The organism is Curtobacterium sp. NPDC086286 (assembly GCF_044746255.1).
Lineage (GTDB): Bacteria > Actinomycetota > Actinomycetes > Actinomycetales > Microbacteriaceae > Curtobacterium.
This window is the reverse complement of sequence record NZ_JBIVBW010000001.1, coordinates 90,233-147,785: the sequence shown is the minus strand read 5'-3', so window position 1 is coordinate 147,785 and position 57,553 is coordinate 90,233. Positions and strand designations below refer to the sequence as shown.

Below are 57,553 nucleotides of genomic sequence, written 5' to 3'. Positions count from 1 at the left end.
ACGTCCGCATCGGGCAGGCGCGCTCCGACGACGGCGACGCGGTGCACCGTTCCCTGCTGGCCGGACTCCTCAGCCAGATCGGTCTGCGCGACCGTGAGAAGCGCGACTACCTCGGCTCGCGGAACACCCGGTTCGTGGTGTTCCCCGGCAGCGTCCTCGCCAAGAAGCAACCGGACGCGGTGATGGCGGCCGAACTCGTCGAGACGAGTCGGCTCTTCGCCCGGACGGTCGGTCGGATCGACCCGGCGTGGGTCGAGCCGCTCGCCGGGGACCTCCTGAAGCGCACCTACGGCGAACCCCACTGGGAGAAGAAGCAGGGTGCGGCGGTCGCCTACGAACGGGTCACCCTGTTCGGCGTCCCGATCGTCCAGCGCCGCCGCGTGCAGTACAAGCGCGTCGACCCGGAGCACTCGCGTGAGCTCTTCATCCGGCACGCGCTCGTCGAGGGCGAGTGGGACGCGCAGCAGGCGTTCGACCGCGACAACCGCAGGCTGCGGCGCGAGCTCGAACAGCTCGAGGAGCGCACGCGTCGCCGCGACATCCTCTTCGACGACGAGCGGGTCTTCGAGTTCTACGACGCCCGCATCCCGGCCGACATCGCGACCACGCGCGACTTCGAGGGCTGGTGGCGGCAGACGAGGCGCGAGCAGCCGGACCTGCTCACGATGCGCCGGTCGGACCTGCTGGACGAAGACGCGGCCGAGGCCGCACAGGACCAGCAGGAGTACCCGACCCAGTGGCGGAGCGGCGACCAGCGCCTCGCGATCAAGTACCGGTTCGAACCCGGCGCGCAGGACGACGGCGTGAGCGTGCAGGTGCCGCTCGCGCTGCTCCCCCGCATGCGCGAAGAGGGCTTCGACTGGCAGGTCCGCGGCCTCCGCAAGGAGCTCGTCACGGCGCTCATCAAGTCCCTGCCGAAGCAGATCCGGAAGAACGTCGTCCCCGCTGCCGACTGGGCCGAGAAGATCGTCGCCGAGCTCCCCGACGACGCCCCGACCGAGCCGACCGAGTCGTTCCGCGCCACACTCGCCAAGGCGATCCAGCGCCTGACCTACGTGCCGGTGTCGGAGTCGGACTTCGACCTCTCGCGGGTACCGGCCCACCTCCTGCCCACGTGGGCGGTCGTCGACGAACGCGGCCGTCGGGTCGAGGCCGGCAAGGACCTCTCGGCCCTGCAGACGAAGCTCAAGGACCGGACGCAGCAGAGCGTCGCCTCGGCGACGACGCGCGCCGCAGGGCGTCCAGGAGGCGCGGCTCGCGTCGCGTCCGCCGCCTCCGGTGGTGCCGTGGAGCGGTCAGGGCTCACCGCCTGGCCGTCCGACGACCTGCCGCAGGTGCTCGACACGAAGCAGGCGGGTGGCGTGATCCGCGCCTACCCGTCCCTCGTGGAGGAGGGCGACGGCCCGAAGGCGACGGTCGGCGTCCAACTGCTCGCGACGCCGTCCGACCGGGCCGTGCGGATGCCCGCGGGTGTCCGGCGGCTGGTCATGCACGCGGTGCCCTCGCCGGTCTCGTACATCCAGTCCCACCTGACCGCGCAGGAGAAGCTCGTGCTCGCCGCCAGCCCGTACCCCTCCACCGCGGCGCTCTTCGACGACGTCCTCGCGGCGGTCGTGGACGCCGGGATCCGCCGGGCGCACCCCGACGGGCTGGTGTTCACGAAGACCGACTTCGAGTCCGTGCGCGACACCGTGTCCGGGACCGTCGTCGACACGATGTTCACCGCCGTGTCCGAGGTCGCCGCGGTCCTCGCCGCGCACCGGGCCGCGGAACGGTCGCTCAAGCAGGCGAACTCGATGTCGCTCCTGCCGGCGCTCACGGACATGCGGCAGCAGATGGAGCGGCTCGTCTTCCCGGGGTTCGTCTCGGTCGCCGGACTCGATCGTCTCCGGCGCATCCGGGTGTACCTGCAGGGTGTCGACGCACGCGTGCAGAAGCTCCTGCAGAACCCCGGCCGAGACGCCACGTGGATGCGCGAGGTCACCGTCGCGACCGACCGGTACGTCGACGCGGGCGGCACCTTCCCGCCGGCCGTCGGAGCCCACCCCGAACTCGTGCACGCCCGCTGGATGCTCGAGGAGTTCCGGCTCAGTCTGTTCGCGCAGGAGCTCGGCACCGCCGAGACGGTCTCGCTGCAGCGCATCACGAAGGCCCTGGCCGCCGCCCGCTGATCCCGCTAGCCTCGGGGCATGGTGGGGACGACGGCGGGGCCGGAACGGGTGCAGGCGCGGTACGGCAGGGCGATCGAGCGCAGGGACGGGCGGGACTTCCCGTACTACGACGGTGATCCGCTGCCGTTGTCGATCCTGCAGTGGGTGGCGGTGATCGCCGCGTGTGCCGTCGGGTTCCTCGTCCTGAGCTTCACCCCCGCGACGGACAACGTCCAGTCGCTGGTCCCCCGGTTCCTCTTCGCCGCGATCCCCCTCGCGGTGTTCATCGCCTTCACCCGGCGGCACTGGTCGCGGATCTTCCAGCGGACCACGGGGCGGGACGTCCTCACGATGGTGGGGTTCGCGGTGGCGAACCTCATCGTGACCTTCGCGGTGGGCATCGTCGTCAAGTACGTGTTCGGCGCGAACTCGAACGGTGCGACGGACGGCATCCACGGCGCGGCCGAGGTGACGAGCTTCTACGTCGGCACGGCGATCCAGCTGTTCGGCGAGGAGCTCTTCTCGATCCTGCCGTTCCTCGCCGTGCTGTCGTTCTGCGCGCGCGGCGGGATGTCACGGAAGGGCGCGATCCTCGTGGCGTGGCTCGTGACGGCGGTCTGGTTCGGCGCCGCGCACCTGCCCACGTACGGCTGGAACCCCGTCCAGGCGTTCCTCGTCATCGGTGTCGCACGGCTCGTCCTGACGCTGGCGTACATCCGCACGAAGAACATCGCCGTCAGCACCGGCGCGCACATCATCAACGACTGGGTCCTCTTCACCTTCGCGATCGTCACGGCGGGAGCACTCCTGTGATCGGCACACTCGACGTCATCGTCCTCGACTGCGCGGACCCTCGCGCGCTCGCCCGCTTCTACGCCGAACTGCTCGGCGGCGAGATCGTCGGCTTCGACGAGGAATGGGCCGAGGTGGCCCTGCCCTTCACGGACCACCGGCCGATCCTGGCCTTCCAGCAGGTGGCGGAGTACCGCGCCCCCGAGTGGCCCGGCCAGGACGTCCCGCAGCAGAGCCACCTCGACGTGAAGGTCGACGACCTGGACGCCGGCGAGACCGCGGTCCTGGCCATCGGGGCGACGGCGACGGGCTCGGGGACGGACACGTTCCGCGTGTACCTCGACCCGGCCGGGCACCCGTTCTGCCTCATCCGTCCGAACGACTGACGGCTCGTGACGGGCATCCGCGCGGTCCTGTTCGACCTGGACGGCGTCATCCGGCACTTCCACCCGGAACACGTCGCGGCCATCGAGCGCGCGCACGACCTGTCCGCGGGAACGATCGAGGCGGTGGCGTTCGCCGCACCCCTGATCGACGAGGTGACGACCGGCCGGATCACCCGGGCAGAGTGGGTCCGGGCCGTCGGCGAGCGCATCGGCGACCATGACGCCGCCGAGGCCTGGGGCCGACAGCCGTTCACCCCCGACGCCGACGTGCTGGCCCTCGCGGACGAGCTCCGCGCCGCCGGGTACACGACGGCGGTGCTCACGAACGGCACGGACGGCATCCCGGCCGAAGTGGCCTCGTTCGGCCTGCACGACCGGGTCGACGCCGTGTTCAGCTCGCACGAGATCGGGTTCGCGAAGCCCGACGTCCGGGCGTTCCGGCACGTGCTCGACGCGCTCGACCTCGACGGACCCGAGGTGTTCTTCACCGACGACTCGGAGCGGAAGCTGGCCGGGGCGGAGGAGCTCGGCATGCGGGTCCACCACTTCACCGGGGTCGACGGACTCCGTGCTGCCCTGCGCTCGAGCGGTATCGACCTCACCGACGCCGGTGGATCCACCTACCGGGCCCACATCGACCTGCTCGCGGATGCGGTCGACGGGTTCGAGGCGGTGCTCCGGTCGGGCGACCACCGCGCCGTGGTGCCGTCCTGCCCGGGGTGGACGCTGACGGACCTCGCTGGACACCTGACGGACGTCCACCGCTGGGCCCTCGGCCAGCTCACCGGAACCGAGCCGGACGACCCGGAGCCCGCCGACCTCGCCGACCGGTTCCGCGCCGGCGCGGACCGCCTCGTGGCCGCGCTCCGCGCGCGTCCCGCAGACGCGGCGTGCAGCGCGATCTACCCACCCGACACGGCCGGCACGTGGGTACGACGGCAGCTGCACGAGACGACGATCCACCTGTGGGACGCGCAGCAGGCGGTCGGGGGCAAGCCGCGCCTCCAGGCCGACACCGCGGCCGACGGCGTGCGCGAGGTGGTCGGCGACCTGTACCCGCGCCAGGTGCGCCTCGGCCGCGTCGACCCGTTGTCGGAGACCGTCGTGTTCCGGTTCCCGGACGCCGACGGCGAGGCGGAGCTCGTCGGGACGGCGGGTGCCGGACCGGCGGTCCGGGTGACGGGGCGGGCGGAGGACCTGCTGCTCGTCCTCTGGGGCCGACGCCCGCTCGACACGGTCGCCGTGACGATCGACGGGGACCGTTCGGCACTCGACCAGGCGCTCGCGACGAAGCTGGTCCCATGACCGAGCTCCGCCCCGTCGACCTCGACCGCTGGCCCCGACGCGAACACTTCGAGCACTACCGCGACCGGGTGCCCTGCACGTGGGAGATGACCGTCGAGCTCGACGTCACGGACTTCGCTGAGACCGTGCGCGCCACGGACCGCCGCACGTACGCGTCGCAGATCTGGGCGATCGCCTCGGTGGTGAACCGGCACGCCGAGTTCCGGATGCAGCTGCTCGACGACGGGTCGCCCGCCGTCTGGGACGTGGTGCACCCGATGTTCACCGTGTTCCACCCCGACACCGAGACGTTCTCGGTGCTGACCGTGCCGTACGACGACGATCCGGCGCGCTTCCACGAGGCCGCGGTCGCCACGATGGAGCGCTACCGGGACGACCACCGGATGTTCCCGCAGGAGGACCGCCCGCGGAACGTGTTCGACATCTCGACCCTGCCGGGGGCGTCCTTCACCGGGTTCGCCCTGCACGTGCGGGACGGCTGGGACCACCTGCTGCCGATCTTCACCATCGGCCGGTACCGGTTCGTCGAGGGGCGCACCCTGATGCCGCTCGCGCTCCAGGTGAACCACGCGGTCACGGACGGCTTCCACGGGTCCCGGTTCGTCGACGAGCTCCAGACGGTGCTCGCCGAGGCGGGGTGGCTCCGCCGCTGAACGCCCCTGGTGCCCGCCGCCGCGGTCAGGTCCGGAGTTCGGTCCGCCGCGGCTTCAACCGCTCGGGGGCGTCGGTCGCCGGCGTCCACTCGCAGGTGAACGTCCCGCGGTAGCCGAACAGGAACCCGAAGACGCGGTTGTGCACCTCGAGGTCGACGTGGAACGCCTGGTCGTCGTCCGACCACCACTCGTGCAGGGTCGCGCGACCGCTGAACAGCATCGGGAAGCGGAACGCGATCGGCCCCTCGTAGAACCGCTGCGCGTCCGAGGTCAGGACGAGGCCACCGCGGTCGTCGACGGTCAGGTCGAGATCCACCGCGAGGTGCTGGTGGGAACCGAGGTAGTCGAGCACCCGGCCGTCGACGAGCACCATCGTGGCGTCGAACCGAGCCGTCCGCCCCGGCTTGGTCGTGTAGGTCCGGACGAACGTCACCGTCTCGCGGCCGTACCGGTCGCGGTAGGGGTAGTTCTCGATCGTGAACGGCACGTCCGTCCCGACGTCCGGGACGAGGATGTTCCGCAGTCGCCCGATCTGCAGGAACGGCACGGTCCACCACGGTCCCCGGCGGATCGACGTCATGACCCCGCGGCCGGTGCACGCCTCGGCGGCGTCGAGACCGACGCCGAACCTGCGGCGCATCTGCGGGTGCAGCCGCTGGAAGTCGGCGCCGAGCGCCTCCTCGAACACCGAGCTCATCGGTCGTCTCCCGGGTCGGGCAACGCCGCCAGGGTGGCGGGCGCGTCGTGCAGCTGGTCGCCTCGCCGGGTGCCTCCGACGGGTGCGCGGCGGGTCCTGGAGGCGCGGGGCCGGTCCCGCCGCCACGGCTGCAGCACCGAGGTGAGCGGCCAGGCCTCCGGCTCGGCCCCGCCTTCCAGCCAGATCCGGAGCCGGTCGAAGCTCCACGCGGTCGCCCAGCCGAGGAGCGGCCGGACCACCAGGTCGAGCGCGCCCCAGCCGGAGTCGTAGTCGTAGCCGGTGACGAACCGGGTGCGCCCGTCGTCGGTCGGGACGTACCGCCAGTAGCCGCGGCCGGCCCGGATCGGCGACAGCCGGTCGTCGGTCGCGAACCGGAGCGCCGACGTGCGGGTGCCGTCCGCCCGACGTCGCTCGCCGATGCTCACGCCGGTGCCGTGCACGTCGTGCACCGGGGAGCGCCGGACGTACGTGAAGCGGGCGGCACCGTCGGCGTCCGCCGGCTCGGGGACGATCTCGGAGAAGCGGACGTCCCACCGGACGTGCTGCTCGGGGTCCTGCGTCGCCGCCCACACCCGGTCGACGTCGGCGTCGATGACCGTCTCGACGTAGATGCCGCGCTTCCCCACAGCCCGAGCGTAGGGCACGGAGCGCGTCGGGTTCGGGCAATCCGCGCGACCTGTGACCGTTCCGGTTCGCGATCCCCGGGTTCCGCGAACCGGAACGGTCACGACCGGAGGCGGATGCGGACGTCCGCGAGCCAGCGGAGTCCGGTGGGGGGTGGGCGCGCCGGGCTGCGGGACGGGAGGGGCGGGGCGGGGCCGACCCGCGCCTCCCGTCCGTCAGCAGCCGCGTCAGGAGGCGCGCGCCTCCAGCGCCTGCTCGTACTCGCGGCGGATCGCATCGCCGCCCCGGCGGCGCCAATCGCGCACCGTCGCCCGCCACGACGAGACCTTCGCCCGCCCGAGCAGCACGTCGTTGATCGCGTTCGTCGCGAACGTGCCGACCGCCGGTCCCTTCGTCGAGTTCGTCGGCGAGTACAGGCCGTAGACGGGGTTCGGCAGGCCGCGGTCGAGCCAGGACGCCAGCGATTCGTACACGGTGTCGGTCATCGTCGGGTTGCCCGCGTAGTAGAGCGGCAGCGGGCACTCGGTGAAGTACTGCAGCGGGAACTCGCCGAGCGCGGTCTCGCTGTTGCCGGTCTTCGTCAGGACCGGGGCGCCGTCGCGGTACTCGAAGTCGCGCCCCTCGATGCCGAACTTGCGGTAGGTCCAGGCCTCGGTGCCGAACGGCGAGGCGCACCAGTTCAAGACCTCGAGGAGCATCCGCACCCGGGACTCGGAGCCCGCGGCCACGGACGTGATCGTGTTGTTCGGGTCGCCCAACCAGGGCTTCGCAGCGCCTCCCGACGGTCCGACGAACGGGGCGATCGTCAGCTCGAACCCGGAGCCGGGCGTGGCCTGCTGCAGGAGTCCCGGGATCGCGCTGTACGTGTCGGACAGCATCAGCGCGGAGCCCTGCACGAACCAGACCTTGCCGTTGTAGGCCGTGACGCTGTCGGGGTGGACGAGGTCCTCGGCGATGAGCCGGCGCGACACGTCGAGGAGCTCCACGTACTCCTCGAGCTCGTACATGTGGGTGAGCCGCCCGCCCTGCTCCTGCCACTGGTTCGGCAGGCCGAGCATCGGCGCGAGGATGCTCGTCGGCACCGAGGCGAGGGCCCAGCGGTTCGCGTGCGGGTCGGAGACCTGCCGGCAGAGCTGCACGAACTCGTCGACGCTCGAGAACGACGGGTCGACGCCGAGCTGCTCGAAGCGGTCCTGGCGGCGGTGCAGCGCCTGCGAGGTCAGCGGCCCCCGCGGTACCGGGACGCCGTAGATGCCGCCCGAGAACACCGTCCCGCGCCACGACGCGGTCGGCAGGTTCGCCAGGTACGGGTAGTCGCGGACGCCGCTGCCGGAGAGGTACGGGCTGAGGTCGGCGGCCTTCGCCTCGAGGAACTGCGGCAGGTACGAGAACGCCTGGTTGATCGTGAAGACGTCGCCGAGGGTGTCGCCCGCGACCTGGGTGGCGAACTTGTTGCCGAAGTCCGCGTTCGGGGTGATCGTCAGGTCGAGGTCGATCCCCATCCGCTCGTCGAGGCCCTGCCAGTACGGGTTGCTCCCCTTCGACGGCGGGACGGGCGAGTTGGTGGGCACGCTGCCGTGCACGGTCGAACCGTCGCCGGGCTTGCCCCTGGTCGGCACGAGGGTCGCCGGGATCTTCCGGAAGGCGCTCGGCATGAGCGGGCTCGTCTTCGGCAGGACGGGCTCGGGGCCGCCGGTCCACGGGACGTAGTCCGGCAGCTGGACGGCCTTGTTGATGGCCCGGACGTCGGTGGACCGGGTCACGGTCGAGCAGCTGGCCAGGAGGGTCGTGGCGGCGATCCCGAGTCCGCCCGCGACGAGCGCGCGGCGGCTGATGGAGGTGGTCATGGTCAGCCCTTCACCGCGCCGGTCAGGACACCCTTGGCGAAGTGCCGCTGCAGGAACGGGTAGACGATCAGGATCGGCACGATCGAGACGACGAGGATCGCCATCTGGATCGAGGCCTGCGGGGGCAGCGCGTCGGAGGACGTGCCGAGGTCGGCGCCGCCGAGCTGTGCGTTGTTGATGACGTAGGTGCGCAGGACGAGCTGGAGCGGCCACTTCGCGGTGTCGTTGATGTAGAGCAGCGCGTTGAAGAAGGCGTTCCAGTAGCCGACCGCGTAGAACAGGCCGATCACGGCGAGGACGGCCTTGGACAGTGGGAGCACGATCCGCCAGAAGACCTCGAAGTCGCCGGCACCGTCGATGCGGGCGGACTCGATGAGCTCCTTCGGGATCGCCATGAAGAACGACCGCATCACGATGACGTTGAACGCGCTGAGGGCCGTCGGGAGGATCAGGGCCCAGTACGAGTCGAGCAGCCCGAACTCCTTCACGACGAGGTAGTTCGGGATGAGCCCGGGCGCGAACAGCAGGCTGACCAGCACGAGGCTCAGGACGAACCCGGAGCCGTACGACCCCGGACGGCTCAGGGCGTAGGCGAGCATCGCGCTGACGAACAGGCTGATGAGCGTCCCGACGACGGTGATCCCGATGCTGACGAGCATCGCGCGGGTGACGACGCCGCCGGCGAAGATGCTCTGGTACGCGCCGAGGTCGAGTCCCTGCGGCCACATCACGAACCCGCCGGCGTCGTTCACCTGGGCGACGGGCGCGAGGCTGGTCGACACGATGCCGACGAACGGCAGGATGACGACGAGGCAGATCACGAGCAGGACGAACCCGGTGAGCAGCCGTCCGGGCAGCGGGGGCGCGTCCGGGCCCCCGCGGCGGCGCTTCTTCGTCCGGGGGACGGTCACGGTGTGCGTGGCGGTCACTTCGCCTCCTTCTGGTAGACGCCCGCTTCGCCGAAGACGTGCGCGAGCTTGTTGGCGCCGAGGACGAGCAGGACGCCGACGACGCCCTTCACGAGCCCGACCGCTGCGGCGACGCCCCACTGCCCGCCGAGCACGCCGTTGTTGTAGACGTAGGTGTCGAGGACCTCGCTCGCGGCCCGGCCGACGGCCTGCTGCTGCAGGAGGATCTGCTCGAACCCGACGGTCAGGGAGTCGCCGAGCCGGAGGATGAGCAGCAGGATGATGATGCCGCGCATGCCGGGCAGCGTGACGTGCCAGAGCTGCCGCCAGCGACTCGCGCCGTCCATCTTCGCGGCCTCGTACAGGCTCGCGTCGATCTGGCTGAGGACCGCGAGGAACAGGATCGTCGCCCACCCGGTGTCCTTCCAGATCACCTGGCTGGTCAGCAGGGCGATGAACCCGTTCGGGTTGCCGAGGAAGTCGATCGCGTCACCGCCGGCCACGCGGATGGCGTTGTTCACGAGTCCGGAGCCGCCGAGGATCTGCTGGAACACCGCGACCACGATCACCCACGACAGGAAGTGCGGGAGGTACAGCACCGACTGCACGACCTGCTTGATCCGCTCGGAGAGCAGCGAGTTGAGCATGAGCGCGAGGATGATCGGCGCCGGGAACACGAACACGACCTGCACGAGCGTGATGAGCAGCGTGTTGCCGAGGGCGCGGAGGAACTCGGGGTCGCCGTCGAAGATGACGGAAAAGTTCTCGATGCCGACCCAGGGGCTGCGGCCGAGCGGCACGAAGGGCAGGTACTCCTGGAACGCGATGAGGTTCCCGAGCAGCGGCAGGTAGTGGAACCCGAGCAGGAGCGCGACGCCGGGCAGGCCCATGAGCAGGAGGACGCGGTCACGGCGGATCCGCTGCCACATGCTGCGCCGCCGGAGCCCGGGGTCGGGTGGTGGTGCCGCTCCCGGGTCGCGCTGTGCAGCGGTCCTCGTGCGGTTCGTCGCACGGTCGTCGAGCTTCGTCACTCGGTGGCCCCCTCCGTTGGATTCCTGGAGCGACCCTGGCGGTGACGGCAACCGTGCGGCAACCCGTTGCCAAACGTTTCCATCGTTGTAACGGTCCATCGGGACGAAGCCGGGTCGCATCGCCGCACCGCGTCCGGCGGACCTCTACGCTGGCTCCATGACGCTGCAGTCAGCACCCCGACCACGCCGGCGGATCGGACTCGTGGGCGCCGGCGGCATCGCGGTCGCGCACGTCCCCGGGCTCCTCCGCCTGGGCGACCTCGTCGTGCACTCGCAGGACGGTGCGCCCGCGCTCGCCGCCGCCTTCGCGGACGAGGCCGCACGGGTCGGCAGCACGATCACCGTCGCCGACTCACTCGACGAGCTGCTCGCCGCGGTCGACGTCGTCGACGTGGTCGTCCCGACACCGGCCCACGCCACCGTCGTCCGCGCGGCACTCGCGGCCGGCAGGCACGTCGTCTCCGAGAAGCCCCTCGCCCGCACCGACGCCGACGCCGACGACCTCGTCGCCCGGGCGGCGGACGCGGGCCTGCAGCTCTACCCGGCGCACGTCGTCCGCTGGTTCCCCGCGTACCGGCGGCTGCACGAGGCCGTCACCACGGGCCTCCTGGGCGACCTCGCCGTCCTGCGCTTCTCCCGCTCCGGCGCGTTCCCGACCCGTGTCGCGTGGTTCGGCGACCGGGCACAGTCCGGCGGCATCGTGATGGACCAGATGATCCACGACCTCGACATCGCCCGCTGGGTCGCCGGCCCGGTCACCCGGGTGTCCGCCGTCACCGTCCGCACGGGCGACGACGAGCACCCGGTCGAGGCCGCGCACGTCCTCCTCACGCACGCGTCCGGCGCGATCAGCCACGTCGCCGGACTCTGGGGACCACCGCACCTGGCCTTCAGCACGGAGTACTCGGTGACCGGCACGCGCGGCAGCCTGTCGCACTCGTCCCTCGCCGAGGAGGACACCCGCGCCGACCTCGCGACCCCGACCGCCGTCGACGGCTTCCTGCCGGCCGTCGACCCCGCCGAGGACCCGTACGCCCTCGAGCTCGCGGACTTCGTCGCCGCGTTCGACGGCGGGCCGCTCCCCCGCGTCAGTGCGGCGGACGGTGCCGTCGCGGTGCGCCTCGCCAACGCCGCCCTGGCGTCCATCGAGTCCGGACAACCCGTGGAGGTGACGCTGTGACCCTCCGCGTCGGCGTCCTGTCCTTCGCCCACACGCACGCGATCGGGTACCTCTCGGCGCTCGCCGCGATGCCCGACGTCGAGGTGCGCGGGACGGACCCCGGCGGCGTCTCGACCGGCACGACCCTCGGCGAACTCCGGGGCGCCGACCTCACCGGAGCGCTCGGCGTCGACCACGCCGACACGGTCGACGACCTCCTCGCCTGGGGACCGGACGCCGTCGTGGTCACCAGCGAGAACGCGCGGCACCGCGAGTTCGTCGAACGGGCAGCCGCCGCCGGCGCACACGTGCTCTGCGAGAAGCCGCTCGCCACCTCGTGGGAGGACGGCCTCGCGATCCGCGACGCCGTGCAGCGCGCCGGGGTCACGCTGATGATGGCCTACCCGGTGCGGTTCGCGTCGGCGTTCGACCGGTTGCGGGCCACGCACGCCTCGGGCGCACTCGGCACGGTGTTCTCGGTCCGCGGCGCGAACAACGGCATGCTGCCGCTCACGCGCGACTGGTTCACGGACCCGGCGCTGAGCGGCGGCGGCGCGATCGTCGACCACGTCGTGCACGTCGCCGACCTCGTCGACGGGCTGACCGGCGCGCGACCGGTGTCCGTCACCGCCGTCGCGAACCGCGTGCTGCACGCCGAGCGCGCACGGGCCGAGACGGCCGGGCTCGTGACGGTGACCTACGACACCGGGATGGTCGTCGCGATCGACTGCTCGTGGAGCCGCCCGGACACGGCGCCCGCGTGGGGCGGCCTGACGCTCGACGTCGCGGGGACGGGCGGCACGGTGTCGGTCGACTTCTTCGGCGCGGCGGCCAGGGGGCTCGACGCGGTCGGCGGCCGGCCGATCGAGCTGCGGTACGGGGCGGACCACGACGTGCCGATGCTGCGGACGTTCCTCGACGCGGTGCGGGACGGCGCGCAGCCCCAGCCCGACGTGCGGGTCGGGTTGCGGACGCTGTCGATCGTCCTCGCGGCGCAGGAGTCGGTGCGGACCGGCAGGACGGTGCCCGTCCCGACGGCGTGAGCGACGCGTCGCCCGGCGACCCCACTGCGGACGGGAGGCGCGTGGCGGCCCCGACCCGCGCCTCCCGTCCGTCACACGGGCGGCCGGGAGGCACGCGACCGGCCCGACCCGCGCCTCCGGTCCGCCACCCGGCCGGGCGGGGCATGCTGGACGCATGACCCTCGAGGAGTACGCCAACTCGTTCGGAGCCGCTGCCGACGCCTACGAGCGCGGACGGCCGGGGTACCCGGACGCGGCGGTCGACTGGCTCCTGCCGGCGGACGCCCGACTCGTCGCCGACGTCGGCGCGGGGACCGGCAAGCTCACGCGGAGCCTCGTCGGACGTGCCACGGAGGTCGTCGCCGTCGAACCGGACCCGGCGATGCGCGACCGGCTCACCGCGGTGCTGCCCGACGTGCGGGCGCTCGCGGGGACCGGCGAGTCGATCCCCCTCGCCGACGGGAGCGCCGACGCCGTGACGTTCGCGCAGGCGTGGCACTGGGTCGACCCGGTGCGGGGGTCGCAGGAGGTGGCCCGGGTCCTCCGCCCCGGCGGCGTGCTCGGTCTGGTGTGGAACGTCCGCGACGAGACCCGGCCCTGGTCCGCCCGGATCAGCGCGATCCTGTCCCAGCCCGAGTCGCGGGTGAGCGTCCAGAGCGCGCCGGTCGTCGGAGCACCGTTCGACGGCGGCGCCGTGGAGCACGAGCGGTTCCCGTGGGTGCACGAGCAGGACCGGTCGGCGTTCCTCGACATGGTCGCCTCCCGCAGCTACGTCATCGTGCTGCCGCCGGACGAGCGCACCGCCCTCCTCGACCGGGTGCGGCGCGTGCTCGACGACGATCCGGAGACCGCCGGGAGCGCGACCGTCCCCGTCGGCTACACCACGTACGTGCACCGGTACGTGCGTCCCTGAGCCGCAGCCGCGCTACGCTCGTGGCGATGCGCGCGACCGTGCGGGACGTGGCTGCCCTCGCCGGGGTGTCGCCGAAGACCGTCTCCAACGTCATCAACGGCGGTGTCGTGGTGCGCCCGGAGACCCGCGCACGGGTCGAGCAGGCACTCGCCGAGCTCGACTACGTGCCGAACCTGTCCGCCCGGGGTCTCCGCAACGGACGCTCGGGTGCGATCGCCCTGACGCTCCCCGAGATGGCCAGCGCCTACTCGGCCGAACTCGCGCAGTGGTTCGTCGAACTGTCGCGGGAGCGCGGTTGGACCGTGCAGCTCGACCAGACCGCGAACGACCCCGCCCGCGAGCGGGACCTCGTCTCGCGTGCCCGAGCGCACCTCGTCGACGGGCTGATCCTCAACCCGGTGTCGCTCAGCGCGAGCGTCCTCGCCTCGACCGAGGGGCTGCCCCCGACCGTCGTCATCGGCGAGGTGGAGCCCGAGCACGTCGACCAGGTGCACGTCGACAGCCGTGCCGCGGCCGAGCAGGTGACGTCGTACCTCGTCGGCCGGGGCCACCGTCGGATCGCGATCGTCGGTGCCGCCCGGGACGTCGAGGCCACCGCGACGAGCGAGCTGCGGGAGCGCGGGTACCTCGCCGGCCTCGCGGCGGCGGGCATCGGTGCGGACCCGGAGCTGCGGGTCCCGCTGCCGGCGTGGTCGACCAGCGCGGCGGCATCGGCGTTCGCGGCGTGGCTCGACGAGCACCCGCTGCCCGACGCGGTGTTCGCGTTCACCGACTCGATCGCGTTCGGCGTGCTGCACGTCCTCGCCGCGCGTGGCGTGCGGGTCCCCGAGCAGGTGAGCGTGATCGGGTTCGACGACGTCGACGGGGCCGCGTACGCGATCCCCGCGCTGAGCACGGTGTCGTTCGACCGACGGGCGTTCGCGACGGCGTCGCTCGACCTCCTCACCCGGCGGATCGAGGACCGCGAGGCTCCGCCCGAGACCGTCGTGGTGCCGCACCGGATCGTCGAGCGCGCGAGCGTGGCCACGCGCTGACCGCAGCGGGCGGGTCCGGCGTACGCTCCGCCGCATGACCGCTGCTGACCCGTCGATGCCGACGCTCGCCGCCACCGTGCTGCAGTCGCCGGACCCCCTCGCGCTCGCCCGGTTCTACGGCGCGCTGACCGGCTGGACCGTCCACGAGGACGACCCGACCTGGGCGCGCATCCGCCCCGAGGACGGCCCGGGCCTCTCGGTGCAGTACGAACCCGCGTACGTCGCGCCCACGTGGCCCGGCACGGAGGACGCCCCCGGCATGCAGCTGCACCTCGACTTCCAGGTGGAGGACCTGCCGGCGGCGGTGACCCGGGCGGAGGGGCTCGGCGCTCGGCAGGCGGCGTTCCAGCCGCAGGAGGACGTCCGCGTGCTGCTCGACCCCGACGGACACCCGTTCTGCCTGTTCCTGCCGGGCGCCTAGGGCTCAGGCCGGGGTCGGGTCGGGCCGGGGCTCGGCCGGGGTCGGGCCGGAGCTCGGCCGGGGCTCGGCCGGGGCCTGGTGGCCCGGATCCGCCGCGGCGAGCACCGCCGCACGCGTCCGCGGGTCGCCGAGGATGCGGAAGTGCCCGCCGACCGGGACCCGCACGTTCGTCGCTCCGGCGAGCGCACTGCCCTCGGGGATGAGTGTGTCGAAGACGCCGTACACGCTGGTGATCCGGGCGTTCGCGTCGAGCTCCCGTGCGAGGCCGGCGAGCACCGGGTCGCTCGACCGGAACGCCCGCAGGTGCCGGACGGGTGCGAGCCGGGCGTACCCGGAGCCCGCGAACGGCGTCGACACCGCCACCATGCGGTCGATCCGCCCGTGGTCGTCGAGGCGCGTCATCGCGTACTTCCCGATCAGCCCGCCCTTGCTGTGCGCGACGAGCAGGACGTCGCGGAGGTCGTGCTCGTCGAGGTAGGCGAGCACCTCCGCCGCGGACTCCGGCACCGGACGCAGGTTGTGCCGCAGCACCGGCAGCACGTGCACGGGGTGTCCGCGGTCGTGCAGGGCGTCCATGAGCGGACGCATGAAGTGCCAGGTCTCGTAGACGCCGGGCACGACGACGACGGGCTGGCCGTCGCCGCTCCGGTAGTCGTCAGCGGTGGTCGGCCCGAGGCTCCGCACCTGCCAGCGGATCGCGTACCACCAGTCAAGGACGGCCCACCGGGTGCGGCGGAGCAGGGAAACGCGGACGGGAGGCGCGGTGCGGTCCGTGCGCGTCCCGTCCGTCCCCGACGTGGTCGCGTCGGTCACCGCAGCCCCTCGAGGGTCTGCACGCGGCGGAACTCCCCCACGAGCCGCGCGAACGCCACCGGCTGGCGCTCCTGCACGTGGTGCGGCCCCGGCAGCTCGACGAACGCGCCGCGCGGGGCGGTCGCGGCGACCCGGGCGGACCAGTCGTGGCGCGCGATCGGGTCCTCGGTGCCACGGACGACGAGCACCGGCTGCGCGAGCTCGGCGACGGTGTCCTCGAGGCGGTAGCGGAGCATCGGTCGGAGTTCGGGCACGTACTGCCGCACGCTCCGCAGGTAGTCGGTCACGAGGACGGCGTTCATCCGGGCGCCCTCGACGAAGCCGTCCCGCCCGAGGTCGAGCGCCTGCGTGAGCAGCCGACGACGACCGGCGGCGATGACCGGACCGACGAGCACGACCGAGGCGACGACGTCCGGGTGCCGACGGGCCGCCTCAGCGACGACCTGCGCCCCCATCGACTGCCCGACGAGCACGAGGTCCCCGGCCCCGCGGGACCGCACGGCGCGGACGACGAGGTCCCCGAGTTCCGTCATGGTGAGGCTCCGGCCGGCCGCCGGGAGCCCGCCGAAGCCCGGCAGGTCGACGCTCACGGTCCGGTGCGTCGCGGCGAGCGCCCGCTGCGACCGTGCGAACGACCGGTGCGACATCCCGATGCCGTGCACGAGCACGACCGTCGGGGCGAGGGCGTCGTGCACCCTGCCGGCCGGCGCAAGGGTGTGCAGGCGCACGGGGAGCCCGTCGATCCGGACGGTCTCGACTCTCGCGCGCACGATGCGAGGCTACGCGGACGGCGCTGTGCACAGTGACGCACCAGCGTCGTCATCGCCCGCACATAGGCGACCGGTCTGTACTCGTCCTCATGACCGAGCGCACCCCCGTGAACCCCGAGTCCCGCGAGTCCCGCGACGACGTGGACCCCGCAGCCCACCAGCCCACCACGCCGTACCCCGCCAGCCCGGCCGGCTGGGGCGCCGCACCGACGCCCACCTCGACCGCGACGCTCGACGCCCCGGCGCCGGCGCCCGAGCACCCGTACGCGACACCGGCACCGTCCGCGGGCTCGTGGAACCCGGGCGCCCCGAACGGCGCGACGCCCTGGTACGGATCCGCGGCGACGCCCCGGCGCGGGCGCGGGCGCGGCCCGCGACCGCCGTGGTTCTGGCAGGTGCTGGCCGTCGGGGTCGGCCTCGCGGCGCTGCTGGTCGGCGGCGGCATCGGCTTCGCCATCGGACACGCGATCGGCGGCGGCACGAGCCAGTCCACGACGCAGGTGCCGGGCACGAACGGCGGCACGAACCAGTTCCCCGGCGGCGGCACCGGCCAGTTCCCGGGCAACGGCACGCAGGGTGGGACCGGCACCGGCTCCGGCACCGGATCGGACACGAGCGGTTCCTCCGCGAACAGCTGAGGGCTACGCTCCGACCATGCGCAAGGTCACCGCTGGACTCTTCACGTCGGTCGACGGCGTCGTGCAGGACCCGTACACCTTCCAGTACGACTCCTTCGACGACGAGCTCGGTGCGGGCATGGGCGCGTTCATGGCCCGCACCGACACCGTCCTCCTCGGCAGGAACAGCTACCTGGAGTGGTCCGAGTGGTGGCCCGCCCACCCCGACGACCCCTTCGGCCAGTGGATCAACCCGATCGAGAAGCACGTGGCGTCCACCACGCTCGGCGACGACCTGGCGTGGGAGAACAGCACCCGGATCACGGGCGACGTCCCCGACTTCGTCCGCGGGCTGCAACAGCGGGACGGCGCCGACATCGCGGTGTGCGGCAGTGTCACGCTCGTCCGCAGCCTGCTGTTCGCGGGGGTCCTCGACGAACTGCAGCTCATGGTGCACCCGGCGATCGCCGGCTCGGGCCGCAGGCTCTTCGAGCCGACCGACCCGCCCACGCGCCTGCGCCTGGTCGACAGCACCGTGACGAGCAAGGGCAACGTCGTGAGCACCTACGCGCGGCTCGACGCCTGACGGAGGTGCGCAGCGCCTCCCGGCCGTCGAACGACTGTCCGAACCGCGCGTACCCTCGGTGGTGACCATCTCACCATCCGAGGAAGCCGGAGTCAGCATGCCCCAGGACACCCGCCCGCACGTCGTCATCGTCGGCGGTGGATTCGCCGGTGTCGCGGCCATGCGCGAGCTCGCCGACGCACCGGTGCGGGTCACCCTGGTCGACCGCCACGTCTACAACATGTTCCAGCCGCTCATGTACCAGGTGGCGACCGGTGGGCTGAACGCCGGCGACGTGACGTACTTCCTCCGGAGCCTCCGCGCGAAGCAGAGCAACGCCGAGTTCCGGCACGGGCTGCTCACCGGCATCGACCCGGTCGAGCGGGTCGCCGAGATGTCCGACGGCGAGCACCTGCACTACGACTGGCTGATCCTCGCGAACGGCGTGAACACGAGCTACTTCGGCACGCCCGGCGCGTACGAGTACGCGTACTCGATGTACTCCCGCTCGCAGGCGCTCCGCATCCGCGACGAGCTGTTCACCCGCCTCGAGGAAGCCGCCGCCAACCAGGGCCCCGACGAGATCAAGATCGTCATCGTGGGCGGTGGCGCGACCGGCGTGGAGATGGCCGGTGCGCTCGCCGAGCTCCGCGACCAGGCCCTCGTCGGCGCGTACCCGGAGATCGAGCGGGGCAACATCTCGATCACCCTCGTGCACCGCAGCGGCGAGCTCCTCAAGCCGTTCGCCCCGCGGCTGCGTCGGTACGCGGCCAAGGTCCTCCGCAAGCGCGGCGTGGTCCTGCGCCTCAACACCGGCGTCTCCGAGGTCAAGCCCGACGGCGTGATGACGGCCGAGGGCGAGTTCATCCCGGCGTCGCAGGTCATCTGGGCGACCGGTGTGGCCGCGCACAAGGAGGTCTCGGGCTGGGGCATGCCGCAGACCCACGGCGGACGCATCCAGGTGAACGACGACCTCAGCGTGAAGGGCGTCGAGCGGATCTTCTCCGCCGGTGACATCGCCGCGCAGGACGACGCCCTCGCGCAGCTCGCCCAGCCGGCGCTGCAGGGCGGACGGCACTCGGCGCGGCAGATCGTGCGGCTCATGGCGGGCAAGCCGACCGAGCACTTCAAGTACTTCGACAAGGGCACGATGGCGACGATCGGCACGAACGCCGCGGTGGCCCAGCTCCGTGGCGGCATCACGATGGTCGGGCCCGTGGCCTGGGCGGCATGGGTGGCCGTGCACATCGCGTCGCTGCTCGGCAACGGCAACCGGCTGTCGACGCTGTCGCACTTCTTCGTGCGGTACCTCTGGTTCATGCGGAAGCGGGCGATCCCGATCGTCGGCGACGTCCGGCCCGTGCGGCCGAACGGCGACCGCGAGCCCGAGCCCTGGCAGATGCAGAAGGCGGAGTAGGCGCGCGCGGGCGCCGCGCCCCGCGGGCGCGCCCCGCGCGCGCCGCGCGCCCACTTGGTGAGCAGAAATGGTCGGGTCCGGAGACGGGACCCGACCATTTCTGCTCACCAAGTGCGCGGTGGTCCGGACCGGCGGCGGTGGTCCGGACCGGCGACGGCCTGGAGGCGCGGGGCGAGGCCGCCACGCGCCTCCAGGCCGACGGTGGGTCGCGCTACGCCACCCGCACGTCGGAGTAGGCGCCGGCGGCGATGTCCTCGAGCAGCCCCGGCCCGGTGGGCTCCCAGCCGAGGAGCTCGCGCGTGGCCTCGGACGTCGCCGACATCTCCATGCCGAAGAACTGCCCGATGAACCCGAAGTGCGACACCGCGTCGGCCGGGTCGACCGAGGTCACGGGCAGCCCGAGGGCGTCGCCGATGGCCTCGGCGATGGCCCGGGTCGGGATCGCGGTCTCGGCGACGGCGTGCAGCCTCGTGCCCGCGGGTGCGTGCTCGAGGCCGAGCCGGACGAGCCGAGCGGCATCGGTGACGTGCACGGCGGCCCAGCTGTTCGTGCCCTCGCCGATGTAGCCGGAGACGCCGGTGCGCTGTGCGGCGGCGACGATCGCGGCGATGAACCCGTGGTCGCCGGTGCCGTGCGTGGTCGGGCTGAAGCGGGCCGCGATGGTGCGCACGCCCTGGTCGACGAAGTCGAACCCGCGGTTCTCGCTGCCGCCGCGCATGCTGTCCGGGCCGACGAACGGGTTGGGGTCCGCCTCGGTCGAGGGGCGGCCCTGTGCGAGTCCGGCGACGCCCGAGGCGACGACGAACGGCCGGTCGGTGCCGACGAGCGCCTCGCCGATGGTCTCGACCGCGGCGCGTTCGCTAGCGTTCGTGGCGGCCGGGTTCGCCCAGTCGTGCTTGTTCGCGAGGTGCAGGACCCCCTCGGACGCGGCGGCCCCGCGGCGGATGGCGTCGAGGTCGTCGAGGTCACCGCGGACGACGGCGACGCCCTTCGCCTCGAGCGCGGCGGCCGACGAGTCGGAGCGGGCGAGGCCGGTGACGGTGTGTCCGGCGGCGAGGAGCTCGTCGACGGTGTGGGAGCCGATCCATCCGGAGGCCCCGGTGACGAACACGTGCATGTGCTTTCCCTTCGCAGGTGTCCACGGCGGTGATGTCATGAACTGACATCACCGTAGCACTCGATGTCAGTCGCTGTCATCAGTAGACTGCGGACATGGCGAGATGGCAACCCGGGACCCGTGAGCGACTGCAGGCCACGGCCCTGCAGCTCTTCGCGGAGCAGGGGTACGACGAGACGACGGTCGCCGAGATCGCCGCCGCGGCCGAGGTCACCGAGCGCACATTCTTCCGACACTTCGCCGACAAGCGCGAAGTGCTGTTCGCCGGGCAGGACGACTTCCTCGGCATGTTCACCACCCCGATCGAGGCGGCACCGGCCGGCACTCCGCCCTTCGACCTCGTCCGGCTCGCGCTCGACGCCAGCGGCGCGTTCTTCCCCGACGAGCGCCGCCCGTGGTCGCGCGCACGCCAGGGCATCATCGACGGCAACCCCGCACTCGGCGAACGGGAGCTCGGCAAGCTCGCGACCCTGAAGGTCCGACTGGGTGAGGTCCTGCGCGACCGCGGCGTCCCGGAGCCCGCCGCGACCATCGCCGCCGAGACGGCCGTCACCGTGTTCCACCTGTCGTTCGCGCAGTGGATCGCCGACGACGAGGACCGCCCGTTCGCCACCATCGCCCACGAACGACTCGACGCCCTGACGACCCTGGTGCACCCCGGTCGTTGAGACGGCTCTTACCTTCCGCGAGCATCATGTAACGATCCGGTCACGGCCCGACGGCCCGTGACCCCATCGACAGCATCGCGCAGGAGGCGTCCGTGGCCATCACCACGACCTCGCCGGAGCGGACCCGCACGACATCCGCACCGGCCGACACCGACGGCAGGCACGCACGACCGACGCCCCCGCCGCCGCTCACGAACCGTGCTCCGGCGCTCGACGGGCTCCGGACGGTCGCGATCCTCATCGTGATCCTCTACCACCTGCACGTGCCGCAGTTCGAGGGTGGGTTCATCGGCGTGACGGTGTTCTTCGTGCTCTCCGGGTTCCTCATCTCGACGCTGCTCCTCGGCGAGCACCGCCGCACCGGGCGCATCCGGCTCGGCTCGTTCTGGACGAAGCGGCTCCTCCGCCTCTACCCGGCACTGCTCGCGCTCGTCATCGTCGGCCTCGCGCTGTGGAACTGGGTCGGCGACTACAAGGGCGCCTCGTTCTCCCCCGGCGAGGCGGCGTTCATCGCGCTGAGCTACACCGGCAACCTCTTCCGCTCGTACTGGGACACCACGCAGGGCGTCTTCGCGCACACGTGGAGCCTGTCGATGGAGGAGCAGTTCTACCTCGTCTGGCCCCCCGTCCTCGTGCTCCTGTTCGCACTGCGGTCGCGTCGGCGCTGGCTGATGACCGGGCTCGGCGTCGTGATCGTCGGCGCCGCAGCGGCGTCGTGGCTGAGCTACCGGACGCCGAACAGCGGCGCGACCCCGGACGTGTACTTCTCCCCCGTGCTCGGCGTCGTGCCGCTGGCGACCGGGTGCCTGCTCGCACTGCTCCTCGACGACGAGCGCTTCCGGACGTGGGCCTCCGGGATCGCCGGGCACGTCGGCACCTGGCTCGGCATCGGGCTGCTCGCCGCGGTGCAGTTCTGGATCGACGACGACTGGACGCAGCACGCCTGGTCGTTCGGCGTCGTGCTCCCGGTCACCGGGCTGATCTCGGCGCTGCTCATCGGTGGCCTGGTGTCGGTGCGGTCGCCGCTGTCGGCCGCGCTCGCGTGGACGCCCGTGTCGTGGTTCGGTCGTCGCGTGTCGTACTCGGCGTACCTCTGGCACCCCGTGGTCATCGCGCTGCTCGGCACGTTCGCGATCGGGGCGTGGGGCACGGTGTGGCTCGTGGGGGCGGCGCTGCTGGTGGCAGTCGGGGCGGCCTACGCGGTCGAGGTGCCGGTCGAGCGGTTGCGGAAGCGGTTCCGTGAAGCCCGACGGCTGGTCGCCGCGGATCGGTCCGCGCGCGAGACGGCGGACGCGACCGCCTGACGGACGGGAGGCGCGGGTCGGCCCCGCACCGCGCCTCCCGACCCGCGGTCTGCCGGACGCGACACGACCGACGGCGCGTGCACCGCGCCTCCCGACCCGCGGCCTGCCGGACGCGACACGACCGACGGCGGCTGCACCGCGCCTCCGGGGTCCGCGTCAGCGGGTGCGACGGCTGCGTCCGACCAGCAGTCCGACCGCGCCGACCACGAGCACCAGCGCGACGACCACCGGCAACCGGAAGGCGAGCTCGGTGACGATCCCGGCGACGCCACCGCCGCCGAGCAGCACCCGACCGGCGATCCCGAGCACGGCGAGGACGACGATCGCGCCCGAGGCCACCACGACCGCGGCCTCCGACCGAGCGACCGGTGGCATCCGACGCGGTGTGCTCCGTCGCCACCACACCACGGCCGCGACGACGAGCCCGAGCAACCCGAGCACGCTCGAACCGTCCTGCACGCCGGCCCAGACCGGGTAGGCCGCCGGACCCTCGCGGAGGAACGGGATCGCCTGCACCGCCCACCCGGCCTCGTGCGAGAACGCGTCCCACACGACGTGCGTCACGCTCCCGACGAGACAGGCGACGACGACCGCGACCGCCCGGCGGACCGGCCGGTCCCCGGCACGCGGAGGGGCCGATCAGCTCGCCGGCAGCCGCTCGCGGACGCCGGGCACCGCCGCCGCCCACGCGGGCCGCACCAGGTACCACCAGGCCAGGAGGACGACCAGCGCGACCACCAGGTCGATCGTCACGACGCCCACCCACGAGTGCGCCACGACGTAGGGCGGCAGGAACGGCGCGAACAGGACGGCGTCCGGCGCCATGGCTCCGACGGCGACCGCCGCGACGGGCAGCGGGGTGCGGCGGGCGGCCAGGGCGACGACCGCGTGGCTGACGGTGAAGGGCACGACCCCAGCATCGCGGACGGCCCCGGTGGAGCGCTTCGGTCGAGCGGATGACCCCGGGGCGCCGATCGGCTGGGTGGGCGCTGCGCCGACCGTCCGTAGGCTCGGGCCGTGACCACGGAGCGCGTCGACGTCCTCGTCGTCGGCGGTGGGCCCGTCGGCCTCTTCGCCGCGGCGCTCCTCGCGGCCCGCGGGCTCGAGGTCGTGGTGTGGGAACGGCGCGAGGGTGCGCCGACGGGCTCTCGCGCGATCGGGATCCACCCGCCGTCCCTCGACGCGTTCGCGGCGATCGGGCTGGACGGGCCGGTCCTCGCGGAGGCCGTCCGGGTCCGCCGAGGGGTCGCGCGCAGCCGTGGCCGGGAGCTCGGCGCCCTGACGTTCGACCATGCGTCGGCCACGCACCCGTACGTCGCGACGCTCGACCAGCACCGGACCGAGACCCTGCTGCGGGAACGGCTCGCCGCGGCAGCGCCGGACGCGCTCCGGACCGGCACGGTGCTCTCGGCGCTCGAGCGGCACCCGGACCACGTCGACGCGGTCGGGACCGGCCCCGGCGGCGCGGTGGCCGTGCGGGCCCGGTTCGTCATCGGGGCGGACGGCTCGCGGAGCACCGTGCGGGACCTGCTCGGCATCGCCACCACCGGTCGCGACTACCCGGACCGCTACGCGATGGGGGACTTCGCCGACGTCGAGGACCCCGCTGCCCGGACGGACGCGCTCGTCGACGTCGGACCGGCCGGCGTGGTCGAGTCCTTCCCGTTGCCCGGCGACCGTCGTCGGTACGTCGTGCTCCTGGCGTCCTCGGACGATCCGTCGCCGAGCGCGGCGGACCTCGCGGCGATCGTGGCGGCACGCACCGGTGTCCGGCCGGACCCGACGTCCTGCAGCATGCGCAGCGGGTTCGGTGTCCGACGCCGGGAGGCGGAGCGGGTCGGTGTCGGCCGTGTCGTCCTCGCCGGGGACGCGGCGCACGAGATCAGCCCGATCGGCGGGCAGGGCATGAACCTCGGGTGGCTCGACGCGGCCGAGCTCGCGCCGCTCCTCGCGGAGGCGGTCGCCTCGGGCAGCGCCGGCCCGTGGCCGGAGTACGCGCGGCGGCGGCAGGCGGTCGCGCGGCGGGCGGCGCGGCAGGCGGAGGTGAACATGGCGCTCGGACGTCCGATCGGCCGTCCGCTCGGCAGCGTGGGGGCGGCCGGACGGGAGGCGCTGCTCCGGACGGTCCTGTCCCTCCCGACCGCGGATGCGCTGGCCGGTGTGTACGCGATGCGGTGGGCGTGACGGGTCGCGGGGGCGCGCGGGCGCCGGGTCAGGCGACCAGGCGGGCGCCGGCGAGGCCGAGCTCGACGACGAGCACGAGCGACGACGCGATGACGAGTCGGAACAGCACCCGCGATGCCCGCCCGGCCAGCACGAGCCGCACCCCGAGGCCGGCGAGCGCGACGACCACGACGGTCCCGAGCACCGCGAGCACCACCCCCACGCCCCGGACCGGATCGTCCCCGAGCACCTGACCGCCGAGCACGAGCAGCGCTGCCACGACGAGCGACCCGAACGCCGTGACGCCCGCGCCCCGGAGCCCGAGCCGGTGCGGGAACCCCCGGACCCCGGTGGCCGCGTCGTCGACCAGGTCCGGCAACACGTTCGTACAGTGGATCGCGACGCCGAACACGGCCCCCGTCGCGATCGCCCACCACGCCGGCCAGTCACCGTCCGGCCCGGCCGAGACCGCCACGACCGGGAGCAGCCCGAACGCGACCACGAACGGCACGACGGACCAGACCGTGCGCTTGAGCCCCGCGTCGTACGCCCACCCCGCGGCCACGAGCACGAGGTGCGCGACGGCGGCGACCGGCCCGAGGAACACCGACAGGACAAGGGACGCCAGGGCGGTGCCGAACGCCGCGCCACGGACGGTGCCGACGGCGATCGCCCCCTGCGCCACGGGCTTGTCCGACCTGCCGACCGCCCGGTCGCGATCGGCGTCGATCCAGTCGTTCGCGAGCCCGATCGAGAGCTGCCCGGCGACGACGGTCAGGGGGACGAGGACGACCGTCCACCACGCGTGCCCGACCGCCACGGCGATCACCGTCGCGAGCACGGTCACGGTGACGGTGGGCCCCGGGTGCGACGACGCGAACAGCAACCGTGCGGTCGAGGGTCGGCGTGGCCGGGTCACAGGTGCAAGCGTACGTCCGGCACCCGCCGAGTCACTCGCCTCAGGCCTGCCGGACGCAGTCGAGCCGTTCCGGGAGCCTCGTGAAGCCGGCCGCCCGGTAGGTCGCGACGGCGCTGCCGAGGTCGCTCGGGGTGCAGACCCACGCGATCGACGCTCCCGCCTCGCGGAGCATCGCCGCACCGGCGACGCAGATCGCGGTCCCGTGTCCCGCACCGCGGTGGGCGGCGTGGACGCCGAGCGGCTCGATGAGTCCGGGACGGCCGCGGCCCGCCGGCCAGACCGTGATCCCGGCGACCGGCTCCCCGGCGTCGTCCCTGCCGAGCAGACAGCGAGCCTCCGCGAACGGTGCACCGGCGGACATCGCCCTCCAGCGCTCGTCGGTGAACGACCCGTTGTCCCAGGCCGAGCGGTGGACCGCCGTGAAGTCGGACGTGTCCGCACCGTGCACGATCTCGACGTGCAGCGACGACCCGCGTGCTCCGACCGGCGCGGCCAGGTCGAGGGACAGCGGCGTCCAGGACTCGCCGTCGCCCCATCCCGCAGCGTGCAGCGCTCCGCGCAGGGCGGTGCCGTCCGGTACCTCGATCGACGCAGGGCCGCTCGGGAGCACGCCGGTGCCGGGGTCGGAGGCGTCGGCTGCCAGGGCGCGCGCGAGGTCCGGGTCCGTCCAGCGCTCGGGCGCCACCGTCATGCGGAGCGTGGTCGGTCCGTCGAGGAAGCCGAAGGCGACGATCTGCCCGTCGGCCTCCCAGAGGCGCACCGCACGCGCGATCGCGTCCGCCCCGTGGCGCCACGCCCACCCGAGGTCGCCGGGGTGGAGCTGCACGAGTGCGTCGTCGCGCTGCCACGACCGCAGCGCCGCCAGGCCCCGAGCGAGTTCGGACGGCGATGGTGACCGCACGACGGTGTCCACGTCCACGTCACCCGGCCGCCGGGACCTCCGCGCCGAACCGGTCGACGAGCTCGCGCTTGAGCACCTTGCCGCTCGGGCCGAGGGGCAGCGCGTCGAGGACGTGCACCGCCCGGGGGTACTTGTAGGCGGCGATCTCGGCGGCGACGAAGTCGATCAGCTCCTGCGGGGTCGCCGTCGCCTCGGCACGGAGCACCACGGCGGCCTCGATCTCCTGCCCGTGCAGCTCGTGCGGCACACCGAACACCGCGGCCATCGTGACGTCGGGGTGGGTCGCGAGGACCTCCTCCACCTGCCGTGGGTACACGTTGTAGCCGTTGCGGATGATCATGTCCTTCGTCCGGTCGACGATCGTCAGGTAGCCGTCGTCGTCCTTCGTCCCGAGGTCGCCCGTCCGGAACCACCCGTCGACGATCGCAGCCGCGGTGTCCTCGGGACGGTCGAGGTACCCGTTCATGAGGTTGTGCCCGCGGATGACGAGCTCGCCGATCTCGCCGTGGGGCAGCATCACGATCGCGTCGTGCTGCTCCGGGTCGGCGATCTCGACGTCGACGCCCCACACCGGGGTGCCGATCGTGCCGGGGCGTGGCGGCCGTCCGACGTGGTTGAAGGTCGCGACCGGCGAGGTCTCGGTGAGGCCGTAGCCCTCGTGGATCGGCGCGTCGTAGACGTCCTGGAACCGCTCGAGGACCGCCAGGGGCAGCGAGGCGCCGCCGGAGATCGCGTACCGCAGCGTCGGACGGGCATCGGAACGGGTCGCCGCGTCGAGCAGCGCCATGTACATCGTCGGGACGCCCATGAAGATGCCGCACCCGTGCTCGACCATCGCGGCGAGCGCCGTGTCGCCGTCGAACTTCGGCAGCATGACGATCGTCGCGCCGACCCGGAAGCCGGTGTTCATCGTGCAGGTCTGCCCGAAGGTGTGGAACAGCGGCAGGGCGCCGAGCAGGACGTCCCCGCGGTGCATGTCGAACGTCGTCATCAGGTTCGTGTTGACCTGTTCGAGCAGCGAGAAGTGCGACCCCTCCGCACCCTTGGGCTTGCCGGTGGTGCCGCTCGTGTAGAGGATCGTCGCGGTGTCGAACGGGTGCCGGGGGACGTAGGTGTCGAGCGGTTCGGCCTGCTGCGCGAGCGCTTCGAGTCGGTCCGGGGAGTCGGCCGGGGCGAGCACCGTCACCACGTCGACCTCGGCGAGCTCGGCACCGGCCGCGCCCTCGCCGAGCAGCGGTGCGGCGCAGACGAGCAGCGAGGCGCCGCTGTCGCGCAGGACGTACTCGATCTCGCGTCGCTTGAGCAGTGCGTGCACGGGGACCGCCACGGCGCCGAGCGCGAGGGTCGCGTAGTAGACCCGCGGGAAGTCCTCGACGTTCGGGACGAGCATCGCCACACGGTCGCCCGGTCCCACGCCGCGGGCCCGCAGCGCACCGGCGTACGCGAGCGTCTGGCTCCAGAGCTCGGCGTAGGTGGTGTGCCGGTCGCCGACGATGACGGCGACGTCGTCCGGGTACCGCGCTGCGGACTCGGCGAGGATCGCTGCGACCGAGGCGGTGGCGCTGGTGTGGTGGGTGGCGGTCATGACCGGTCTCCGTCTCCGTCGAGGACTCCGTGGACGACTTCTCGGCCCGATCCTACGGCCGCGGTCGCTTCCGGATCCGGCCCCCGTTCAGGCGGGAGCCCGCACGCCCAGACGCCGCCGTCCCACCACGCCCGACGCCAGCGCGATGCCGAGCAGCACCACGAGTCCCCCGACCGGCTCGTTCCACCGGACGTGCTCGCCGAGGACCAGCACGCCGAGGACCACCCCGACGACGGGCGTCAGGTAGGTGACCGTCGAGGCGCGACCCGCTCCCCATGCCTGCACCAGCCGCGTGTTCCAGGCGTAGGCCAGCCCCGTGCCCACGCAACCGAGCGCGACCATCGCCCCCACGATCCTCCAGTCCAGCCGTACCGGGCCCGTGGCGATGACGGGCGCGACCAGCAGGAGCAGTCCGGAGGCCAGCGTCAGCTGCACCGTCGCGAGCGTGACCGGGTCGTACGCGCTGCCGACCGCCACCCGCCGCAGGTACGCCAGGCCGATGCCGTAGCACGCGGTCATCCCGAGCAGCGCGACCTGCCCCGGCACGCTCGCCAGGACCTCCGGGTCCCCGATGACGTTCCACGGACCGACCAGCACCAGGACGCCGACGATCCCGAGCACGATGCCCGCGACCTGCCGTCCGCGGAGCCGCTCGGACGGCACGAGCACCGCGAGGGCCGCCAACGTCATGATCGGCGTCGTCGCGTTGTAGATGCTCGCGAGACCGGACGGCACGGTCTGCTCCGCCCACGCCATGAGCGACGACGGCACCGCGTTGAGGAACACCGACACCACGAGCAGGTGTCCCCAGACCCGTGGCTCCCGCGGCCAGCGCCGGCGGGTCGCGAGCAGGACCGCGACGAGCGTGAGCGCGCCGAGGACCGTGCGCACCGTGGCGACCTGCTGCGGTGCGAGCCCGTCGAGCCCGATCTTCGCGAACAGGAAGCTCGAGCCCCAGGTCAGTGCCACGAGGAGGTAGAGGACCGCGTTCATGTCGCCTAGTGTCGACATCCTCGGCGCATGCGGCAAACGCATGTCGCTCATGAACGGATGAGGAAGACGCATGACCGTCTCGGTGCCCCAGCTGCGCGCGTTCGTCGCCACCGTCGACGCCGGCTCCTTCACGGGCGCTGCGTCCACGCTCGGCGTCGGGCAGTCAGCCGTGTCGCACGCCCTCGCGGGACTCGAGCGCGAGGTGGGCGGTCCGGTGGTCCGGCGCGGGGCGGCCGCCGTCACGACGCCCCTCGGCGACCGTCTGCTGGCCCACGCCCGCAGCGTGCTCGCCTCCGTCGAGGCCCTGGAGGCAGTGGTCCGGCCCGCCACGGCGCGCGGCACCGTGCGCCTCGCCGCCGTCCCCACCGTCTGCCAGGGCCTGCTGCCGCGGCTGCGCGAACTGTGGGCGGTGACACTGCCGGACGTCGACGTGCAGGTCTACGAGGGAGACGACGACGAGATGCCCGAGTGGCTCGAGGCCGGCACGGTCGACGCCGCCGTGCTCGTCGACCCGACGCCGGTGCCACCGGGCGGTGTGGTCGTCGCGCAGGACGAGATGGCCGCGGTGGTCCGCCGCGACCACCCGCTCGCCGACCTCCCCGCGCTGACGCTCGACGACCTGCACGAGGACGGGCTCGTCGCGGGCGGTGGCGGGTGCGAGCACCAGATCCAGCGGCTGCACGAACTCGAGGGGCAGCCGTTCCGGTACGCCCACCGGGTGCGGGAGATGAGCACCATGTTCGGGATGATCGAGCGGGGCGAGGGCGTGTCCATCGTGCCGACGCTCGGGCGGGTGATGCTGCCGCCGGACCTCGTCATGGTGCCGATGGCCCGGCGGCTCTCACGGACGCTCGTGCTGAGCGGACCGACGTCCCGCGAGTGGCACCCGCTGGCGAGGGCGCTCGTCGACGCGGTCTGACCCGCTACCGAGGCGACAGCGGCAGGATGGGGCGATGGCCGAGACGCACGTGAAGACCTTCGCCTCCCCCGACGAGGCCGCCGCCGAGGCAGCCGGTCTGGACTGGCTCGCCGAGGCCGAACCCGACGGCGGCACCCGGATCGCCCGCGTGCTCGGTCGACCCCGCCCGACGGTCCTCGACCTCGAGCTGATCCCGGACGGTTCGCCGTCGACACGGCAGGCCGAGCGGTTCGGGCGGTCCCTGGCGCACACCCACGCCGCGGGCTCCGAGCACTGGGGCGCGCCGCCCTCCGGCTGGCCGACGGGCACGCCCCTGCGGATGGGACGCTCCCGCACGCCGTTCGTCGCCGCGGCGGACGCGCCGGCGACCTGGGGCGAGTTCTTCGCGGAGTACCGGATCCGCGACTTCGTCCGCCGCATCGTCGACGCCGGCGGGTTCGACCACGCCCAGGCGGCCGTCTTCGACCGGGTCGCCGACCGGGTCCAGGACGGGACGCTCGGGTCACCGCAGCCGAAGCTCGTCGGTGACCGGCCGGCGAGACTGCACGGCGACCTCTGGGCGGGCAACGTGCTCTGGCCGACGGACGCGGAGCCGGTCGACGGGACGACGCCCACGGGAGCGGTGCTCATCGACCCCATCGCGCACGGCGGGCACGCCGAGACGGACCTGGCGCTCCTCGGGCTCTTCGGACTCCCCCGACTCGAGGCCGTGCTCGCCGCCTACGACGCCGAGTCCCCGCTCGCCGCCGGGTGGCAGGAGCGGGTCGAGCTGCACCAGCTCGCGCCGCTGCTCCTGCACGTGTTCCTGTTCGGCGGCTCGTACACGGGGGCGGCGCTGCGCGCGGCGCAGCGGTACGCGTGAACTGCGCGCCGCGCGTCTTAGGGCGCGCATAGCCGACGCAGGGTGGCAGTCGGGGAACGCCCGGAATCCTCACTGCCATGACCACGTACCCGATACCCGTGACCGATCGACGCGAGACCGCGCGCACCGACGCGCGGGATCGGCGCCGCAAGCCCGTCGCCCGACTGTTCCTCGGCGAGCGCGAGGACGCTCGCTGGCTCCGGCCCGCGTTCTGGGCGCTCCTCGCCGTGACCGCCGTGGTGTACCTCTGGGACCTCAGCGTCTCCGGGTACGCGAACAGCTTCTACGCCGCCGCCGTGCAGGCCGGCACGAAGTCGTGGGAGGCGTTCTTCTTCGGCTCCCTCGACTCGTCGAACTTCATCACGGTGGACAAGCCCCCGGCCTCGCTGTGGGTGATGGTGCTGTCCGCCCGGCTGTTCGGCTTCTCGAGCTTCAGCCTCCTGCTCCCCCAGGCCCTCATGGCCGTCGGGTCCGTCGCGCTCGTGTGGGGCACGGTCCGCCGCACGCTCGCCCGGCTCGGGGCCACCACGGCGAACGTCGGCGCGCTGCTCGCGGGCTTCGTCGTCGCGGCGACCCCGGCCGCCGCGCTGATGTTCCGGTTCGACAACCCGGACGCGCTGCTCGTCCTCCTCATGACCGCCGGCGCGTACTGCACCGTGCGGGCGCTCCCGAGGGGCAGCTGGAAGTGGATCGCCCTCGCCGGGGTCGCCCTCGGGTTCGCCTTCCTGACGAAGATGCTGCAGGGGCTGCTCGTCCTGCCGGCGTTCGGCCTCGTGTACCTGTTCGCCGCTCGCACCACCTGGGGCCGGCGCGTCGTCGGCCTGCTCGTCGCCGCCGGGTCCCTCGTCGTCGCCGCCGGCTGGTGGGTGGTCGCCGTGTGGCTGTGGCCCGCCGAGTCCCGCCCCTACATCGGCGGCTCGACGAACAACACCGTGCTCGACCTCGTGTTCGGCTACAACGGCCTCGGTCGGATCTTCGGCGGCTCGGGCAACGGCGGCGGAGGCGGCGGCATGACCGGCGGCACCGCGGGCGGTTCGTTCGGCGGCTCGACGGGTCTGAACCGGCTGTTCTCGTCCGAGATGGGCCTCGAGATCTCGTGGCTCCTGCCCGCCGCACTCATCGCGCTGATCGTCGGCCTGGTCGTCGTCGGCCGCCGTCACCTGGCCGACCCGGCCCGCGCCGGACTCGTGCTCTGGGGTGGCTGGCTGCTCGTCACCGGACTCGTCTTCTCGTACATGTCCGGCACGATCCACCCGTACTACACGGTCGCGCTGGCCCCGGCGATCGCCGGACTCGTCGGCACCGGCGGCGCGCTGCTCTGGCACGCCCGCGAGCGCTTCACCGGCCGCATCGGCCTCGCCGCCATGATCGGCGTCACGGCCTTCTGGGGCTGGTGCCTGCTCAACGAGAACCCGACGTGGCTGCCCTGGCTCCGCTGGGTGATGCTGGCCGGCGGCCTGCTGTCGGCAGCGCTCGTCGTGATGGGCAGTGTGCCGTCGCTCCGCAGGCTCGTCACGATCGGCGTCCTCGCCGGCACCCTGTTCGGGCTCAGCGGCACCACGGCCTACGCCCTCGCCACGACGACCGTCGCGCACTCCGGTTCGATCCCGAGCGTCGGTCCGGCGGGCAGCAGCTCCGGCGGCATGGGCGGCGGTGGCACGGGTGGCATGCCAGGAGGCGCGGGTGGTCCGGGCCGATCGACCTCCGACTCCGAGACGGGCGACTCCACCGCCGACGGCGGCTTCCAGCAGGGTCCCGGCGGGACCCCGCCGGAGGGCATGAGCGGCGAGGCGCCCGGCGACTCCGCCGGTGGCACCGCCGAGGGATCGACCGACGGCGCCCCGAGCGGCATGGGCGGTGGCGGGTCGACGACCTCGTCGGCGTTGCAGAAGCTCCTCGAGGCGTCCGACGCGAAGTGGGCGGCCGCGGTGAACGGCTCGCAGTCGGCAGCACAGCTCGAACTCGACACCGACACCGCCGTCATGGCGATCGGCGGCTGGTCGAGCGACCCGGCACCGACGCTCGCCGAGTTCCAGGCGTACGTCGCCGACGGGGACATCGGGTACTACGTCTCCTCCGGCTCCGGTGGCGGCGGGATGGGCGGCGGTTCGTCCACGGCGTCGGCCATCCAGGAGTGGGTCGCCGCGAACTACGAGTCCACGACCGTCGGCGGCCAGACCGTCTACGACCTGAGCAGCACGAAGTGATCGACGACGAGGGCGCGGTGGATAGGCTCGCGGGCGTGACCGGGCAACCGCTGCAGCGCACCGACGGCTCGCCCGTCCGCGCCCTCGTCGTCGACGACGAGCACGCCCTCGCGGACGCCGTCGCCCTCGCGTTCGCGGGTGACGGCTGGGAGGTGCGGGCCGTGCACCGCGGGCGCGACGTGCTGTTCGCCGCCCGGGACTTCCGACCCGACGTGGTCGTCCTCGACGTGATGCTGCCGGACATCGACGGGTTCGAGGTGCTCGAGCGCCTCCGGGACGCCCGGGACGACGTGCGGGTGCTGTTCCTCACGGCGCGGGACGCCCCCGAGGACCGGCTCGCCGGACTCACGGGCGGCGGCGACGACTACCTGACCAAGCCCTTCGGCATCGACGAGCTGCTCGTCCGGGCGCGGATCCTCGCCCGGACGTCGCCCCGGGTCGCGGCCGTCGGGAGTCCGGCCGCGACGAGCGTCGGCGACCTCCGGCTCGACGAGGACGCCAGGACGGTCACGCGCGCCGGTGAACCGATCGACCTCACCCCGACCGAGTACGAGCTGCTGCGGCACCTCGCGCGGAACGCCAACCGCGTGCTCTCCCGGGAGCAACTCCTGGCGAACGTCTGGGGGATGGACTTCGGCACGTCGTCCAACCTCGTGGACATGTACGTGTCGTACCTGCGCAAGAAGCTCGACGCCGGACGCGAGCCGATGCTGCAGACCGTCCGCGGAGCAGGGTACGTGCTCCGGCCGACGACGTGAGCCGGCCGCGGACGGCGAGCCGCGCCTCCCGGGCCCGGAACGGAACCGACCGTCGGCGGCGCGTGCCGTCGCTGCGGTGGCGGATCGTGGCGGCCGTGGCCCTCCTGCTCGTCGCGACCAACGTCGTCGTCGGAGCGGTGACGGTCGTCGCGTTCCGCGGGTACCTGGTCGACCGGCTCGACGCGGAACTCGCGACCGCGGCCGAGCGGACCGTCGGCGGGCCGGACGGCGAACGGCCACCGCCCCCGTCGACCGGTACCGGCTCCGGCTCGGACCCGGACAACGCGTTCATCGGCGCTCCCGGACAGTCCGCCGGCACCGTCGTCGCGATCCTGCGCGACGGCGCGACCGTCCTCGGCGGGTACACGGACAGCAGCGGCCGGCAGCACGGGCTGTCCTCGGCGCAGGAGGCGACCCTGTCGCGCATCGCCAGCGACGGCGACCCCGTGACGGTCGACCTGGGGAAGCTCGGCACCTACCGGGCCCAGGCCGTCGGCGACGACGGCGACGTCTTCGTGACCGCGCTGCCGCTCGGCGACCTCGACGCCGCCATCGCCCGCCTCCTGCTCGTCATCGGTGTCGTGACGGTCGTCGGGCTGCTCGTCGCGGCCTGGGCGCTGACCCTGCTCGTCCGGCGATCGCTCCGCCCGCTCGAACGGGTGGCGGCCGTGGCGTCCGACGTCACCGAGCTCGACCTGGAGCGCGGCGACACGGACATCCCGGTGCGGGTCTCGGCCGGGGACCTCGCGGCGAACCGCGAGGTCGAGCAGGTCGGCACCGCGCTCAACCGCCTCCTCGGACACGTCGCCCGGGCGCTCACGGTCCGACGCGAGGCCGAGACGGGCATGCGGACGTTCGTCGCCGACGCGTCGCACGAGCTGCGGACCCCGATCGCGACCGTGCGGGCGTACGCCGAGCTCTCGGCGTCGTCGGACGACCCCGACACGGTGCGCCGCAACGTCGACCGGATCGGGCGCGAGGCGGTGCGGATGGGCGATCTCGTCGAGGAGCTGCTCCTGCTCGCTCGGCTCGACGCCGTCGCCCTGGCGTCCGGCCCGGCACCGGCGCGCGAGCCGGTCGACCTGACGTCGATCGTCGTCGAGGCGACGATGGACGCGCGCGCGACCGCACCCGGGCACCGGTGGACGCTGCAGGTGCTGGACGACCACCCGCTCGTGGTGTCCGCGGACGCGACGCAGCTGCGCCGGGTCGTGACGAACCTGCTGGCGAACGCGCGGACGCACACGCCGGAGGGCACGTCCGTGGTGGTCTCCCTGCAGCGGACCGGCGACGTCGTGCGTCTCGTGGTCGCGAACGACGGACCGGTCATCCCCGCCGAGGTGCTCCCGACGCTGTTCGACCGGTTCACCCGGGGCGAGGCGTCCCGGTCCCGCGAGCACGGCACGAGCGGCCTCGGGCTGGCGATCGTCCGGGCCGTCGTGTCCGCGCACGACGGGCTCGTCCGGGTCGCCTCGGAGCCGGGGCGGACGGCGTTCACGGTCGATCTGCCGGGTCGGACACCGGACGCCGGCTGACCGGGCTGGTTCGCTCGGGAGCGGCCGAGCAACTAGGTTCGGACGGTGCCCTCACGACTGTCCGCACTCGCCGGTGACCTCCGCATCCGGGCAGGAGTGGCGGCCGTGGTCCTGCTCTGGGCCCTCTACCAGTGCTTCTGGAACATCGGCGGGCCCAACATCACCGGCGACGAGGACATCTACCTCCGCGCCGGGTGGCAGTACGTGCACGGCGACTTCTCGTTCAACCGCGAGCACCCCCCGACCGCGAAGTACCTGTTCGGTCTCGCGCAGCTCGTGGCCGGGCAGGGTCCGATCGGTCCACGGGTGCTCGTCGCCCTGCTGACCTTCGGCGTCGGCGTCGCGCTGTACTGGTGGCTGCGGCGCGAGATCGGCTACTGGGGCGCCCTGCTCGCCGCCGCCCTCTGGTGGCTGACGCCGCGCGGTGGTGCCGGTCCGCGCGTCGACCGTCTGGCACTGCTCGACCCGGTGATGACCGCGTTCGCCGTGCTCGCGGTGGCCACGGCGTGGGTGTGGATGCGCGGCGACCGGTGGTGGCTCGCGCCGGTGTCCGGTGCGCTGATGGCCCTGTCGGTGACGTCGAAGGTCTCCACCGTGGTGCTGCTGCCGGTGTTCCTGCTGCTGCCCGTGCTGTTCCGGGCCTGGCGTCGACTGCTCGTCGGCGGCGCGATGTGGGCGGCCGCGTTCGGGCTGGTGTTCGTCGTGTCGTACGTGCCGATGGGGATCCGGTCCGCGATCCGGTACATGATCGAGTTCCAGGAGGGGCAGAACACCACCGGCCACCCGATCACCATCGGCGGCACCGTCTACCGGTTCGCCCCGTGGTGGGCGAACCTGCACTTCATGGAGGCCGGCACGGGGGTGCTGCTGATCGTCGTCCTCGCCGTCGGGGTCGTCGCAGCGCTGGCGATCCGGGCCGACCGGCTCGTCGCGTACGTCGGCATCGCCCTGGCGTTGCTCGTGGGCTTCTACGTGGTCGTCGCGAAGATCGCGCTGCCCACGTACTACTCGGCGTGGATGCCGTTCCTGCTCGTCCTGGCCGCGATCGGGCTGGCGCGACTGCCGCGTGTGCCGGTGCGGCGGGCGGTCCCGGTCGCGACGTCGCTGTCGCTCGTGCTGGTCGTCTCGCTCGTCGTGCCGTCCGTCCGGCTCAGCCAGGACATCGCACGCCAGCACCCGACGGGCATCGCGCTGCTCGGGGACTACCTCGAGGAACAGCGCGTGCCCGACGGCAAGATCCTGTTCGTGTCGGCGACCCCGGGGCTCTTCGTGCCGTACGTCGCCGAGCGCGGCACCACCCGGGCCGACCAGGGGCCGTACGTCGCGATCGTGGTCGGGAACGACCGACGCTTCCCGCCGTCCGGGGCCGTGACGCAGCTGTTCGACTCTGAGCGGTCGCGGTTCTCGGTCGCCGAGGTCGGCGGACTCCAGGTGTGGCTGCCGAAGGACGGGCGGGTCGTCCTGCAGTCGGGAGCGCTCACCGTCCAGGGCTGACCCGCAGCTCGGCCGCCGGTGGGGGCGCGGCAGGCGCGGAAGCCGTCGGTGCCGTCGGTGCCGTGGCACACTGGACGGGAACGGACGGGGGCCCGCATGCCGAACGACTTCGCACGACTGCCGGAGCGGCCGCGCGCCGACGACCTCGTGGTCGAGGTGCCCGCGTTCGAGGACGACCGGCCCCAGCCCGAGCCCGCGCCGCCGGCCGCGGCCCCGGAGCTCGTCGCGGCGACCGAGTTCGCCCGGACGTCGCACGCGCCGGCCACGATCCGGCGGACGCAGGTGCGCGCCGGGGTCTGGATCGCGGGCGTCCCCATCGCGGTGCTCGTGGTCGTCGCGGCCGTGCAGGTGCTGTTCGCGCGCTGACCCGGTGCGCGCTGTTCGCTCCGTGCTGGCCGGCCACGGTGCGCGCTGTCCGCTCCGTGCTGTCCGGCCACGGGTGCGCGCTCTGACGACGACTGCTCGTGGTCCACCGTGCGCAGTCGTCGTCGGACTGCGCACGGTGGCCGCACGCGCGTTCTTAGACGCGGCACAGCGGGCTGCTGCGGTCCCCGTATGCCCGGTCCCGAGCATGTGCACCATGACGGAGACGAACCACACCCTCGACATCGACATCGTCGTCCCCTGCTACAACGAGCAGGACACGCTCGCCGCCCACGTCCGCCGCTTGCACACCTTCTGCCGGACGTCGCTCCGGAACACCTGGCGCATCACGATCGCGGACAACGCCTCGACCGACGACACCGCGCGCATCGCCGACGACCTCGCCGCGATGCTGCCGGACGTGCACGCGGTGCACCTGCCGGAGAAGGGCCGGGGCCGTGCGCTCAAGGCCGTCTGGGCAGCGTCGCCGGCCACCGTGCTGGTCTACGTCGACGAGGACCTCTCCACCGACCTCGCCGCGCTCGAACCCCTCGTCGCCCCGCTGCTGTCCGGGCACTCGGACGTGGCGATCGGCACCCGGTTGGCGGGCTCGTCACGCGTGGTGCGCGGAGGGAAGCGCGAGTTCATCTCCCGCTCGTACAACCTGCTGCTCCGCACCACGATGGGGGTGTCCTTCTCGGACGCGCAGTGCGGCTTCAAGGCGATCACCCGGCAGGCCGCGGAACACGTACTGCCCCTGTGCGAGGACGACGCGTGGTTCTTCGACACCGAGTTGCTCGTGCTGGCCGAGCACGCCGGACTGCGGATCCACGAGGTCCCGGTCGACTGGGTGGACGACGTGAACTCGTCCGTGCACATCGCCTCGACCGCGACCGAGGACCTCAAGGGGATGTGGCGGGTCTCCCGCGGGCTCGCGACCGGACGGGTGCCGATCGGTGCGGTGTACGACGCCATCGGCCGCCGTCCGTTCACGCCGCCGCACGTCGGGATCGTCGGGCAGGTGCTGCGATTCGGGGCGATCGGGGTGCTGTCGACGATCGCGTTCGCCGTGCTCTACGCCCTGTTCCGCCCGGCGATCGGCGCCCAGACGGCGGACTTCCTGGCGCTCCTGGTCACCGCGATCGGCAACACGGCACTCAACCGACGCTTCACGTTCGGGGTGCGGGGACGTGCCGGCGCAGGGCGGCACCACGTGCAGGGGCTGGTGGTGTTCGGGATCGCGTGGGCGATCACGTCCGGGTCGCTGGTGATCCTGCACTCGGCGGCACCGGGATCGTCGCACGGTGCGGAGATCGTGGTGCTCACGGCCGCGAACCTCGTGGCGACGCTGGTCCGCTTCGTCCTGTTCAAGGCGTGGGTGTTCCGGTCCCGGCGTCGTCCGGAGCTCATCCGCCCGGGCACGACCCCGGCGGCGGACGCGAGCACGGCGGCGACCGAGCCGATCGCGGTCGACGAGCGCCACGCCGCCTGACGCCGCCGCGCCCGCGCCGCGCACCCCGGCCCCGCGGTGTTGCGCGGGCGGTATACCGCGCCGTAGCATCGCCTCACCGCACCACAACCCCACAGGGCCCGACTGCCACCATCGGTCTGCCCGCGGCGAGCGCTCCACTGATGCAGCCTGGCCGTCCGCTGCCGGCAACGCCCCACTGGACCTGCACACGTGAACCCCTCCTCCTTCGGTCTCTACGACCCTGCCCGCGAATCGAGCGACTGCGGCGTCGGTTTCATCACCCGACTCGACGGGACGCCGAGCCACGACGTCATCCGCAAGGGCGACGAAGCGCTGTGCGCCATCCCCCACCGCGGCGGCAAGTCCGCCGAGGGTGTCGGTGACGGCGCGGGCGTGAGCATCGACCTGTCGGAGGAGTTCTTCAGCGCGATCACCGGCGAGGAGCTCCGCGCGGGCCACTTCGGCGTCGCGAACTGCTTCGTGCCGAGCGGCACTGGCCCGGCTGCGGACGCCGAGCGCGCCCGTGCGCAGCAGACCGTCACGGACGCCGTCGAGCAGCAGGGCTTCGAGCTCCTGCTCGTCCGCGACGTCCCGGTGGACCACTCCGTCGCCCGTCCCGAGGCCGAGCAGTACCAGCTGCCGATCGTGCAGTGGGTCTTCCGTGCCCCCGAGGCCTGGACCCGCGCCGAGGTCGACGCCGCCGCCAACCGCGCCCTCCTCGCGATCGAGGCGGTGTCGTACGGCCAGGCCGCCGCCGACCGCGCCGAGCACGCCGCCCTGTACCCGCTGTCGCTCAGCGCCCGGACCCAGGTCCTCAAGGGGCGGCTGAACTCCGGCGAGGTCATCGGGTACTTCACCGACCTGCGTGACCCGCGCCACTCGGTCCGGACGCTCTACTTCCACACCCGATTCTCGACGAACACCGAGCCGCACCCGACGATGGCGCAGCCGTTCCGTCTGATGGCGCACAACGGCGAGCTGAACACCGACCGGAAGAACCGGCTGTCCGACGAGGCCCTCGCCCGTGCACGGACCCGCAGCATCGTCCGCCCGCCCGGCCAGTCCGACTCGAGCCGCCTCGACCAGACCCTGCAGAGCCGGGTGTTCGACGACGGCCTCGAGATCGTCGAGGCCGTGGTCTCGCTCATGCCCCCGGCGTGGGAGAACGACCGCACCCTGACCCCGGCGGTGCGGGACATGCTCGAGTTCTTCTCGCTCTACGAGGAGAAGAACGACGGCCCGGCCGCCGTGATCTTCAGCGACGGCGACGTGGTCGGCGCCCGGCTCGACCGACTGGGCCTGCGCCCGCTGCGCTCGGTGCAGACCGCCGAGTACCTGATGGTGTCGTCCGAGGCCGGTCAGGTCGAGTTCGAACCGGAGGACGTCGTGCACCGCGGCCGCATCGAGGCGGGCGGCATGCTCGTCGTCGACCACCGCACCGGCGCGCTCATGCGCACGCGCGAGGTGCTCGAGATGCTCGCTGCACGGAAGCCGTACGGGACGCTCCTCGACGCCGCCCGCGTCAACCTGGACGACGTCCCGGCGCCGGAGTACCAGCGCACCACGACCACGCTCGGCTACGAGGGCGACCTGTCGCTCGCGGGCCGCTACGTGGCGTACTCGCTGAACCAGGAGAGCTTCCGGTTCATGCTCGACCCGATGCTGCAGAACGGCTCGGAGCGGATCTCGGCGATGGGCTACGGCAACGCCATCAACGCCCTGAGCGACACCGAGGGCGGCATGGCGAAGTACTTCTCGCAGCGCTTCGCCCAGGTGACGAACCCGCCGCTCGACTCGATCCGCGAGGCTGACGGCATGTCGATGCGCGTCGCCCTCGGCGCGAAGCCCGACGGGACGGGTTCGGCGACGCGGCAGCTCGTCGTGGAATCCCCGATCCTCGGGCACCTCGACATGGTGCGGCTGCGCGAGCAGGACATCGTGCCGCTCGAGCGCTTCGACATGCTCTACGTGCCGGTGCTCGGCGACGAGCAGGCGAACGCCGACGCGGTCCGCACCGCGACCGAGCACCTCGCCGACGCCGTCGCCGCCTTCGCCGAGCGCACCGGCGGCATCGCCGTGCTCACCGACCGCAACGTGTCGTCGACGCACGCGCCCCTCCCCGTCATCCTCGCCGTGGCCGCCGTCAACCAGCGGCTCATCGAGACCGGCCTGCGCCTGCGGATCTCCGTCGTCGCCGAGTCCGGTCAGCTGCCATCGTCACACCACGTGGCGACGGCGCTCGGCTTCGGTGCCGCAGCGGTGTACAGCCTCTCCGCACGTCTCCGTGCGGAGGAGAAGTACCCCGCAGCGCCCGCCCCGGCCGGCGAACTGACCGCGACCGACCTCGCCCTCAAGCGCTTCCGGAAGGCGGCCGAGAAGGCCCTCGCGAAGACGATGGGCCGCGTCGGGCTCTGCACGGCCGAGAGCTACATCGGCGGCGAGTTCTTCGAGCCGAACTACCTCGACACCCGCGACGACCTGCTCGCCCGGGTCTTCCCGCACATGCAGGCCCCGGTCGGCGGCGTCGGGTTCGCCCGCATCGCCCAGGCCGCGACGGACTGGCACGAGCGCGCCCGCACGGTCGAGTCCGAGGGCCAGGTGCCCATGCTCGGCCTCTTCAAGGAGCGCTCGGACGGTGCCGGGCACTCGTTCGGCGTCGCGAGCGTGCGCGGCTTCGGCGGCATGACCGAGGAGCGTCCGGCCTTCGAGCGCTCCGGCGACTCCGAGGCGCTGCGGCTCCTCACGCTGGGCCAGCTCGACGACGCGTTCGGCATCACCGACACCGCCTACCGCAACACGGGCTACGACCGGCTGAGCGACGCCGAGATCGACGCGCACCGGATCACCCCGGGCTACGTCACGTTCCTGCAGACGACGCACGACGAGCGGTCGCGCCGTCCCGCGGCCCTCCGCGACGTCCTCGCGCTGCCCGCGGACGTCACCGGTATCGACACGGCAGAGGACTTCGCCCGCGAGCTCGGCCGCTTCTCGACCACCGGCAACGCGAGCGTCACGGTGCGCGGGCTCTCCGGCTCACGTCCGGCCGACGACGGGGACCTCCCAGGAGGCACGGCTCGCTTCCGCCTCGAGCTCACGTCGACGGGGACCACGGGTGCACTGCGCCACGCGGCCCTCGCGGACGGCCTCGCGCTGCTGCACCCCGGCCAGGTCGACGTCGACTCCGTCGACGACACCCAGGTGACGCTCCGCGCCACCGGCTCCGCCGTCGAGCTGCTCGCACTGCTCGACCACGCCCCGGCGAGCGTCGCGCTCGACGAGGTCCAGCCGGCGCACGAGATCACCCGGACCCTGGCGTCCGGCGCGATGAGCCACGGCGCGCTCGTCGCGACCGCGCACGAGGCGGTGGCGCACGGCACGAACATGGTCGGCGGCATGTCGAACAGCGGTGAGGGCGGCGAGCACCACTCCCGCTACGGCACGATCCGCGGCTCGCGCATCAAGCAGTTCGCCTCGGGACGGTTCGGCATCTGGGCGGGCTACCTCGCCGACCCGATGCTCGAGGAGCTCGAGATCAAGATCGGCCAGGGCGCGAAGCCGGGCGAGGGCGGCCAGCTGCCCGCGCCGAAGGTCACGGTGGACATCGCCGCGGCCCGTGGTGGCACCCCCGGCGTCGAGCTCATCTCGCCACCGCCGCACCACGACACGTACTCGATCGAGGACCTCGCGCAGCTCATCCACGACTGCAAGGCCGCCCGTGTCCGGGTGATCGTGAAGCTCGTGTCCTCCGAGGGCATCGGCACCATCGCGGTCGGCGTCGCCAAGGCCGGCGCGGACGTCATCAACGTCGCGGGCAACACCGGTGGTACGGGCGCCGCGGCCGTCACGAGCCTGAAGTACGCCGGCCGCTCGGCGGAGATCGGCGTCGCCGAGGTCCACCAGGCGCTCGTCGCGAACGGCCTCCGCCAGAAGGTCACGCTCCGCTGCTCGGGCGCGCACCAGACCGGCTCCGACGTGGTCACGAGCGCGCTGCTCGGCGGCGACAGCTTCGAGTTCGGCACGACCGCGCTCATGATGCTCGGCTGCGTGATGGCGAAGAACTGCAACGTGAAGTGCCCGGCTGGTCTCACCACGAACGCCGAGGCGTTCGAGGGCGACCCCCGTGCGCTCGCGCAGTACCTGCTCAACATCGCCCACGACGTGCGGCAGATCCTCGCCCGCCTCGGCCTGCGCTCCCTGCGCGAGGCCCGCGGTCGCACCGACCTGCTGCAGCTCCTCGACCACCCGGCGAGCGTCGGGCGCCTCGACGTCCGGGCGCTCCTCGCGCAGGTCCCCGAGAAGCTCGTCGAGGACCCGGAGTACCTCGAGAAGGACTTCCACACCGACGACGCGCTGCTCGAGCGGGTCCGCACGGCCCTCGTCGACCACGAGCAGGCGCACGTGCTCGTGCACGGCGTGCTGCTCGGCAACAGCGACAAGTCCGTCGGCGGTCAGCTCGGCATCGACGTGGAGCGCCTGCTCAACCACGAGCTGCGCGACACCGACCTGTCCGGGCACCCGGCGATCACCACGGACGACCGCGGACGCCGCCGGCTCGTCGACGGCGCGGTCACGATCCGCACGCTCGGGTCGGCCGGGCAGTCGTACGGCGTGTTCAACAACGACGGCATCGTGCTCGAGCACACCGGCACCGCGAACGACGGCGTCGGCAAGAGCCAGAGCGGTGGCCGGATCATCGTCCGCGCCCCCGGTGGCGGCAGTGCCGGACAGGGCGGCAACGTCCTCGTCGGCAACTTCGCGCTGTTCGGGGCGACCGGCGGCCGCACCTTCGTCGAGGGCGAGGCCGGCGACCGGTTCGCCGTGCGCAACTCCGGCGCGACCGCCGTGGTCGAGGGCGTCGGGGACTTCGGCTGCGAGTACATGACGGGCGGTGCCGTGTTCAACCTCGGCACCTTCGGCAAGGGCCTCGGGAACGGCATGTCCGGCGGGTTCCTGTACCAGTACGACCCCTCCGGCGAGGTCACCGAGCGCGCGAGCACCGACTCGCTCCTCGTGTTCCCGGTCACCGACACCGAGCGCGGGGCCTTCCACGAGGCAGCGGCGCGCCTGCTGCTCGAGTGGCACCTCGAGGCGACGGGCTCGGCGCTGGCCGAGCGTCTGCTCGCCGAGTGGGAGACCACCCGCCAGCACGTCTTCGTCGGCATGCCCCGGGCGCTCCTGCTCACCCAGGACGCCGGCGAGATCCTCGCCGCGGCGAGCCGGAACGAGTTGCTCGACGAGCTGGCGACCTCGATCGCGACGGACAAGCTCCGCGCGTTCAAGGTCGACTACCGCGACCAGCGCGCCGTCCTCGGTGGCCGTGCCCCGTCGCTCGGCGACCAGGGCGACGACATGTTCTCGCTCCTGTCCTCGTACACGGTGCTCGGCGTCGCCCAGGATCTCGCGCTCGAGCGGGTCCCCGGTGCGGCGGGCCCGAACGACCCCCGGGTGACCGAGGCGGTCAAGAACCTCATCCTCACCGAGGACTTCTTCGTCAAGCAGCGCGTCGTGAAGTACCTGCGCGGCACGCTGGACCGCTTCGCGGACGACGAGCTCGCGACCCTCATCGCGATCAAGCGCCTCGACGACTACAAGCGCGCGCTCACGCAGCGGAACAACCGCAGCATGGACGCGCCAGGCACCACCGGGTGGATCATGCACCAGAACGCCAAGAACGACGGCCGCGTCCGCGAGGCCCGCTTCGACGAGCTGCTCGCGAACGCAGCGCTCGAGGACATCGCCCGCCGTGCACCGCAGGCGCCGACCGAGGCGGTGTCCGCGTGAGCCTGCTCCCCCCGACCGGATCGCTGATCCCGGTCGACGCACCGTTCTCGCAGGCCCAGGAGTCCTGGCTCGCCGGGTTCATCGCCGGCATCGCGGCCGCGGGCAAGCGGGCCTCCGGCGGCGCCCCGACGACGACGATCGACGTGCTGTTCGGCACGCAGACCGGCAACGCGGAGTTCCTCGCCGACGAGCTGGTCGCCGGCGCGAAGGCCCGCGGGCTCGGCGGTCGTGCCACCGCGCTCGACGCCGTCACGCCGGAGCAGCTCGCCGGGATGTCGCACGTGCTCGTGGTCACCTCGACGTACGGCGAGGGCGAGATGCCCGACAACGCCGGACTGTTCTGGGACGCGATCCAGGCGACCACCGTGCCGCGGCTCGAGGGACTGCAGTACGCCGTCCTCGGGCTCGGCGACACGAGCTACGACGAGTTCTGCCAGGCCGGCAAGCTCCTCGACACCCGGTTCGAGCAGCTCGGCGCCACCCGCATCCACGACCGCGTCGACTGCGACGTGGACTACGAGGACCCGGCCGCGCTCTGGACGGCCGCGGTGCTCGACCGTCTGGCGGCGGAGGCGGGCGTGCAGCCCGGCGCGACCACGGCGGTGGCGGCGACCGGTGCGACGACCGCGGCCGGCGGGGCGGGCGCGAGCCGTGCCTCCAGGCCCGGTGCCCAGTGGAACAAGCGCAACCCGTACCCGTCGACGCTGGTCGAGAACCGGCTGCTCTCCTCGCCGCGCAGCGCGAAGGAGATCCGGCACTACGAGTTCGACCTCGGCGACTCCGGGATCGAGTACTCGGCGGGCGACGCGCTCGCGGTCGTGCCGGTCAACGACGAGGTGTTCGTCGGCGAGCTGCTCGAGCAGGTCGGCGCGAACGGCTCCGAGACGCTCGACGGCCGCCCGGTCACCGAGGTCCTGCGGACCGACCGTGAGATCCGGACGCCCTCGAAGGACCTCATCGCGGACCTCGTCCAGCGCGCACCGTCGTCCGAGCTCGCCGCCGTCGTCTCGCACGGTGACAAGCACGAGCTCGACCGCTGGCTGTGGGGTCGCGACGTGCTCGACCTGCTCCGCGACGCCGGACCCGCGGCACCCGGCCTCGACGAACTCCTGCCGAACCTCCGACCGCTGCAGGCGCGCCAGTACTCGATCTCGTCGAGCCCGCTCGCGCACCCGGACCGCATCCACCTGACGATCGCGTCCGTCCGGTACGGGGACCCGCACCGCATGTACGCCGGCGTCGCGTCGACGTTCCTCGCCGACCGGGTCGCCCCCGACGGCACCGTGGACGTCTACCTGCAGCCGAACGCGTCGTTCGGGGTCCCCGCCGACCCGTCCGCGCCGATGATCATGGTCGGCCCGGGGACCGGCATCGCACCGTTCCGCGGGTTCCTGCACGAGCGTGCGGTCTCCGGGGCGACGGGCCGGAACTGGCTGTTCTTCGGCGACCAGCACCGCGACACCGACTTCGTCTACGAGGACGAACTCACCGAGCTGCAGGAGCAGGGCGTCCTGGACCGCCTCGACCTGGCGTTCTCGCGCGACCAGGCCGAGAAGGTCTACGTGCAGACCCGGATGCTCGAACAGGCCCCGGAGCTCTACTCGTGGCTCGAGGACGGCGGGCACCTCTACGTGTGCGGTGACGCCTCACGGATGGCGAAGGACGTCGAGCAGGCGCTCCTGGCCGTCATCGGGAGCCAGCGGGGCAAGGGCGAGGACGACGCGCAGGCGTACCTCGCCGACATGCGGCGCGGCAAGCGCTACGTCCGCGACGTGTACTGAGCGGCGCGCGCGGCCGGTGCCACGCCCGTCGCCCCGGTGCGGAACCCGAATCCACGACCGGGGCGACGGCGAGGGGGCGCTGTGGGCCGGGAGGCCCCTGATCCGGGACTCCTCGCGCGTCGCGTGGTTCCCCCCTCCGACCGCGGAGCCACCGTCACCGGCTCCCTGGGCCGGAGTCGATCACTCGCGCGGTACGCCCACCGTACTCAGACTGCACGGACGTGCGCGACCCGTTGACCGTTCACGGACAGTGTGCTAACCGGCGTCGTCGGTGCCGGAGTCGTCGTCCGCGTCGCCGGGCACCACCGCGCGGGACCACGCCGAGTCGTCCGCCGTGCTCGTGTCCGACGGCTCCGGGGTGAGCACGAGACCGGAGCCCGAGGTGGCGGCGGCGTAGAGGTCCTCGAGCCAGCTGCGGTTGATCCGGGGCACCCGGCTGCCGGAGAACTTGAAGTGCAGGCTCACGTTCGGGTGCATCCAGATGGTGCTGCGCCCGTTGCCGTGGACGGCGTCGTCCTTCCACGAGAACGCGAACCGGTGCTCCCGCCGGAGCATGTTCACGATGACGATCTGCAGGTGTGTGAGCGCTCGGTCGTCGATCCGGAGGTCGAGCGGCTCTCCGTCGTAGATGAGCTGACCCATGGGTCCTTGTACACCGCGGGGGTTGTGCGGCGGGCAGGACCGTCGTAACGTACAACCAAATGGTTGCACGAACCGAACCGAGCGATGCCGAGGTCGACCGGGTCTTCCACGCCCTGGCCGATGCGACCAGACGCGACATCGTCCGTCGCACCCTGGTCGGCGAGGCGTCCGTGAGCGCACTCGCGGACGCCTACGCGATGTCGTTCGCCGCCGTCCAGAAGCACGTCGCCGTCCTCGAAGGAGCAGGACTCGTGACCAAGGAACCCCGGGGCCGCACCCGCATCGTGCGCGCCGAGCCGGGACAGATCGATCGCGTCCGTGGGCTGCTCGACGGCTACGCGGACCTCTGGCGCGGCCGGATCGACCGGCTCGACGCACTGCTGGGAGCAGACCGCGCGCCGCGCGGCGACGACCGAACGCAAGGGAGCCACTGATGCCGACCACGTCCGTCCACACCGACCCCGAGGAGCTCACCATGACCCTCGTGGCCGAGTTCCCCGTCCCCGTCGAACGCCTCTGGGCAGCGTTCGCGGATCCCCGGCAGCTCGAACGCTTCTGGGGCCCGCCCGGGTTCCCCGCGACGTTCACGTCGTTCGACCTCCGTCCCGGCGGCGTCGCCCACTACCGGATGACCTCGCCCGAGAACGAACGGTTCCACGCACTCTGGCAGGTGTCCGAGGTCGACGAACCCCGCCGGATCGCGTTCCGCGACCTGTTCTCCGACGCCGAGGGCACCGTCGACGACTCGCTGCCCGCGAGCGAGACCGTGCTGTCGTTCGACACCGTCGACAGCGGGTCACGGGTGACGGTGCTGACGTCGTTCGCGTCCTCCGCCGACCTCGACGCCATGCTCGAGATGGGCATGCTCGACGGCTACGAGCAGGCGTTCGGGCAGCTCGACACGGTGCTGGCCGACCTCCGCGAGTACGCCCTCGGCCGGGGCACGGTCACCGAGATCGTGGACGACACCCACGTGGCCATCACCCGCGCGTTCGCGGCGCCGCGGCACCTGCTCTGGCGTGCGCACACGGAGCCGGAGCTGATGCGCCGGTGGCTGCTCGGCCCGGACGGGTGGGAGATGACGGTGTGCGAGAACGACCTGGTCGTCGGCGGCTCGTTCCGGCAGGCCTGGGCGCCCGTCGGGAACACCGAGGGCGAGGCGTTCGGGTTCGAGGGCGAGAACCTCGTCATCGAGCCGGAACGCCGCATGGTCACGACCGAGCGGATGACCGGTGCGCCGTTCCCGGCCAACGTCAACGACCTGCAGTTCGACGAGGCCGACGGCGTCACGCTCATGACGCTCCGCATCACCTACCCCGACCGGGAGCAGCGTGACATGATCCTCGCGACCGGCATGACGGACGGCATGGAGACGAGCTACCAGCGTCTGGAACGCGAGGTCCTGTCCGCGGCGGCGTGAGTCGTGACGGACGGGAGGCGCGGTGCCGGCCGGCACCGCGCCTCCCGTCCGTCAGCCGGTCGCGTCAGACGCGAATGCGACAGTCCACAGCCGGCCGCACCCGACCGTGTCACGAGAGCGACAGTGCACAGCCGGCATCCCGCTGTGACCTGTCGCTTTCGCAGCGACGCCGAGCCGCCAGCGACGAACCTCAGACCTGCGCGGTCGCCTCGTAGCGGCGTGCGCCGCCGCGCACCCCGGCGAAGCGGTACGGCGCAGCCGTGACCCGCGGACGCTCGACGTCCTCGCTCGTCGCGGCACCCGCGGCGTGCAGCTCGCGGTAGGCGTCGACCGAGAGCGGCACCCGGGCGGCGAGGAGCTCGCGGACCCGACCCACACGGCGGTGGTCGCGGTACGCCGGCTGCACGATGCCGGTGATGAGCTCCCCGACACTGCCGGACCCGTAGCTGAACAGGCCGATGCGCTCCCCGGCGAGGTCGTCGTCGAGGTCGAGCAGTGCTGCCAGCCCGATCCAGAGCGACGCCGTGTAGGTGTTGCCGGTCTGCTTGTTGTACGTGAACCCGAGGGCGAGCTCGGACTCGTCGAAGGGCACCCCGACGTGCTGCGTGAGCTTCCGGTGCGCCTTGAGCGCCATCTTCGTGAACGGCTGGTGGTGGACGAAGCGCACGATGTCCTCGTACGCCGGGCCGCCCTGCGCCGCGAGGTCGTCCCACGCCCCGACGAACGCGTCGACGTAGGCGCTCACGGACAGGCGGCCGTCGACGAGTGCGGTGGAGCGGTCGTTCGGCCGCCAGAAGTCGTCGACGTCGGCGGTGAAGACACCCGCGGCCGGCTCGATCTCGATGAGGTCGGGGTCGGCGGCGATCAGGATCGCGGCGGCGCCGGCACCCTGCGTCGGCTCGGCGGCGGTGTCGACGTCGTAGCGCGCGACGTCGGCGGCGATGACGAGCACGCGCTCCCGCGGAGCCCGCGCGACGATGCCGAGGGCGAGCTGGACGGCAGCGGTCCCGCCGTAGCAGGCCTGCTTCAGCTCGACGACGCGGACGTTCTGCGGCAGCCCGAGCAGGCCGTGCACGAACACCCCGGCGGCCTTCGACTGGTCCACGCCGGACTCGGTGGCGAAGAGCACCGTGCGGATGCCGTCGGCACCGTGGCGGTCGATGAGCTCCTTCGCGGCGGCGGCGCCCATCGTGACGATGTCCTCGTCGGGAGCGGGCACGCTGAACGCGTCCTGTCCGATGCCGACGTGGTACTTCGCCGGGTCCACCCCGAGGCGCTCGGCGAGGTCGTCGAGCTCGAGCACGTGGTGCCCGGTCGCGACGGCGAGGTCGTGGATGCCGATGCGGGTCACGCTGCACCTCCGGCGGGCTTCGCGCCGCGACGTTCCATCGCGACGTGGGCGGCCATCAGCTCGCCCGGGTTGGTCTGCGCGGCGAGCAGGGAGAGTTCCCCGCACAGGACGGTCGCGGCGCAGAGGGCGGCGAGCCGGCGTGCGTTGGCACCGGGCTCGCGGTCCTCGCGGCAGCCGAGGCGCACGAGGGCGTCCTCGACGACGGGCAGGTCCCCGCCCTTGCCGTTGCCGACCGTGCCGACGATGAGGTGCGGGAGCGAGGTGGCGAAGTACAGGTCGCCGTCGCGGTCCTCGGCGCTCGTGATGCCCTGGGACCCCTCGACGATGTTCGCCGCGTCCTGCCCGGTGGCCAGGTAGAAGCCGAGGAGCATGTTCGCGTAGTGGGCGTTCGCGGAGCGGATGGCCCCGGCGATGGTCGACCCGACGAGGTTCTTCGCGACGTTGAGCTCGGCGATGCGTGCCGCGCTCGACCGGAGCCGCTTCTCGACGACCTCGCCCGGGATGACGATCTCGGCGACGGTGTTCCGGCCGCGTCCGCGGATGCCGTTCACCGCGGTGGCCTTCTTGTCGGTGCAGAAGTTGCCCGAGACGCTGACGTACCGCAGGCCCGGCTCCCACGCGAGGATCGCCGGCAGGAGCTTGTCCGCCGCCTGCGTGACCATGTTGTGCCCGGAGGCATCGCCGGTGGTGAACGCGAAGCGCAGGAACAGCAGGTCCCCGACGATCTCCGGGTGCACCTCGATGAGCTTCGCGAAGCGGCTCTGGCCGGCGACGATCTGCTCGAGCTCGTCCTGCCGGGCGAGGATGCGCCCGGTCGCGAGGTGTGCCGCGGCCGCGCTGTCGGCACGGACCACGACCGAACGGGTCATGCGCTCGTCCACGACGGTCGCGACGATGCCGCCCTCGACCATGCGCGAGATGCGGGCGCCGCGGCCGACGGACGGCCAGAGCGGCGACTCGTACGTGGCGAGCGGCACCTCGTGCTCGCCCTCCACCGCGTTGCCGCTGATGCGGATCGGCCCCACCCACTTCGTGGGGATCGGGGTCAGCAGGTCAGTCATCGACGCTCCCTTCGGGCGCTTGCACCGCGACGCTGAGGTGTCTGATGTCGTGCGCCTCCCAGGCGCGGTGGATGCCGGCGAGGTCGGTGTCCGCCGGGACGAGCGCGATGCCGCAGTCGCCGCCGCCGGCACCGGACGGCTTGGCCGCCCCGCCCGCGGCTTCGACGACGTCGCACAGGGTCGCGAGTCGCTCGGTCTCGATCTGCGAGCCGACCGACGTGCCGAGGCGCTGGAGCAGCCCACGGGCGCGCCGGAGTGCCCCGAGGGTGCGTTCAGCGTCGCCGGTCTGCAGGCCGACGGTGAGGTCGTCGACGCAGGTGCGACTCTCGTCGAGGAACGCCTGGTAGCCGCCGTTGCGGTGCCGACGGACGACACCGACGAGCTTCGTGGTCGAGGCCGGAGAACCGGTCCAGCCGACGAGCAGCTCGAGGTTCTCGGGGGCGGGCAGCCGCTGGACGTCGAAGCCCTCCCACGCGTCCGCGTCGCCGAGGATCTCGGTCACGGTGCGGGTGTCGAGCTGCGCCGCGAGCCGTTCGCGGTCCGGCGCGCTGTAGCGGAGCCAGCCGCCGAAGGTGCTCGCGGCGAGGTCCCCGCCGGATGCGCGCGGGTTCACCCGGATCGTGGCCAGCAGGGCGACCTGGAAGCGCTTCCGCTGCGAGAGCCCGAGTCCGTAGAAGCGGTCGAGGGCGCCCACCGTGGCGACGGTCACCGCCGCGGAGGACCCGAGCCCGAACTTCCGGCCACTCGCGTCATCGAGCTGGCTGTGGATGCGGAGGTCGTGGAACCGCGGTGCGATGCCCTGCTCGGCGCGGAGCTTCTCGACGAGGTCGATCGTCGCCATCACGTAGTCGTACGGGTGGTGCTCGGTGTCGAGTGCGATGCCGTCCTCGGCGCGGGTCCAGGTGAGCGGGAGGTGTCCGTACTCCTCGGAGTGCACGCTGCCGGCGCCGTGGCCCTCGCGCACGCGCGCGGTGATGGCGCGGTCCAGGGCGATGATGACGGACGGCTGGCCCGGCTCGACGACGGCGTACTCGCCCGCGACGAACAGCTTGCCGTGGGCACGGAACTCGATCACTCGGCGGACTCCTCTGGTCGGACGAAACCCGGTGCGGGTGCCTCCGGGTCCTGCGTCGCAGGGACTTCGGAGCCGAGCAGGCGCGCGCCTGGTCCGGTACCGGACTCGATCACGTCGCCGAAGCCCGCGAGCGCGGACGCGACGGCGCCCCGGTCCTCGGGCTTCGTGAGCACGACGACGTTCGGGCCGGCGTCGGCGGTGGCGTACGCCTCGACCCCGGCGGCACGGAGTTCGGCCACGGCGTCGAACACGGCGACGCTGCGGGCGTTGAGGTAGCGGATGGGCGGGAAGGCGCCCTCGATCGTGGCGTGCATGCGGAGGGCGTTGCTCTCGGTCAGCTCGCCGATGCGGGTGAAGTCCCCTGCGGCGCAGGCGGTGAGCATGTCCCCGACGGTCTCGGTGGTCGAGGTGACCCAGGCGGGGTAGAACGGCGACGTCGCGATGGTGCGCCGCATCGCCTCGCGCGAGCCGATCGCCTTCGGGCCGGCGTCGATCGTCACGACGACCATGGCCATCGGCGGCGCGGGGATCGGCTCGGCGTAGGAGCCCTCGTCGTCGCCGGCGTGCCAGACCGCCACGCCACCGGGGATCGACCGGGTGGCCGAACCCGAGCCGCGTCGGGCGAGCCGGGACAGGTCGCGCGCGGAGAGGTCGAGACCGTACGCCGCCGCGGCCGCGGTCGCGAGCGCCGCGAACCCCGAGGCGCTCGAGGCCAGTCCGGCTCCGGTCGGCACGGTGTTCTCGGACACCACCGACGCCCGCGCCGAGGACCCGGCGAGCTCGCGCACGAGGTCGAGGAACTGCGTGACCCGCACGAGCGCCCCGTCGGTCGAGGCCGAGCCGTTGAGGGTGAGGGTGTCGTCCGCCGTGTCCCCGACGGTCACCGACGTCGTCGTCGGGAACACGTCGAGTCCCATCGAGACGCTGCCGGTCGCCGGCAGGGCAAGGGAGGCGTCCGCCTTGCCCCAGTACTTGACGAGGGCGATGTTGGGGTGCGCGACGGCGGTGGCGGTCATCAGGCGCGGTCTCCGATCGTGGTGGTCCAGGTGGCTGCGGCACCCGCGCCGCGCAGTGCGGCCGCGATGCGGTCCGCGTGGTCGACGTCCGTGGCGAGGGCGATGACGCACCCGCCTCGGCCCCCGCCCGTGAGCTTCGCGCCGAGGGCGTCGGCCGCACGTGCGGCGCCGACGAGCCGGTCCAGGTCGTCGCTCGACACGTCGAGGTCGCTGAGCAGCTCGTGCGCGGCGTCCATCGTGGCACCGAGCGCCTGTGCGTCGCCGTCCACGAGCGTCGCCCGCGCGCGTCGGGCGAGTGCGCCGATCCGGTCGATCACGGCGCCGGTGCCGTCCGGGTCGGCGTCGTGACGGGCACGGACGGCCGAGACCGCCTCGCGCGTGTGGCCAGGGACGCCGGTGTCGGCGACCACGAAGGCGAACCGCGCGCCGAGCTCGACCGGCTCGATGCGGCCGCCTTCGAACCAGACCGGTGCGTCGGCGACGACCCCGCGGGCGTCGAGTCCGGACGGACGGCCGTGGGCGACCCGCTCGCACTCCTGGATGAGTCCGTGGTGCGCCTCGGCGTCGAGCGTCTCGCCGAGTGCGTCCGCGACCGCCGCGGTCACCGCGGCTGCCACCGCCGCGCTCGATCCCATGCCGCGAGCGGTGGGGACCTCGCTGTCGACGCGCACGTGGAAGCGGCGGTCCGTCACGCCGAAGTGCCGCAGCGTGGCCGTCACCGCGGTGACCGTCGGCATCACGGCGGCGGGGGCGAGGTCGAGCGGGCCGGTGTGCACGGTCGACTCGAGGTGGTGCCCCTCGGCGTCGTCGATCGGCGTGACCGTCGCGACCACCACGGCGTCGATGACCGGCAGGACGAGCGCGGGTGCGCCGTAGACCACGGCGTGCTCCCCGATCAGGATCGTCTTGCCGTGGGACGACGCCCTACCGGTGCGGCGGGTGGGGCCGGCTCCAGTGGTCGCTGAGTTGTCGAGGTCGTTGGTGGTCATCGTGGGTCACGTCAGCCTAACCGTCCCGGCCATGCACGCGCTCGACGGTGTCCGTACCCCGCCCGTGAGCGCGCTCCACGAGGTCCCCCTCCGGGGCGTACGGTGATCGTCAGCATGCTGACTACCCGAGGAGCCGCCCCGTGAGCACCCACCACACCCCCGACCGCCGACGCTGGGCCGGACTCGTCGTCATCAGCATCGCCGTCTCGCTCATCATCGTCGACTCGACCATCGTGAACGTCGCGATCCCGAGCATCGTGGCCGACCTCGACATCGGTTCCACCCTGGTGCAGTGGGTGCAGGAGAGCTACACCCTTGTCTTCGCGGCGCTCCTGCTCGTGTTCGGCTCGCTCGCCGACCGCTTCGGCCGGCGGCGCCTGCTGATCGTGGGCGTCACGGTGTTCGCGCTCGCCTCGGTCCTCGCCGCACTGGCCCCGACGGGCGACCTGCTCGTGCTCGCCCGCATCGTGCAGGGCGTCGGCGGCGCGATGGTGCTGCCGACGACCCTCTCGCTCGTGAACGCCACCTTCACGGGCCGCGAGCGCGGGATCGCCTTCGCCGTCTGGGGCTCCACGATCGGCGGCATGGTCGCGGTGGGCCCGCTCCTCGGCGGCTGGCTGACGACGGACTTCTCGTGGCGGTGGGCGTTCGGCATCAACGTGCCGCTCGGCATCGCGATCGTCGTCGGCGCGTCCCTGACCGTCCGCGAGTCCCGCGACACCGTGCACGCCGGCCGGATCGACGTCGTCGGCGCCGTCCTCAGCGTCGTGACGAGCGCCTCGCTCGTGTTCGGCCTCATCGAGGGACGCACGTACGGCTGGTGGTCGAACGCCACCCGGCTGACGGTCGGCGACTGGACCTGGCCCGGACCGCTCTCCCCGATCCCGTACGCGTTCGCGCTCTGCGTCGTCGCGGGCGTGGCGTTCGTCCTCTGGACGAGGCGGCGGCAGCGCGCGGGCCGCTCCACCCTCATCGCGCTCGACCTCTTCACGATCGGGTCGTTCCGGAACGGGTCGATCGCGGCACTCATCGTGTCGCTCGGCGAGTTCGGCATCATCCTGTCCCTGCCGATCTGGCTGCAGAACGTGCTCGGGTACTCGGCGCTGCAGACCGGGTTCGTCCTGCTCGCCCTGGCCATCGGGTCGTTCGTCGCGAGCGGGTTCGCGGCGACGGCCGGCCAGCGGATCGGCGCGCTGCGGATCGTCCGGATCGGCATCTCTGCCGAGATCGTCGGCGTCGCGGCGATCGGCTTCGTCGTGACCTCGTCGACGCCGTGGTGGGCGATCGTGCCGTGCCTGTTCGTCTACGGGTTCGGTGTCGGACTCGCGACCGCGCAGCTCACGAGCGTCGTGCTGCGGGACGTCCCGGTCGAGCGCAGCGGCGAGGCCTCCGGCGCGCAGAGCACCGCCCGGCAGATCGGGTCGGCGCTCGGCATCGCGGTGCTCGGGACGGTGCTGTTCACGTCGACCGGCACGCTGCTGCAGCACCGGCTCGAGGACGCCGGGTCCTCGAGCGCGGCCGCGTCGCAGATCGCCGATGCCGTGGTCGCGTCCTCCGGCGGGTCGATCGCGGCACTCACCGAGCAGAGTCCGACGGCAGGAGCCGCTGCGGCCGAGGCGTTCAGTGACGGCACGCGCGCGGCCGCCTGGTCGGCCGCGGGCTTCCTGGTGCTCGGCCTCGCGGCGACCCTGCGCCTGCGCAGCCGCCCGGAGGACGCCGAGGAGGCCGGACCGGACGCCGCCCCGGCGACCGCCGACGCGACCGACTGACGGACGGGAGGCGCGGGTCGGCCCCGCCCCGCGCCTCCCGTCCGCCGCACCGGGCCCCGCGCCGGGGGCGACGCTCTCGTCCGCGCAGGTCGTTGGCATCGGCGTCGCCCTCGCCGCGGTCGGGACGGCGGTGACCATGGGCGGTCGACCGGGGCGTGACCGGGACAGATCGGCAACAGGTGTCCCCGATACGGTTGTGCACAACTGAGTTGCGTGCAATGCTTGTGGCATGCCCGTGACCGACGAGATGGTGTGCTTCTCCCTCTACGCGGCGAGCCGTGCGACCACGCAGGCGTACCGGACCCTGCTGGAACCGTGGGGGCTCACCTACCCGCAGTACCTCGTCCTCGTGACGCTGTGGATCGAGGGCGACCAGACCGTCTCCGGTCTCGGCGACCACCTGCAGCTCGACTCCGGCACCCTCTCACCGCTCCTGCGCCGCATGGAGCAGTCGGACCTCGTCCGTCGCGAACGTCGCAGCACCGACGAGCGGGTCGTCACGATCACGCTCGGCGACCGCGGCCGCTCGATCCGCGGCGAACTGGCCCACATCCCGTCGACGATCGCCGCCGGGATGGGCCTGCCCGACGAGCACGCGGCGACGGAACTCATCGCGACGCTGCACCGGCTGACCGAGACCATGCACGCCGCGGCGACGCCGAACCGCGCCGCCGCGGACCACTGACCCCACGAAGGAAGGAACACCATGGAAGCCCTCTACACCGCCGAGGCCCTCTCCACCGGCGCCGGCCGCGACGGCCGCGTCGCCACCAGCGACGGCTCGTTCGCGCTCGACCTCGCGATCCCGAAGGAGATGGGTGGCTCCGGCGCCGGCACCAACCCCGAGCAGCTCTTCGCCGCCGGGTACGCCGCGTGCTTCCACTCGGCACTGCAGGGTGTCGCCCGCAGCCAGAAGGTGAAGATCGCCGACTCCTCCGTCGGTGGCCGCGTGCAGATCGGCCCGAACGGCGAGGGCGGCTACCAGCTGGCCGTGCTGCTCGAGGTCGTCCTGCCCGGGCTCGAGCACGACCAGGCACAGGCCCTCGCGGACGCCGCGCACCAGGTCTGCCCCTACTCGAACGCGACCCGCGGCAACATCGACGTCACCATCACCGTCTCGGAGGACTAGTCCATGAGCACCACCCCCACCACCATGCGCGCCGTCGTCCACGAGACCTTCGCCGAGCCGGCCGAGGTCCTCGGCGTGCAGGAGCGCCCGGTCCCCACCCCCGGCGCCGGCGAGGTCCTCGTCCGCACGGTCCTCTCCCCCATCCACAACCACGACCTCTGGACCGTCCGCGGCACCTACGGCTTCAAGCCCGAACTGCCGGCGGCCTCCGGCACCGAGGCGCTCGGCGTGGTCGAGGCCCTCGGCGAGGGCGTCACGAACCTGCAGGTCGGCCAGCGCGTCGCCGGCGGGGCGTTCGGCGTCTGGGCCGAGTACTACACCGCGAACGCCGCCGGGCTCGTCCCGGTCCCCGACGCGATGCCCGACGAGGCCGCGGCACAGCTCGTCTCGATGCCGTTCAGCGCGATCAGCCTGCTGCACTCGCTCGACCTGCACGAGGGTGACTGGCTGATCCAGAACGCCGCGAACGGTGCGGTCGGCCGCATGGTCGCCCAGCTCGGCGCCGCGCGTGGCATCAACGTGATCGGGCTCGTCCGCCGCGCCGCCGGCGTCGAGGAGCTCCGCGAGCAGGGCATCGAGCGCATCGTCGCCACCGATGCGGACGACTGGAAGGACCAGGTCGCTGCGATCACCGGCGGTGCGCCGATCGTCGCGGGCGTCGAGTCCGTCGGCGGCAAGGCCGCCGGCGACATCGCGAGCGTGCTCGGCGAGAACGCCACCCTCGTCGTGTTCGGCGCGATGGCCTCCCCCACGCTCGAGATCCCGTCCGGCAAGGTCATCTTCGGCCAGCTCACGGTGAAAGGCTTCTGGGGCAGCGTCGTCAGCAAGACGATGCCGGCCGAGACGAAGGGGCAGCTCTTCGGCGAGCTCATCACCCGCGTGCTCGACGGTTCACTGACGCTCCCCGTCGCGGAGACGTTCGCCTTCGAGGACGTCCGCGACGCGGTCCGTGCCTCGGACACCGCCGGCCGCGTCGGCAAGGTGCTCCTGCGCCCGTAGACGCGACAGCGCAACGGACTGGAGGCGGGGGGGCCGCGGGGCCCCCCCCCCCCCGCCGGGGGGGGGGGGGGGGCCCCCCCCCGGCCGGGGGGGCGGGGGCCGGGGAGGGGTTGGCGGGGGGGTCGCCCTACACCACCACGTAGAGGGTGGGGGCGCG

General features: G+C 72.9%; 50 protein-coding genes and 1 pseudogene (1 of these 51 only partly in view). 32 read left to right on the top strand and 19 right to left on the bottom strand.

Going from position 1 to position 57,553, the window contains the following annotated elements:
* The 5 genes in view from hrpA to ACIPKM_RS00700 are tightly spaced (at most 18 nt apart) and all read left to right on the top strand, a layout consistent with a single transcriptional unit that may run on beyond the window.
* Positions 1–2,171, top strand: partial view of an ATP-dependent RNA helicase HrpA gene (hrpA, locus tag ACIPKM_RS00720; protein WP_402735915.1) — the 3' portion only. The gene continues 1,690 nt to the left of window position 1, outside the view; the window shows 2,171 of its 3,861 coding nt (coding positions 1,691–3,861); its start codon lies beyond the left edge, outside the window; its stop codon occupies positions 2,169–2,171.
* Between the two features lie 18 nt (positions 2,172–2,189).
* Complete coding sequence (locus tag ACIPKM_RS00715; RefSeq protein WP_402735914.1) at positions 2,190–2,963, top strand: CPBP family intramembrane glutamic endopeptidase; 774 nt, start codon at positions 2,190–2,192, stop codon at positions 2,961–2,963.
* Entirely contained in the window at positions 2,960–3,328 is a 369-nt protein-coding gene (locus ACIPKM_RS00710; protein WP_261646222.1) for a VOC family protein, read from the top strand. Before ACIPKM_RS00715 ends, ACIPKM_RS00710 begins: the two co-directional genes overlap by 4 nt.
* A 6-nt stretch (positions 3,329–3,334) precedes the next feature.
* Positions 3,335–4,633 (top strand): HAD-IA family hydrolase, encoded by a 1,299-nt coding sequence (locus ACIPKM_RS00705; protein ID WP_402735913.1) that lies wholly within the window; start codon positions 3,335–3,337, stop codon positions 4,631–4,633.
* Positions 4,630–5,286: a CatA-like O-acetyltransferase gene (locus tag ACIPKM_RS00700; RefSeq protein ID WP_071296078.1), complete on the top strand. Its 657-nt coding sequence runs from the start codon at positions 4,630–4,632 to the stop codon at positions 5,284–5,286. Before ACIPKM_RS00705 ends, ACIPKM_RS00700 begins: the two co-directional genes overlap by 4 nt.
* Before the next feature lie 25 nt (positions 5,287–5,311).
* On the opposite strand, the gene ACIPKM_RS00695 is transcribed toward ACIPKM_RS00700, so the two are convergent.
* From ACIPKM_RS00695 to ACIPKM_RS00675, 5 genes are all read right to left on the bottom strand, one after another.
* Entirely contained in the window at positions 5,312–5,983 is a 672-nt protein-coding gene (locus tag ACIPKM_RS00695; RefSeq protein ID WP_070418084.1) for a DUF4166 domain-containing protein, read from the bottom strand.
* Positions 5,980–6,609, bottom strand: a complete 630-nt coding sequence (locus ACIPKM_RS00690) for an SRPBCC family protein (RefSeq protein WP_402735912.1) — start codon at positions 6,607–6,609, stop codon at positions 5,980–5,982. The genes ACIPKM_RS00695 and ACIPKM_RS00690 overlap by 4 nt, the downstream gene beginning before the upstream one ends.
* A 225-nt stretch (positions 6,610–6,834) precedes the next feature.
* Entirely contained in the window at positions 6,835–8,454 is a 1,620-nt protein-coding gene (locus ACIPKM_RS00685; RefSeq protein WP_402735911.1) for a hypothetical protein, read from the bottom strand.
* A 2-nt stretch (positions 8,455–8,456) separates the two neighbouring features.
* Positions 8,457–9,383, bottom strand: a complete 927-nt coding sequence (locus tag ACIPKM_RS00680; RefSeq protein ID WP_402735910.1) for a carbohydrate ABC transporter permease — start codon at positions 9,381–9,383, stop codon at positions 8,457–8,459.
* On the bottom strand, positions 9,380–10,393 hold the full coding sequence (locus tag ACIPKM_RS00675) for an ABC transporter permease (protein ID WP_402735909.1): 1,014 nt from the start codon (positions 10,391–10,393) through the stop codon (positions 9,380–9,382). Before ACIPKM_RS00675 ends, ACIPKM_RS00680 begins: the two co-directional genes overlap by 4 nt.
* Before the next feature lie 157 nt (positions 10,394–10,550).
* Here ACIPKM_RS00675 and ACIPKM_RS00670 point away from each other — a divergent pair, with 157 nt between their 5' ends.
* The 5 genes from ACIPKM_RS00670 (at position 10,551) to ACIPKM_RS00650 (ending at position 14,942) form a co-directional block, all read left to right on the top strand.
* Positions 10,551–11,573: a Gfo/Idh/MocA family protein gene (locus ACIPKM_RS00670; RefSeq protein WP_402735908.1), complete on the top strand. Its 1,023-nt coding sequence runs from the start codon at positions 10,551–10,553 to the stop codon at positions 11,571–11,573.
* On the top strand, positions 11,570–12,595 hold the full coding sequence (locus ACIPKM_RS00665) for a Gfo/Idh/MocA family protein (protein ID WP_402735907.1): 1,026 nt from the start codon (positions 11,570–11,572) through the stop codon (positions 12,593–12,595). The genes ACIPKM_RS00670 and ACIPKM_RS00665 overlap by 4 nt, the downstream gene beginning before the upstream one ends.
* A 154-nt stretch (positions 12,596–12,749) precedes the next feature.
* Entirely contained in the window at positions 12,750–13,487 is a 738-nt protein-coding gene (locus tag ACIPKM_RS00660) for a class I SAM-dependent methyltransferase (protein ID WP_402735906.1), read from the top strand.
* Positions 13,488–13,513: 26 nt separating this feature from the next.
* Positions 13,514–14,521: a LacI family DNA-binding transcriptional regulator gene (locus ACIPKM_RS00655; protein WP_402735905.1), complete on the top strand. Its 1,008-nt coding sequence runs from the start codon at positions 13,514–13,516 to the stop codon at positions 14,519–14,521.
* Between the two features lie 34 nt (positions 14,522–14,555).
* Positions 14,556–14,942 carry a VOC family protein gene (locus tag ACIPKM_RS00650; protein ID WP_071302846.1) on the top strand — a complete coding sequence of 129 codons (387 nt, stop codon included), beginning with the start codon at positions 14,556–14,558 and terminating at the stop codon, positions 14,940–14,942.
* 3 nt (positions 14,943–14,945) lie between these two features.
* On the opposite strand, the gene ACIPKM_RS00645 is transcribed toward ACIPKM_RS00650, so the two are convergent.
* Both ACIPKM_RS00645 and ACIPKM_RS00640 read right to left on the bottom strand, forming a co-directional pair.
* Positions 14,946–15,755, bottom strand: a complete 810-nt coding sequence (locus ACIPKM_RS00645; protein ID WP_402735904.1) for an esterase/lipase family protein — start codon at positions 15,753–15,755, stop codon at positions 14,946–14,948.
* Positions 15,752–16,525 carry an alpha/beta fold hydrolase gene (locus ACIPKM_RS00640; protein WP_402735903.1) on the bottom strand — a complete coding sequence of 258 codons (774 nt, stop codon included), beginning with the start codon at positions 16,523–16,525 and terminating at the stop codon, positions 15,752–15,754. Before ACIPKM_RS00640 ends, ACIPKM_RS00645 begins: the two co-directional genes overlap by 4 nt.
* An 89-nt stretch (positions 16,526–16,614) precedes the next feature.
* Between ACIPKM_RS00640 and ACIPKM_RS00635 the strand changes: the two genes are divergently transcribed.
* The 3 genes from ACIPKM_RS00635 to ACIPKM_RS00625 all read left to right on the top strand — a co-directional run bounded on the left by ACIPKM_RS00635 (position 16,615) and on the right by ACIPKM_RS00625 (position 19,124).
* Complete coding sequence (locus tag ACIPKM_RS00635) at positions 16,615–17,163, top strand: hypothetical protein (protein ID WP_402735902.1); 549 nt, start codon at positions 16,615–16,617, stop codon at positions 17,161–17,163.
* 16 nt (positions 17,164–17,179) lie between these two features.
* Positions 17,180–17,728, top strand: a complete 549-nt coding sequence (locus ACIPKM_RS00630) for a dihydrofolate reductase family protein (RefSeq protein ID WP_071296087.1) — start codon at positions 17,180–17,182, stop codon at positions 17,726–17,728.
* Between the two features lie 61 nt (positions 17,729–17,789).
* Complete coding sequence (locus ACIPKM_RS00625; protein WP_229086779.1) at positions 17,790–19,124, top strand: NAD(P)/FAD-dependent oxidoreductase; 1,335 nt, start codon at positions 17,790–17,792, stop codon at positions 19,122–19,124.
* A gap of 211 nt (positions 19,125–19,335) precedes the next feature.
* On the opposite strand, the gene ACIPKM_RS00620 is transcribed toward ACIPKM_RS00625, so the two are convergent.
* Positions 19,336–20,241 (bottom strand): SDR family oxidoreductase, encoded by a 906-nt coding sequence (locus ACIPKM_RS00620; protein WP_071296088.1) that lies wholly within the window; start codon positions 20,239–20,241, stop codon positions 19,336–19,338.
* 95 nt (positions 20,242–20,336) lie between these two features.
* Here ACIPKM_RS00620 and ACIPKM_RS00615 point away from each other — a divergent pair, with 95 nt between their 5' ends.
* Positions 20,337–20,909 carry a TetR/AcrR family transcriptional regulator gene (locus ACIPKM_RS00615; protein ID WP_070418073.1) on the top strand — a complete coding sequence of 191 codons (573 nt, stop codon included), beginning with the start codon at positions 20,337–20,339 and terminating at the stop codon, positions 20,907–20,909.
* A 92-nt stretch (positions 20,910–21,001) separates the two neighbouring features.
* Positions 21,002–22,213, top strand: coding sequence for an acyltransferase (locus tag ACIPKM_RS00610; RefSeq protein WP_071296089.1), 1,212 nt, complete (start codon positions 21,002–21,004; stop codon positions 22,211–22,213).
* Between the two features lie 156 nt (positions 22,214–22,369).
* Here the strand turns inward: ACIPKM_RS00610 and ACIPKM_RS00605 are convergent.
* Positions 22,370–23,122 (bottom strand): annotated as a pseudogene (locus ACIPKM_RS00605) (DUF4184 family protein).
* Positions 23,123–23,230: 108 nt separating this feature from the next.
* On the opposite strand from ACIPKM_RS00605, the gene ACIPKM_RS00600 reads away from it, so the two are divergent.
* Positions 23,231–24,397, top strand: a complete 1,167-nt coding sequence (locus ACIPKM_RS00600) for an FAD-dependent oxidoreductase (protein WP_402735901.1) — start codon at positions 23,231–23,233, stop codon at positions 24,395–24,397.
* A gap of 28 nt (positions 24,398–24,425) precedes the next feature.
* On the opposite strand, the gene ACIPKM_RS00595 is transcribed toward ACIPKM_RS00600, so the two are convergent.
* The 4 genes from ACIPKM_RS00595 to ACIPKM_RS00580 all read right to left on the bottom strand — a co-directional run bounded on the left by ACIPKM_RS00595 (position 24,426) and on the right by ACIPKM_RS00580 (position 28,774).
* Positions 24,426–25,295, bottom strand: a complete 870-nt coding sequence (locus ACIPKM_RS00595) for a UbiA family prenyltransferase (RefSeq protein WP_402735900.1) — start codon at positions 25,293–25,295, stop codon at positions 24,426–24,428.
* Positions 25,296–25,335: 40 nt separating this feature from the next.
* Positions 25,336–26,208 carry a GNAT family N-acetyltransferase gene (locus ACIPKM_RS00590; protein WP_261647051.1) on the bottom strand — a complete coding sequence of 291 codons (873 nt, stop codon included), beginning with the start codon at positions 26,206–26,208 and terminating at the stop codon, positions 25,336–25,338.
* Positions 26,209–26,215: 7 nt separating this feature from the next.
* Complete coding sequence (locus ACIPKM_RS00585; RefSeq protein ID WP_229086772.1) at positions 26,216–27,781, bottom strand: long-chain fatty acid--CoA ligase; 1,566 nt, start codon at positions 27,779–27,781, stop codon at positions 26,216–26,218.
* 87 nt (positions 27,782–27,868) lie between these two features.
* Positions 27,869–28,774, bottom strand: coding sequence for a DMT family transporter (locus ACIPKM_RS00580; protein ID WP_092385905.1), 906 nt, complete (start codon positions 28,772–28,774; stop codon positions 27,869–27,871).
* A 70-nt stretch (positions 28,775–28,844) separates the two neighbouring features.
* Here ACIPKM_RS00580 and ACIPKM_RS00575 point away from each other — a divergent pair, with 70 nt between their 5' ends.
* The 10 genes from ACIPKM_RS00575 (at position 28,845) to ACIPKM_RS00530 (ending at position 45,945) form a co-directional block, all read left to right on the top strand.
* Complete coding sequence (locus ACIPKM_RS00575; RefSeq protein WP_261647049.1) at positions 28,845–29,693, top strand: LysR family transcriptional regulator; 849 nt, start codon at positions 28,845–28,847, stop codon at positions 29,691–29,693.
* Positions 29,694–29,727: 34 nt separating this feature from the next.
* Positions 29,728–30,555: a fructosamine kinase family protein gene (locus tag ACIPKM_RS00570; protein WP_261647048.1), complete on the top strand. Its 828-nt coding sequence runs from the start codon at positions 29,728–29,730 to the stop codon at positions 30,553–30,555.
* A gap of 77 nt (positions 30,556–30,632) precedes the next feature.
* A complete protein-coding gene (locus ACIPKM_RS00565) occupies positions 30,633–32,762 on the top strand; it encodes an ArnT family glycosyltransferase (protein ID WP_402735899.1) in 2,130 nt (709 codons plus the stop codon).
* A 35-nt stretch (positions 32,763–32,797) separates the two neighbouring features.
* Positions 32,798–33,520, top strand: coding sequence for a response regulator transcription factor (locus tag ACIPKM_RS00560; RefSeq protein WP_402735898.1), 723 nt, complete (start codon positions 32,798–32,800; stop codon positions 33,518–33,520).
* A gap of 62 nt (positions 33,521–33,582) precedes the next feature.
* Entirely contained in the window at positions 33,583–35,055 is a 1,473-nt protein-coding gene (locus tag ACIPKM_RS00555; protein WP_402735897.1) for a sensor histidine kinase, read from the top strand.
* Positions 35,056–35,100: 45 nt separating this feature from the next.
* Positions 35,101–36,549 (top strand): ArnT family glycosyltransferase, encoded by a 1,449-nt coding sequence (locus ACIPKM_RS00550; protein WP_402735896.1) that lies wholly within the window; start codon positions 35,101–35,103, stop codon positions 36,547–36,549.
* A 96-nt stretch (positions 36,550–36,645) separates the two neighbouring features.
* Positions 36,646–36,915 carry a hypothetical protein gene (locus tag ACIPKM_RS00545; RefSeq protein ID WP_402735895.1) on the top strand — a complete coding sequence of 90 codons (270 nt, stop codon included), beginning with the start codon at positions 36,646–36,648 and terminating at the stop codon, positions 36,913–36,915.
* Positions 36,916–37,120: 205 nt separating this feature from the next.
* Positions 37,121–38,404 carry a glycosyltransferase gene (locus ACIPKM_RS00540; RefSeq protein ID WP_402735894.1) on the top strand — a complete coding sequence of 428 codons (1,284 nt, stop codon included), beginning with the start codon at positions 37,121–37,123 and terminating at the stop codon, positions 38,402–38,404.
* 189 nt (positions 38,405–38,593) lie between these two features.
* On the top strand, positions 38,594–44,164 hold the full coding sequence (locus tag ACIPKM_RS00535; protein ID WP_402735893.1) for a glutamate synthase-related protein: 5,571 nt from the start codon (positions 38,594–38,596) through the stop codon (positions 44,162–44,164).
* The gene (locus tag ACIPKM_RS00530; protein ID WP_071296100.1) at positions 44,161–45,945 is read left to right on the top strand and encodes a sulfite reductase subunit alpha; all 1,785 of its coding nucleotides are present in this window, start codon (positions 44,161–44,163) and stop codon (positions 45,943–45,945) included. The genes ACIPKM_RS00535 and ACIPKM_RS00530 overlap by 4 nt, the downstream gene beginning before the upstream one ends.
* Positions 45,946–46,200: 255 nt before the next feature.
* On the opposite strand, the gene ACIPKM_RS00525 is transcribed toward ACIPKM_RS00530, so the two are convergent.
* Positions 46,201–46,587 (bottom strand): ATP-dependent DNA ligase, encoded by a 387-nt coding sequence (locus ACIPKM_RS00525; RefSeq protein WP_070418059.1) that lies wholly within the window; start codon positions 46,585–46,587, stop codon positions 46,201–46,203.
* A 59-nt stretch (positions 46,588–46,646) separates the two neighbouring features.
* On the opposite strand from ACIPKM_RS00525, the gene ACIPKM_RS00520 reads away from it, so the two are divergent.
* Both ACIPKM_RS00520 and ACIPKM_RS00515 read left to right on the top strand, forming a co-directional pair.
* Positions 46,647–47,021 (top strand): ArsR/SmtB family transcription factor, encoded by a 375-nt coding sequence (locus tag ACIPKM_RS00520; RefSeq protein ID WP_402716392.1) that lies wholly within the window; start codon positions 46,647–46,649, stop codon positions 47,019–47,021.
* A complete protein-coding gene (locus ACIPKM_RS00515) occupies positions 47,021–48,007 on the top strand; it encodes an SRPBCC domain-containing protein (RefSeq protein WP_402735892.1) in 987 nt (328 codons plus the stop codon). The genes ACIPKM_RS00520 and ACIPKM_RS00515 overlap by 1 nt, the downstream gene beginning before the upstream one ends.
* Before the next feature lie 190 nt (positions 48,008–48,197).
* Here ACIPKM_RS00515 and ACIPKM_RS00510 read toward each other — a convergent pair whose 3' ends face one another.
* From ACIPKM_RS00510 to mvk, 5 genes are read right to left on the bottom strand one after another with little or no spacing between them, the layout of a single operon-like run.
* Complete coding sequence (locus tag ACIPKM_RS00510) at positions 48,198–49,358, bottom strand: hydroxymethylglutaryl-CoA synthase (RefSeq protein ID WP_402735891.1); 1,161 nt, start codon at positions 49,356–49,358, stop codon at positions 48,198–48,200.
* Positions 49,355–50,419 carry a hydroxymethylglutaryl-CoA reductase gene (locus tag ACIPKM_RS00505; protein ID WP_070418055.1) on the bottom strand — a complete coding sequence of 355 codons (1,065 nt, stop codon included), beginning with the start codon at positions 50,417–50,419 and terminating at the stop codon, positions 49,355–49,357. Before ACIPKM_RS00505 ends, ACIPKM_RS00510 begins: the two co-directional genes overlap by 4 nt.
* On the bottom strand, positions 50,412–51,494 hold the full coding sequence (locus ACIPKM_RS00500; protein WP_070418054.1) for a phosphomevalonate kinase: 1,083 nt from the start codon (positions 51,492–51,494) through the stop codon (positions 50,412–50,414). Before ACIPKM_RS00500 ends, ACIPKM_RS00505 begins: the two co-directional genes overlap by 8 nt.
* Positions 51,491–52,510 carry a diphosphomevalonate decarboxylase gene (gene mvaD, locus ACIPKM_RS00495; protein WP_261647039.1) on the bottom strand — a complete coding sequence of 340 codons (1,020 nt, stop codon included), beginning with the start codon at positions 52,508–52,510 and terminating at the stop codon, positions 51,491–51,493. Before mvaD ends, ACIPKM_RS00500 begins: the two co-directional genes overlap by 4 nt.
* A complete protein-coding gene (mvk, locus tag ACIPKM_RS00490; protein ID WP_083413974.1) occupies positions 52,510–53,499 on the bottom strand; it encodes a mevalonate kinase in 990 nt (329 codons plus the stop codon). Before mvk ends, mvaD begins: the two co-directional genes overlap by 1 nt.
* A gap of 140 nt (positions 53,500–53,639) precedes the next feature.
* Here mvk and ACIPKM_RS00485 point away from each other — a divergent pair, with 140 nt between their 5' ends.
* The 4 genes from ACIPKM_RS00485 (at position 53,640) to ACIPKM_RS00470 (ending at position 57,396) form a co-directional block, all read left to right on the top strand.
* The gene (locus ACIPKM_RS00485; protein WP_402735890.1) at positions 53,640–55,268 is read left to right on the top strand and encodes a DHA2 family efflux MFS transporter permease subunit; all 1,629 of its coding nucleotides are present in this window, start codon (positions 53,640–53,642) and stop codon (positions 55,266–55,268) included.
* Between the two features lie 229 nt (positions 55,269–55,497).
* Positions 55,498–55,953 (top strand): MarR family winged helix-turn-helix transcriptional regulator, encoded by a 456-nt coding sequence (locus tag ACIPKM_RS00480; protein WP_175473692.1) that lies wholly within the window; start codon positions 55,498–55,500, stop codon positions 55,951–55,953.
* A gap of 21 nt (positions 55,954–55,974) precedes the next feature.
* Positions 55,975–56,397, top strand: coding sequence for an organic hydroperoxide resistance protein (locus ACIPKM_RS00475; protein WP_022905450.1), 423 nt, complete (start codon positions 55,975–55,977; stop codon positions 56,395–56,397).
* 24 nt (positions 56,398–56,421) lie between these two features.
* Positions 56,422–57,396, top strand: a complete 975-nt coding sequence (locus ACIPKM_RS00470) for a zinc-binding dehydrogenase (protein ID WP_071302910.1) — start codon at positions 56,422–56,424, stop codon at positions 57,394–57,396.
* Positions 57,397–57,553 lie beyond the last annotated feature (157 nt).

Excerpts from the sequence above, each read along its gene's own strand:
- ACIPKM_RS00655 (WP_402735905.1), top strand. The coding sequence starts at position 13,514 with ATGCGCGCGACCGTGCGGGACGTGGCTGCCCTCGCCGGGGTGTCGCCG.
- mvk (WP_083413974.1), bottom strand. The coding sequence starts at position 53,499 with ATGACCACCAACGACCTCGACAACTCAGCGACCACTGGAGCCGGCCCC.
- ACIPKM_RS00650 (WP_071302846.1), top strand. The coding sequence starts at position 14,556 with ATGACCGCTGCTGACCCGTCGATGCCGACGCTCGCCGCCACCGTGCTG.
- ACIPKM_RS00695 (WP_070418084.1), bottom strand. The coding sequence starts at position 5,983 with ATGAGCTCGGTGTTCGAGGAGGCGCTCGGCGCCGACTTCCAGCGGCTG.
- ACIPKM_RS00505 (WP_070418055.1), bottom strand. The coding sequence starts at position 50,419 with ATGACTGACCTGCTGACCCCGATCCCCACGAAGTGGGTGGGGCCGATC.
- ACIPKM_RS00515 (WP_402735892.1), top strand. The coding sequence starts at position 47,021 with ATGCCGACCACGTCCGTCCACACCGACCCCGAGGAGCTCACCATGACC.
- ACIPKM_RS00570 (WP_261647048.1), top strand. The coding sequence starts at position 29,728 with ATGGCCGAGACGCACGTGAAGACCTTCGCCTCCCCCGACGAGGCCGCC.
- ACIPKM_RS00635 (WP_402735902.1), top strand. The coding sequence starts at position 16,615 with ATGACCGAGCGCACCCCCGTGAACCCCGAGTCCCGCGAGTCCCGCGAC.
- ACIPKM_RS00475 (WP_022905450.1), top strand. The coding sequence starts at position 55,975 with ATGGAAGCCCTCTACACCGCCGAGGCCCTCTCCACCGGCGCCGGCCGC.
- ACIPKM_RS00630 (WP_071296087.1), top strand. The coding sequence starts at position 17,180 with ATGCGCAAGGTCACCGCTGGACTCTTCACGTCGGTCGACGGCGTCGTG.
- ACIPKM_RS00575 (WP_261647049.1), top strand. The coding sequence starts at position 28,845 with ATGACCGTCTCGGTGCCCCAGCTGCGCGCGTTCGTCGCCACCGTCGAC.
- ACIPKM_RS00520 (WP_402716392.1), top strand. The coding sequence starts at position 46,647 with ATGGTTGCACGAACCGAACCGAGCGATGCCGAGGTCGACCGGGTCTTC.
- ACIPKM_RS00670 (WP_402735908.1), top strand. The coding sequence starts at position 10,551 with ATGACGCTGCAGTCAGCACCCCGACCACGCCGGCGGATCGGACTCGTG.
- ACIPKM_RS00540 (WP_402735894.1), top strand. The coding sequence starts at position 37,121 with ATGTGCACCATGACGGAGACGAACCACACCCTCGACATCGACATCGTC.
- ACIPKM_RS00545 (WP_402735895.1), top strand. The coding sequence starts at position 36,646 with ATGCCGAACGACTTCGCACGACTGCCGGAGCGGCCGCGCGCCGACGAC.
- ACIPKM_RS00700 (WP_071296078.1), top strand. The coding sequence starts at position 4,630 with ATGACCGAGCTCCGCCCCGTCGACCTCGACCGCTGGCCCCGACGCGAA.
- ACIPKM_RS00660 (WP_402735906.1), top strand. The coding sequence starts at position 12,750 with ATGACCCTCGAGGAGTACGCCAACTCGTTCGGAGCCGCTGCCGACGCC.
- ACIPKM_RS00580 (WP_092385905.1), bottom strand. The coding sequence starts at position 28,774 with ATGAACGCGGTCCTCTACCTCCTCGTGGCACTGACCTGGGGCTCGAGC.
- ACIPKM_RS00470 (WP_071302910.1), top strand. The coding sequence starts at position 56,422 with ATGCGCGCCGTCGTCCACGAGACCTTCGCCGAGCCGGCCGAGGTCCTC.
- ACIPKM_RS00480 (WP_175473692.1), top strand. The coding sequence starts at position 55,498 with ATGCCCGTGACCGACGAGATGGTGTGCTTCTCCCTCTACGCGGCGAGC.
- ACIPKM_RS00565 (WP_402735899.1), top strand. The coding sequence starts at position 30,633 with ATGACCACGTACCCGATACCCGTGACCGATCGACGCGAGACCGCGCGC.
- ACIPKM_RS00685 (WP_402735911.1), bottom strand. The coding sequence starts at position 8,454 with ATGACCACCTCCATCAGCCGCCGCGCGCTCGTCGCGGGCGGACTCGGG.
- ACIPKM_RS00715 (WP_402735914.1), top strand. The coding sequence starts at position 2,190 with ATGGTGGGGACGACGGCGGGGCCGGAACGGGTGCAGGCGCGGTACGGC.
- ACIPKM_RS00615 (WP_070418073.1), top strand. The coding sequence starts at position 20,337 with ATGGCGAGATGGCAACCCGGGACCCGTGAGCGACTGCAGGCCACGGCC.
- ACIPKM_RS00525 (WP_070418059.1), bottom strand. The coding sequence starts at position 46,587 with ATGGGTCAGCTCATCTACGACGGAGAGCCGCTCGACCTCCGGATCGAC.
- ACIPKM_RS00585 (WP_229086772.1), bottom strand. The coding sequence starts at position 27,781 with ATGACCGCCACCCACCACACCAGCGCCACCGCCTCGGTCGCAGCGATC.
- ACIPKM_RS00620 (WP_071296088.1), bottom strand. The coding sequence starts at position 20,241 with ATGCACGTGTTCGTCACCGGGGCCTCCGGATGGATCGGCTCCCACACC.
- mvaD (WP_261647039.1), bottom strand. The coding sequence starts at position 52,510 with ATGACCGCCACCGCCGTCGCGCACCCCAACATCGCCCTCGTCAAGTAC.